This window comes from Methanolapillus africanus (genome assembly GCF_032714475.1).
Taxonomy (GTDB): Archaea; Halobacteriota; Methanosarcinia; order Methanosarcinales; family Methanosarcinaceae; genus Methanolapillus; species Methanolapillus africanus.
Window position 1 is genome coordinate 1 of record NZ_JAWDKD010000002.1, and the last position, 57,671, is coordinate 57,671.

Annotated in this window: 50 protein-coding genes and 1 tRNA gene (1 of these 51 running past the window's edge); 20 read left to right on the forward strand and 31 right to left on the reverse strand. The window is 45.7% G+C overall.

Annotation, left to right across the window (positions count from 1 at the left end; translation table 11 throughout):
* Nucleotides 1-128: 128 nt before the first annotated feature.
* Together MsAg5_RS00010 and hisI are read right to left on the reverse strand one after the other, a co-directional pair.
* Entirely contained in the window at nucleotides 129-2,357 is a 2,229-nt protein-coding gene (locus tag MsAg5_RS00010) for a PINc/VapC family ATPase (RefSeq protein WP_338098559.1), read from the reverse strand.
* Between the two features lie 177 nt (nucleotides 2,358-2,534).
* Entirely contained in the window at nucleotides 2,535-2,906 is a 372-nt protein-coding gene (gene hisI, locus MsAg5_RS00015) for a phosphoribosyl-AMP cyclohydrolase (protein WP_338098560.1), read from the reverse strand.
* Nucleotides 2,907-2,998: 92 nt separating this feature from the next.
* On the opposite strand from hisI, the gene MsAg5_RS00020 reads away from it, so the two are divergent.
* The 4 genes from MsAg5_RS00020 (at nucleotide 2,999) to MsAg5_RS00035 (ending at nucleotide 6,696) form a co-directional block, all read left to right on the forward strand.
* Nucleotides 2,999-3,712, forward strand: coding sequence for a hypothetical protein (locus MsAg5_RS00020; protein ID WP_338098561.1), 714 nt, complete (start codon nucleotides 2,999-3,001; stop codon nucleotides 3,710-3,712).
* Nucleotides 3,713-3,858: 146 nt separating this feature from the next.
* Nucleotides 3,859-5,010, forward strand: a complete 1,152-nt coding sequence (locus tag MsAg5_RS00025; RefSeq protein WP_338098562.1) for a methanogenesis marker 9 domain-containing protein — start codon at nucleotides 3,859-3,861, stop codon at nucleotides 5,008-5,010.
* Nucleotides 5,011-5,068: 58 nt separating this feature from the next.
* On the forward strand, nucleotides 5,069-6,043 hold the full coding sequence (locus tag MsAg5_RS00030; RefSeq protein WP_338098563.1) for a triphosphoribosyl-dephospho-CoA synthase: 975 nt from the start codon (nucleotides 5,069-5,071) through the stop codon (nucleotides 6,041-6,043).
* On the forward strand, nucleotides 6,040-6,696 hold the full coding sequence (locus tag MsAg5_RS00035) for a DUF447 domain-containing protein (RefSeq protein ID WP_338098564.1): 657 nt from the start codon (nucleotides 6,040-6,042) through the stop codon (nucleotides 6,694-6,696). Before MsAg5_RS00030 ends, MsAg5_RS00035 begins: the two co-directional genes overlap by 4 nt.
* A gap of 566 nt (nucleotides 6,697-7,262) precedes the next feature.
* Here MsAg5_RS00035 and MsAg5_RS00040 read toward each other — a convergent pair.
* Both MsAg5_RS00040 and nifB read right to left on the reverse strand, forming a co-directional pair.
* Nucleotides 7,263-8,279, reverse strand: coding sequence for a methanogenesis marker 2 protein (locus tag MsAg5_RS00040; protein WP_338098565.1), 1,017 nt, complete (start codon nucleotides 8,277-8,279; stop codon nucleotides 7,263-7,265).
* A 179-nt stretch (nucleotides 8,280-8,458) separates the two neighbouring features.
* Nucleotides 8,459-9,388 carry a nitrogenase cofactor biosynthesis protein NifB gene (nifB, locus tag MsAg5_RS00045; RefSeq protein WP_338098647.1) on the reverse strand — a complete coding sequence of 310 codons (930 nt, stop codon included), beginning with the start codon at nucleotides 9,386-9,388 and terminating at the stop codon, nucleotides 8,459-8,461.
* 481 nt (nucleotides 9,389-9,869) lie between these two features.
* On the opposite strand from nifB, the gene MsAg5_RS00050 reads away from it, so the two are divergent.
* Both MsAg5_RS00050 and MsAg5_RS00055 read left to right on the forward strand, forming a co-directional pair.
* Complete coding sequence (locus tag MsAg5_RS00050) at nucleotides 9,870-11,084, forward strand: MBL fold metallo-hydrolase (protein WP_338098566.1); 1,215 nt, start codon at nucleotides 9,870-9,872, stop codon at nucleotides 11,082-11,084.
* 192 nt (nucleotides 11,085-11,276) lie between these two features.
* On the forward strand, nucleotides 11,277-11,966 hold the full coding sequence (locus tag MsAg5_RS00055; RefSeq protein ID WP_338098567.1) for an HAD family hydrolase: 690 nt from the start codon (nucleotides 11,277-11,279) through the stop codon (nucleotides 11,964-11,966).
* A 171-nt stretch (nucleotides 11,967-12,137) separates the two neighbouring features.
* Here the strand turns inward: MsAg5_RS00055 and MsAg5_RS00060 are convergent, their stop codons facing one another.
* From MsAg5_RS00060 to MsAg5_RS00075, 4 genes are all read right to left on the reverse strand, one after another.
* Nucleotides 12,138-12,458 (reverse strand): hypothetical protein, encoded by a 321-nt coding sequence (locus tag MsAg5_RS00060; RefSeq protein WP_338098568.1) that lies wholly within the window; start codon nucleotides 12,456-12,458, stop codon nucleotides 12,138-12,140.
* A gap of 4 nt (nucleotides 12,459-12,462) precedes the next feature.
* The gene (locus tag MsAg5_RS00065) at nucleotides 12,463-12,780 is read right to left on the reverse strand and encodes a DUF2089 family protein (protein WP_338098569.1); all 318 of its coding nucleotides are present in this window, start codon (nucleotides 12,778-12,780) and stop codon (nucleotides 12,463-12,465) included.
* Between the two features lie 312 nt (nucleotides 12,781-13,092).
* A complete protein-coding gene (locus MsAg5_RS00070; protein ID WP_338098570.1) occupies nucleotides 13,093-13,254 on the reverse strand; it encodes a hypothetical protein in 162 nt (53 codons plus the stop codon).
* A 100-nt stretch (nucleotides 13,255-13,354) separates the two neighbouring features.
* Nucleotides 13,355-13,657, reverse strand: a complete 303-nt coding sequence (locus tag MsAg5_RS00075) for a hypothetical protein (protein ID WP_338098571.1) — start codon at nucleotides 13,655-13,657, stop codon at nucleotides 13,355-13,357.
* A gap of 226 nt (nucleotides 13,658-13,883) precedes the next feature.
* On the opposite strand from MsAg5_RS00075, the gene MsAg5_RS00080 reads away from it, so the two are divergent.
* On the forward strand, nucleotides 13,884-16,241 hold the full coding sequence (locus MsAg5_RS00080) for a hypothetical protein (RefSeq protein WP_338098572.1): 2,358 nt from the start codon (nucleotides 13,884-13,886) through the stop codon (nucleotides 16,239-16,241).
* Between the two features lie 102 nt (nucleotides 16,242-16,343).
* Here the strand turns inward: MsAg5_RS00080 and MsAg5_RS00085 are convergent, their stop codons facing one another.
* From MsAg5_RS00085 to MsAg5_RS00095, 3 genes are all read right to left on the reverse strand, one after another.
* On the reverse strand, nucleotides 16,344-16,814 hold the full coding sequence (locus MsAg5_RS00085) for an STAS-like domain-containing protein (protein WP_338098573.1): 471 nt from the start codon (nucleotides 16,812-16,814) through the stop codon (nucleotides 16,344-16,346).
* A gap of 656 nt (nucleotides 16,815-17,470) precedes the next feature.
* Entirely contained in the window at nucleotides 17,471-18,166 is a 696-nt protein-coding gene (locus tag MsAg5_RS00090) for a TIGR00153 family protein (protein ID WP_338098574.1), read from the reverse strand.
* Nucleotides 18,167-18,402: 236 nt separating this feature from the next.
* Nucleotides 18,403-19,434: an inorganic phosphate transporter gene (locus tag MsAg5_RS00095; RefSeq protein ID WP_338098575.1), complete on the reverse strand. Its 1,032-nt coding sequence runs from the start codon at nucleotides 19,432-19,434 to the stop codon at nucleotides 18,403-18,405.
* 294 nt (nucleotides 19,435-19,728) lie between these two features.
* Between MsAg5_RS00095 and thrB the strand changes: the two genes are divergently transcribed.
* Nucleotides 19,729-20,238, forward strand: a complete 510-nt coding sequence (gene thrB / locus MsAg5_RS00100) for a homoserine kinase (RefSeq protein WP_338098576.1) — start codon at nucleotides 19,729-19,731, stop codon at nucleotides 20,236-20,238.
* A 179-nt stretch (nucleotides 20,239-20,417) separates the two neighbouring features.
* On the opposite strand, the gene MsAg5_RS00105 is transcribed toward thrB, so the two are convergent.
* Together MsAg5_RS00105 and thsA are read right to left on the reverse strand one after the other, a co-directional pair.
* Nucleotides 20,418-21,779, reverse strand: coding sequence for an urease accessory protein UreH domain-containing protein (locus MsAg5_RS00105; RefSeq protein ID WP_338098577.1), 1,362 nt, complete (start codon nucleotides 21,777-21,779; stop codon nucleotides 20,418-20,420).
* 272 nt (nucleotides 21,780-22,051) lie between these two features.
* Nucleotides 22,052-23,707 (reverse strand): thermosome subunit alpha, encoded by a 1,656-nt coding sequence (thsA, locus tag MsAg5_RS00110; protein ID WP_338098578.1) that lies wholly within the window; start codon nucleotides 23,705-23,707, stop codon nucleotides 22,052-22,054.
* A 609-nt stretch (nucleotides 23,708-24,316) separates the two neighbouring features.
* Here thsA and MsAg5_RS00115 point away from each other — a divergent pair.
* On the forward strand, nucleotides 24,317-24,448 hold the full coding sequence (locus MsAg5_RS00115; RefSeq protein ID WP_338098579.1) for a hypothetical protein: 132 nt from the start codon (nucleotides 24,317-24,319) through the stop codon (nucleotides 24,446-24,448).
* Between the two features lie 26 nt (nucleotides 24,449-24,474).
* On the opposite strand, the gene MsAg5_RS00120 is transcribed toward MsAg5_RS00115, so the two are convergent.
* The gene (locus MsAg5_RS00120; RefSeq protein WP_338098580.1) at nucleotides 24,475-26,637 is read right to left on the reverse strand and encodes a DHH family phosphoesterase; all 2,163 of its coding nucleotides are present in this window, start codon (nucleotides 26,635-26,637) and stop codon (nucleotides 24,475-24,477) included.
* A gap of 190 nt (nucleotides 26,638-26,827) precedes the next feature.
* Between MsAg5_RS00120 and MsAg5_RS00125 the strand changes: the two genes are divergently transcribed.
* The gene (locus tag MsAg5_RS00125) at nucleotides 26,828-27,541 is read left to right on the forward strand and encodes a slipin family protein (protein ID WP_338098581.1); all 714 of its coding nucleotides are present in this window, start codon (nucleotides 26,828-26,830) and stop codon (nucleotides 27,539-27,541) included.
* 106 nt (nucleotides 27,542-27,647) lie between these two features.
* Nucleotides 27,648-27,956, forward strand: a complete 309-nt coding sequence (locus MsAg5_RS00130) for a carboxymuconolactone decarboxylase family protein (RefSeq protein ID WP_338098582.1) — start codon at nucleotides 27,648-27,650, stop codon at nucleotides 27,954-27,956.
* A gap of 514 nt (nucleotides 27,957-28,470) precedes the next feature.
* Here MsAg5_RS00130 and MsAg5_RS00135 read toward each other — a convergent pair.
* Nucleotides 28,471-28,670: transfer RNA gene (locus tag MsAg5_RS00135), tRNA-Trp, on the reverse strand.
* 171 nt (nucleotides 28,671-28,841) lie between these two features.
* Between MsAg5_RS00135 and MsAg5_RS00140 the strand changes: the two genes are divergently transcribed.
* From MsAg5_RS00140 to MsAg5_RS00150, 3 genes are all read left to right on the forward strand, one after another.
* Nucleotides 28,842-29,114 (forward strand): hypothetical protein, encoded by a 273-nt coding sequence (locus MsAg5_RS00140; protein WP_338098583.1) that lies wholly within the window; start codon nucleotides 28,842-28,844, stop codon nucleotides 29,112-29,114.
* Nucleotides 29,115-29,364: 250 nt separating this feature from the next.
* A complete protein-coding gene (locus tag MsAg5_RS00145; protein WP_338098584.1) occupies nucleotides 29,365-30,069 on the forward strand; it encodes a poly(ADP-ribose) polymerase family protein in 705 nt (234 codons plus the stop codon).
* A 2-nt stretch (nucleotides 30,070-30,071) separates the two neighbouring features.
* Nucleotides 30,072-30,302 (forward strand): hypothetical protein, encoded by a 231-nt coding sequence (locus MsAg5_RS00150; protein WP_338098585.1) that lies wholly within the window; start codon nucleotides 30,072-30,074, stop codon nucleotides 30,300-30,302.
* Nucleotides 30,303-30,364: 62 nt separating this feature from the next.
* On the opposite strand, the gene MsAg5_RS00155 is transcribed toward MsAg5_RS00150, so the two are convergent.
* Nucleotides 30,365-30,931 (reverse strand): tRNA (cytidine(56)-2'-O)-methyltransferase, encoded by a 567-nt coding sequence (locus MsAg5_RS00155; protein WP_338098586.1) that lies wholly within the window; start codon nucleotides 30,929-30,931, stop codon nucleotides 30,365-30,367.
* A 346-nt stretch (nucleotides 30,932-31,277) separates the two neighbouring features.
* On the opposite strand from MsAg5_RS00155, the gene MsAg5_RS00160 reads away from it, so the two are divergent.
* The 5 genes from MsAg5_RS00160 to MsAg5_RS00180 all read left to right on the forward strand — a co-directional run bounded on the left by MsAg5_RS00160 (nucleotide 31,278) and on the right by MsAg5_RS00180 (nucleotide 38,976).
* Entirely contained in the window at nucleotides 31,278-32,189 is a 912-nt protein-coding gene (locus tag MsAg5_RS00160; RefSeq protein ID WP_338098587.1) for a DUF7502 family protein, read from the forward strand.
* 247 nt (nucleotides 32,190-32,436) lie between these two features.
* Nucleotides 32,437-33,414: an AAA family ATPase gene (locus MsAg5_RS00165; RefSeq protein ID WP_338098648.1), complete on the forward strand. Its 978-nt coding sequence runs from the start codon at nucleotides 32,437-32,439 to the stop codon at nucleotides 33,412-33,414.
* A 102-nt stretch (nucleotides 33,415-33,516) separates the two neighbouring features.
* On the forward strand, nucleotides 33,517-34,395 hold the full coding sequence (locus MsAg5_RS00170; RefSeq protein ID WP_338098588.1) for a DUF58 domain-containing protein: 879 nt from the start codon (nucleotides 33,517-33,519) through the stop codon (nucleotides 34,393-34,395).
* Nucleotide 34,396: 1 nt separating this feature from the next.
* Entirely contained in the window at nucleotides 34,397-36,301 is a 1,905-nt protein-coding gene (locus MsAg5_RS00175; protein WP_338098589.1) for a vWA domain-containing protein, read from the forward strand.
* On the forward strand, nucleotides 36,301-38,976 hold the full coding sequence (locus MsAg5_RS00180; protein WP_338098590.1) for a hypothetical protein: 2,676 nt from the start codon (nucleotides 36,301-36,303) through the stop codon (nucleotides 38,974-38,976). The genes MsAg5_RS00175 and MsAg5_RS00180 overlap by 1 nt, the downstream gene beginning before the upstream one ends.
* Before the next feature lie 852 nt (nucleotides 38,977-39,828).
* Here MsAg5_RS00180 and MsAg5_RS00185 read toward each other — a convergent pair.
* From MsAg5_RS00185 to MsAg5_RS00220, 8 genes are all read right to left on the reverse strand, one after another.
* Nucleotides 39,829-40,344, reverse strand: coding sequence for a hypothetical protein (locus MsAg5_RS00185; protein ID WP_338098591.1), 516 nt, complete (start codon nucleotides 40,342-40,344; stop codon nucleotides 39,829-39,831).
* Nucleotides 40,345-40,695: 351 nt separating this feature from the next.
* Nucleotides 40,696-41,004, reverse strand: coding sequence for a 30S ribosomal protein S10 (rpsJ, locus tag MsAg5_RS00190; protein ID WP_338097263.1), 309 nt, complete (start codon nucleotides 41,002-41,004; stop codon nucleotides 40,696-40,698).
* A 38-nt stretch (nucleotides 41,005-41,042) separates the two neighbouring features.
* On the reverse strand, nucleotides 41,043-42,314 hold the full coding sequence (gene tuf / locus MsAg5_RS00195; protein WP_338098592.1) for a translation elongation factor EF-1 subunit alpha: 1,272 nt from the start codon (nucleotides 42,312-42,314) through the stop codon (nucleotides 41,043-41,045).
* A gap of 691 nt (nucleotides 42,315-43,005) precedes the next feature.
* On the reverse strand, nucleotides 43,006-45,198 hold the full coding sequence (locus MsAg5_RS00200) for an elongation factor EF-2 (RefSeq protein WP_338098593.1): 2,193 nt from the start codon (nucleotides 45,196-45,198) through the stop codon (nucleotides 43,006-43,008).
* Nucleotides 45,199-45,342: 144 nt separating this feature from the next.
* Nucleotides 45,343-45,906, reverse strand: a complete 564-nt coding sequence (locus tag MsAg5_RS00205) for a 30S ribosomal protein S7 (protein WP_338098594.1) — start codon at nucleotides 45,904-45,906, stop codon at nucleotides 45,343-45,345.
* 4 nt (nucleotides 45,907-45,910) lie between these two features.
* Complete coding sequence (locus tag MsAg5_RS00210; protein WP_338097267.1) at nucleotides 45,911-46,339, reverse strand: 30S ribosomal protein S12; 429 nt, start codon at nucleotides 46,337-46,339, stop codon at nucleotides 45,911-45,913.
* Nucleotides 46,340-46,558: 219 nt separating this feature from the next.
* The gene (locus tag MsAg5_RS00215; protein WP_338098595.1) at nucleotides 46,559-46,987 is read right to left on the reverse strand and encodes a NusA-like transcription termination signal-binding factor; all 429 of its coding nucleotides are present in this window, start codon (nucleotides 46,985-46,987) and stop codon (nucleotides 46,559-46,561) included.
* An 87-nt stretch (nucleotides 46,988-47,074) separates the two neighbouring features.
* Entirely contained in the window at nucleotides 47,075-47,368 is a 294-nt protein-coding gene (locus MsAg5_RS00220) for a 50S ribosomal protein L30e (protein WP_338098596.1), read from the reverse strand.
* Between the two features lie 855 nt (nucleotides 47,369-48,223).
* Between MsAg5_RS00220 and MsAg5_RS00225 the strand changes: the two genes are divergently transcribed.
* Nucleotides 48,224-48,763, forward strand: coding sequence for a hypothetical protein (locus MsAg5_RS00225; protein ID WP_338098597.1), 540 nt, complete (start codon nucleotides 48,224-48,226; stop codon nucleotides 48,761-48,763).
* 85 nt (nucleotides 48,764-48,848) lie between these two features.
* Here MsAg5_RS00225 and MsAg5_RS00230 read toward each other — a convergent pair whose 3' ends face one another.
* The 7 genes from MsAg5_RS00230 to MsAg5_RS00260 form a co-directional block, all read right to left on the reverse strand.
* Nucleotides 48,849-51,668: a beta strand repeat-containing protein gene (locus MsAg5_RS00230; RefSeq protein WP_338098598.1), complete on the reverse strand. Its 2,820-nt coding sequence runs from the start codon at nucleotides 51,666-51,668 to the stop codon at nucleotides 48,849-48,851.
* 469 nt (nucleotides 51,669-52,137) lie between these two features.
* On the reverse strand, nucleotides 52,138-52,287 hold the full coding sequence (locus MsAg5_RS00235; protein ID WP_338098599.1) for a 30S ribosomal protein S27ae: 150 nt from the start codon (nucleotides 52,285-52,287) through the stop codon (nucleotides 52,138-52,140).
* Nucleotides 52,288-52,292: 5 nt separating this feature from the next.
* Nucleotides 52,293-52,604: a 30S ribosomal protein S24e gene (locus MsAg5_RS00240; protein WP_338098600.1), complete on the reverse strand. Its 312-nt coding sequence runs from the start codon at nucleotides 52,602-52,604 to the stop codon at nucleotides 52,293-52,295.
* A gap of 236 nt (nucleotides 52,605-52,840) precedes the next feature.
* Nucleotides 52,841-55,012: a GLUG motif-containing protein gene (locus MsAg5_RS00245; RefSeq protein WP_338098601.1), complete on the reverse strand. Its 2,172-nt coding sequence runs from the start codon at nucleotides 55,010-55,012 to the stop codon at nucleotides 52,841-52,843.
* A gap of 346 nt (nucleotides 55,013-55,358) precedes the next feature.
* Nucleotides 55,359-55,787: a hypothetical protein gene (locus tag MsAg5_RS00250; RefSeq protein WP_338098602.1), complete on the reverse strand. Its 429-nt coding sequence runs from the start codon at nucleotides 55,785-55,787 to the stop codon at nucleotides 55,359-55,361.
* Nucleotides 55,784-56,077, reverse strand: a complete 294-nt coding sequence (locus MsAg5_RS00255; protein ID WP_338098603.1) for a hypothetical protein — start codon at nucleotides 56,075-56,077, stop codon at nucleotides 55,784-55,786. The genes MsAg5_RS00250 and MsAg5_RS00255 overlap by 4 nt, the downstream gene beginning before the upstream one ends.
* 96 nt (nucleotides 56,078-56,173) lie before the next feature.
* Nucleotides 56,174-57,671, reverse strand: partial view of a hypothetical protein gene (locus MsAg5_RS00260; protein ID WP_338098604.1) — the 3' portion only. It continues 446 nt past the right edge of the window; the window shows 1,498 of its 1,944 coding nt (coding positions 447-1,944); the start codon falls outside the window, past its right edge; the stop codon is at nucleotides 56,174-56,176.

Consider the following 57,671-nt stretch of genomic DNA (forward strand, 5'->3'; position numbering starts at 1 on the left):
CTCGAAGATGGGAATCACATAATCGTTTTCGTTGCCGTATTCATCGATTCTTTCATCAAAATCTTCCGCGCGGAATCCGTTTGAAAAACCGGATTCAAATTCGGAATCAGGAAGACAGAAATTTTGAATCAGTCGGTCGACAAACGGACATCGACCAACTCACCGTTTCTGAATCCGTTCCGGATTTTTGAGGCCAATTCGGAATCGGCCCGAAGCTTAATTTCGCCCGACCGACCGACCGTCGCACTGAAAAGCATCCGCCCACCCATGAAAACATCGACATCCTCGCCGGAAAGTTCCGGAACTTTTAAGATGAAATGCTTTTTCGTTTTCTCGAAGATGGGAATCACATAATCGTTTTCGTTGCCGTATTCATCGATTCTTTCATCAAAATCTTCCGCGCGGAATCCGTTTGAAAAACCGGATTCAAATTCGGAATCAGAGTCGGAATCGGAACCGGAATCAGAGTCGAATTCATCGTCAAATTCGGAAGAATTTGACCGTGCGGCGGCAAAGCGGGAAGAATTATACGGATGGTAAGAAGAGTCATCTGAATCGCCGGCATTTGATTTTTTCATGCCGCGCCGGTCCCGCATCGTCAAATCCCGGACGTCAATCCGGATACCGAGTTTGGATTCAATTTGAGAAATTGTATCGCCGCCCCGGCCAATAACTTTTCTTTTGTCCGTCGGTTTGACTTTGACAACCGCGTTCCGGTCGGAAACCATTTCCGCCTCAACCGGCCCCGAAACATAACGGGCGACTTCCATTTTAATTTTAGATTCCATTCCGTCCCACGCGGGTTTTCGGACAGTTTCATTTTCACGGGCGGAAAGCGCCGCACCGACCGGCATAACAACCACTTGTTCGCCGTACGTGTAAATTTCATATTCCGCCACCTTTGACGCCATCTCGGATACCACGATCACCGGCCGCGCCAAGTCTGCTTCCATCATGCCGCTGGGGACTTTGACAGTGAATTCAAGCGTGTACACTTTGGCGATCTCGCCTTTGTCAATGAAAATCACGGTGTCAACGACTTGCGGAATAATGCCGAGCTCCACCCGCCCGATCAGCCGCTGAACCGCGTCAATCGCGCGCGTCGCGTGAACGACGCCGAGCATGCCGACGCCCGCGAGGCGCATGTCCGCAAACAGCAAAAAGTCCTTCGTTTTTCGAACTTCGTCGTAGATGGTGTAATCCGGACGCACCAGCAACAAAAGATCGGCTGTGTTTTCCATTTTACCATCCAGCGGCGCGTATTGCGTCACTTCGGCGGGCACCTGCAAATCGCGCGGCGACTCCATCGTCTTGACGACGTTGCCGGCGGATAACAAGAATCGTGCAACGCCGGCAGCAAATGTGGATTTTCCGGCGCCCGGCGATCCGGCGATGAGGACGCCGCGCTGTTCCAGAATACGGTTTTTGAGTTCGTCGCTCGCTTTGTATTTTTCAAAATCGACGGACGCAATCGGACGGACGATGGTAATTTCCGTGTCGTCCGAAAACGGCGCTGCCGTCATCGCAATTCGCATATCCCGGATTTGAAGAACAAGCGCGCTCATCGGGTCTTCCGACTCCATTTCAATAAATGAATCGGAATCGTGTTTGGCAAACTCGACCAACTCGGCCCGGATTTTGGATAATTCGGCGGCGCTGATCGCCGTATCGCCGACCGGGATGTATTTCATTTCACCGACGGATCCTCTTTTGGCCATCGGCAGGCAATTGTTTTTCAAATGGACGGACATGGTGGTGGGATCAAACCAGGACAGAACGGATAAATCCAAATACGGGTCGCCTTGTTCTTCGATTTGTTCGTCCGCGCCGAGCCGCACGGCGGACGGGACAAAATCCACATGAAGCCCGCGCGCAACGCCGACGGCGGCTTGAACTTTGTCCGATGTGACAAAAAGACCGCCGAATTCGACCGCCGTTTCCCGAATGAGCGCGTCGACCGCCCCAAAGGCAGCGTCTGCGACGCGGTATTTTTCCGGGCGGCTGCCGGCAAACGTCAGCCGGATTTCGTCGTCCGCATGCATTTGTTGAAGAGCGACAATTTCGGAAAGCCCTAAGAATCCGATTTCTTTGCCTGAATTGGCTTGATGTTCAAGTTCCGCCAAAACGGCTTCCGGAATAACGACTGTTAACTTATTGGAAGAAGAATAACGTCCTGCGGCAATGCCGTTGGATAAAACGCCGTCAATGACCGCACTGGTGTCGGCAACGACGATTTCACAGGAATATTTTTTGACCGGGTTAAAATTCATATCAAATCCGGAAACGACTTCCGCTTTTGAATGAACAGGACTTTTTGTATTTTGCTTGGATATTTTTTTAGAGTTCATAGAGTTCATACCGAAAAATAGACTGTATATCTATAATAAACCATTCGAAAAGGAGGAGAAGAGAAAAGGGAAGAAGAAAATAAGAAAACAAAAGAAATAGAAAGAAAAATAAAAGAAGAAAAATAAAAGAAAAATGAATAAAAGAAAAAATGAAAGAAAATTAAAAATCAGAACCAGATAAACGAATCAATAAACATCTTCGGCGTCAAAAACTTTTTCACCCACCGTTTTTCCATCGATTGTCCGGTAAAAGCAGGACCGGTATCCAGTGTGGCAGGCGCCGCCGACTTGTTCGACCAAAAGCAAAACCACGTCTTCATCGCAGTCGGTTAAAATCTCCTTCACATATTGATAATGACCGGACGTTTCTCCTTTTTTCCAAAGAGATTTTCGGCTTCGGCTCCAAAAGTGGGCGATTTTTGTTTCCGCCGTCAATTGAAGCGCCTCTTTGTTCATAAACGCGAACATCAGAACGTCGCGCGTTTCCGCATCCTGAACAATCGCCGGAATGAGCCCGTTTTCGAATTTTAAAGAATTGACCAGATTGGAATCAGACATAACAGGTAAGGCTTTTGGATTAGTATATAAATTTTCCGATTTTGATAAAATCCGCAGCGTTATAAAGGATTAGGATTTTTTGTTTTTGTGAAATGATGACAATGAAAAATTTCACAACCGGCATTCCCGAAATTGACCGCCTGACAAGGAGCTGTGTCAAAGGCGGGTCGTTTTTGCTCTTTTGCGGAAACGATGATGAGGGAATGGAATCCTTTTTGGCCCTGATTGAGAGATCGGGGAGGCAAGCTGAAAAGGAGGACGAAAAACAAAACCCCCGAGAAAACCAGAAGGCAACAGAAAACGGCTGCCGGCTTTCAAAAGCCTGCCCTTCCGGCCGGAAGCACGGCAGTCCGTTTCATACTTTTTTTATCATCGACAGCATCAGCGAAGAATTTTCAAACTCAACGCCGGAAGAGATTGTCCCCAAGATTCTCCAAATCCGCAGCGATTTGAGGAATAAAAACGGAAAGCGGAACGAAAACACGAACGAGAACAAAGAAAAGAGCACGGACAAAACAGACGAGAACAATGAAAGTTCCGAGCCTTTTTTAATCGGCTGCCTTCATGAAGGCATTTTGCCGGAAGCGGTTGAAAACCGCCTCAAACATATTGCCGACACTCATTTTCAGTTTGAAATGCGGGAACGGGGAAATTCCTTTGAGAGAACGCTGGCAGTTTACAAATACAAGACCGGCTGCGGCGATGACGCAGAATCGGAGATACCTGAAAGAATAAACGGAAAGGTATTCCGGTACATTTTGGACGGCGGCAAATTTCAAATTGAGAGTAAAAAGAGAATTTACTGATTTGACAAAAAATTGAATATTTTCCATTTTTGAAATCAAGTTTATATATCTCTCATGGAATTTACATATTTTACAATTGGTTTTCAGCTTTTTTAATTTTGAAAAGATTTGAAATGATTATTTTATTATTTATTTGAGGGAATTTTATGAATCAATCCACACAATTATTTGATCTCCGCGCAGGCAGCCTCCGGATTCAAAACCCGATCGCGCTTTCGGCGATGGCCGGCGTCACCAATGGCGGCTTTGTCAGCAAAAACGCGAAAGGTGCCGGACTTGTTGTGATCGGCGCTTACAATTTAGATAACGTATCCATAGAAGCCGCCGCAGAAGTACAAAAGCGCGGACGAGAAGAATTTATCATCGATGTTGAAAGCGTTTTCCAGACCATTGCATCGGAAATCGATAAGATTAAAGCCGTTTCGCCGGAAACGGTTGTTGCCGTCAGCGTTCGTTCCGCTTCGATGGAGCTGCTTCTCAAAGCGGCCGAACTTCTTAAAGAGAAAAATGCCATTATGGAATTGGATGTCCACTGCCGCCAGCCGGAATTTACATCCCGGGGCCTTGGCGAAGGGCTTTTGAAAGACACGACCGCTCTTTTGGACATGATTCAAAAAATCAAAGGAACCGGCGTCGTTTTGTCCGTTAAATTCCGGACAAGCACGGTCAATCCGATTTTAGCGGCGGAATTCTTTGACGCGGCCGGCGTTGACATTCTTCACGCCGACGCCATGATCGAAGGAAAAGGCAGCGATTGCGACGCGGTGACGAAAATCAGAAACGCAACGCGAAAACTGCTCATCGCCAACAATTCGGTGGACGACTTTGACAGCGCGCTTGATTATTTTTCATCCGGCGCCGATATGGTGTCGGTCGCCCGGGCGGCGCGCGAGGACGCCGAATTTATTCCGTATTTGGTCAAAAACATCAGCGATTATCAGGAAGAAATCGGCTGGTACAACACGCCCAAACATATTTGCAAGCACGGCGACAACCGCGGTTTGGCTTTTTGCTGCCCGCCCGTGAAATACTGCCGCCTGTCTTCTAAAATTGAAGAAGTCGGCTTTTCTCCGAAGGAATTTACGGAGCTGAAATTGCAATTGGCCCGCGGAACGCCGCTTGAAAAGGGAGACGGCACTTGTTTCGGAAGTTTGGTTTGGTGCTGCAAACTCACAAAACCCTGTTATTTCAGAGACGGCGCTTTGGAAAACATCGGGCTTTCCGGCGACGAATACATGCGGCTGAAACACAATTTGGCAGACAAATTACTCGATCGGATTGAGGAAAAAAAGTGTTGAGCGAACCGGAATAAGATGCGAATCACTCATAATTAGAAACAAAAACAGAGGAAAGAAGATGTTTCAGTCTCAGCCGGATGAAACCGTTTTAGAGGATATCGCTGTCGCCGCCAGCCTGGCAATGGCGCTTGAAGCGTCTTCATACCCAAAGCCCGGAAACGTTCACCGCCTCAAGGATTTTAAAAACACGAATTACGAGCATTTTTTGGCGTCTGCGATCGCCACTGAATTTGTTTTTTGGAAGGCGGCGGCCGGCAAATCCAAAATCGGTGAACTGCTTTTTGAAGCCGTTGCCAAAAGCGAACGGCGCCAAGCCGGCGGAAACACGCATTTCGGAACATTTCTTTTGATTTTGCCGCTGGCTGCGGCCGCCGGTTCTTTGACGCAGCCAAACGACTGCGGAAAAACCCAACCGGACGCCAATCTTATTTGCCGAACGGCCGCTCAAATTTGCCGGCAAACAGACGAAGAAGACGCTTACTTCTTTTATTTGGCATTTGAAAAACTCAACGTTCCCGCCAAAAAAGACATTGACGATGGCGCAGACTTTGACTTGTCTGATCCAAACGCGAAAGAAAGAATCAAAACTCAAAAAGTCGGTCTTTTTGGATTGATGGAAAGCGCAATCGAACGCGACATGATTGCCAAGGAATGGGTCACGGGATTTGAATTGACGCGGCGGTTTTCGGACCGGCTTTTAGAAAACAACGCTTATTTTGTGAAAAATCCGGACAAACAATTTAAAAACGCCTTGAACAGCGCAATTGTCCTCACCTTTTTAGAATTTATGGCGGATTATTCGGACACGTTCATCGAAACGAAATTGGATGAAAAAACAGCAGCAGATGTTCGAAAAATGGCAAAAGACATATTGGATTCAAAAAAAGGAACCGAACCGGACTTGAACCGACTCATTCCGAAAATGAATGAATTGGATAACGAGCTGCACGCTCGAAAAGCAAATCCGGGATCTTTGGCCGACATTGCGGCGGCCGGTATATTTTTAGCGCTTCTTGGAGGATTGACATTTTGAAAGAAACAGCGGAAAATCTGAGACTGATGCGGGAATTCGGAATTGACGAAGGGATTTCGGAAATAATTCTGTCCAGCCGAAATGATCCGGAAAAAGATCAAACCGAACCGGAGAGCAACTGTTTGTTTAACGCAGCGCCGATCGGGATTATTTGGAAAAACGACAAAATGTTTTTACGTCTTTTCCCGGGAACGCAAACATATGAAAACTTGATGCGGGAAGAATATTTTTCAGCCAACATCACCACAGATTCCGTTTTGTACGCCAACGCCACGTTTTATGATTTGGACGCGGACGAATTTTCAACGCTGAACTTTTCCGGAACGATTGTACCGGTTTTAAAGAATGCGGACCGTTATGTTGTTTTCCGCTGCGTCAACCGGCTGCAGACATCGGAAACACTGATTATTGACATTGAACCGATCGGCTTTAAAGTCCAAACGAAAAAATCCGGCTTTTTGGTCAACCGCGGCTTTTCTTCCATCATTGAAATTTGCGTGCATTTGACGCGTTACGAGCAAACCAAGGATCCGAAATACATTGAATTGATTAAGCATCACTGGAGCCTGGCACAGCGGTGCGGAAGAAAAAGAGACAAAGAGGCTTTGTCGATTTTAAAAAAGCGTTTGGCCGGTTTTGAAGACGAAATTTAAAAATTGACCCTGTTTTTTGACGAATTGAAAAAACTTGTTGCGATAACGCGCGCGACGGCGCAGTGTCAACAGCCGGAACAGTATCCGTTCCGAATGTTATCCCGCAAGTTCAGACCTCTGAACGCCGCAGGCGTGAAGAGGGCGGAACTTGGCGGATTGCTGTAAAATAAGATGAAATTAGCAGAACAGCAAATCAGTTCCATATTTTTAGATACTGTGTTGCACCTACAGTTAACTATTTTTAAATTTCTGCCTGCACCTGCAGTTCACTATTTTTAGATTTCAATTTGCACCTACAGGTGACTATTTTTAGATTTCAGTTTGCATCTACTGTTTCCAAAAATACAGTTGTATTCCTCATCCGATTTGCACCTGCTGTTCGCAATCTAAATTGTACCTGCTCATCGGTATCCGTAAAATACAGATGCTTCGCATCTGATTTTACGGGATGGTTTGCTTGACATCTGCAAAAAACCGCCCGTCATTTTCAAAAACGCAAAAAGAAAATGTGTCGCCATAACGCGCGCGCATGCTGCCCGCCAAAAAAACAAAAAGAAAAAAGAAAATTATTTTTTACAAATGCCGGTAATGCCTTCTTTGTCAAAGTCAAAAACGGTTGCCCGGTTTTCGCCCGCAAAAATATCAAGCGTCCGCTTTTTTGTGATTTCGCCGACGATGGCTGCTTTGATTCCGCCGGCTTCGAGAATGCGAATACATTCGCCTGCGTTTTCCGACGCCGCCGTGAAAACAAATCCGGTACCGGGATGCATCAAAATCCAGCGGTCAAAAACAATATCCATGTCCGGCAACGGAATCTTTTCCAAATCCACCGTTGCGCCGACCTTGCTTGTTTCAACAAGCATACCGAGCGTTCCGACAACGCCGGGGTTGCTGATGTCTTTTCCGGCGGTCACCAGCTTTTGCTTGGCCAGCTGCTGCGGCGCTTCATACATTTTTCGGATTGCTGCCGGCTCTTTAAACGATAAAGATTCAAAACTGTACGGCGAATTCGGACCGGTACGCCCATCCATGTCCACCGCAAAAATAACAACGTCACCGGGAACAGCTGTGTCGCTTCGGATCAATTCATCTTTTTTGGCGATGCCGATAATTGCCACCGAGAGGGTTGTTGCGCCTTCCGGATGCGTGTGTCCGCCGACGACGGGGACGCCGAACTTTTTGACGCCTTCTGCCATTCCTTTAAAAATCTCGGTGAAATCTTCCGTTTTGGACGACGAAACGACGTCGACCAAAGCCAGCGGTTTTCCGCCCATCGCGACAATATCGTTGACGTTCGCCAGAACGGACGTAAATCCGGCCCACCACGGGCTTTTTTCGACCAAGCGGCCCCAAATGCCGTCTGCGGCAAATAAGATGACGTCGCCGCCGCCGATGTCAATTGCCGCCGCGTCATCCCCGAAATCGACGACGCAGCCGCCGTACATATCGGAAACGGATTCAAAAATAGCGGCAATGTCCGCAATCGGCTTCTTGCGGGAAACACCTTCAAAAGAACGAATAGCGTTGGCCAATGCGTCAACTGCCGGTTGGCTGAAATCGATTCGAGGACCATTTTTTTCCAAAGAAAACACGCTCACATTGATTTGGAATAAATAACAAAAGAATGAAAATATAAATGAAACCGGAATGAAAATTAAAAAGATAAAAGAGAATTGACAACACTTTCTCTTTTATTTCTTTTGCTTCATAATTTTCAAATTATTGGATCTATTGATCATTAATCATTTGATTATTTAATCATTTAATTGCCGTCTTTGGATTTCGGATCCAGCGTCACGTCGCCTGACAAATCAATCAATTTCGGCGGACGTTTTTCTTTGGACGCCGTCCGGAATTCGTCGCCGCGCGTTTTGCTCATCTGCGACAAATCGTTGCCGATCAAGCCGTAAGCGTCGGAACGGCATTGCCGGCAGTGTTTCATTTGTTTCACATACGGCGAACACTGATTTTGAACGGCGGCGCGTTCCTCTTCCGTCGGTGCGCGGCGGTCTTTGAATTTCGCCTGCGTGATCAGCGGCATGATATTCATAATGTAAACGCCCATCTCGCTCAGCCGCTGCGCCATTTCCGGAATGTGTTCGTCGTTGATGCCCGGAATCAGAACCGTATTGATTTTAACGGCAAGACCCGCGTCAGCCGCCATTTGGATGCCGGCCAATTGTTTTTCAATCAACAACTCGGCAGCTTCCCGGCCATGATAATGCTTTTTTTGATAAACGATATGATCCACGATTTGCATTTGAATGTCCGGATCCATGGCGTTCATCGTCACCGTCAGCGTTTCGACGTTGGATTTTTGAAGGTCGGCAAACCGGTCGGCCAACGCGAGGCCGTTGGTGCTGACGCAAAGCGTCAAGTCAGGGTATTTTTCCCGAATCAAGCGGAAGGTTTCAAAGGTTTCTTCGTTGGCCAGCGGGTCGCCCGGACCGGCAATGCCGACGACATGAATAAACGGGTGCTCTTTGAGGATTTGTTCCGTCCGCAAAAGCGCCTCCTCAGGCGTTAAAACTTCGCTCGCAACGCCGGGGCGGCTTTCGTTGACGCAGTCAAATTTCCGGTCGCAGTAGTTGCACTGAATGTTGCACTTCGGCGCCACCGCCAAATGCAAGCGGCCGAATTTGTGCTGCGCTTCGCCCGAATAACACGGGTGCTCCGAAATTTTGCGCCGCATCTCATTGCTGAGATCGTTTTTTGTATTTTCCACAAGTCCACCTCGCTTTTTGAAAATAATATGTTATGATAAAAAATAAAAGAAAGAATAAAAATGTACTGAAAAAGATAGAATTACTAATAGGAATTATTACCATTAATAGATATTGCCTGACAAAAATACAATCATTTGTACATTTGTGTTTGAAATAAAGATATGAATGTTTAAATACCAGTATAAATAGTATATTGAGTATTCAGCATGACAATTATTAATATATGAGATATCATATATTAATCCTTACTTAAAAATTACATTCTGAAGCACCTTATTTGTCATAATCTTTGAATGAAATGTTATGACAAATCGTTGTTCAGAATAATTGAAATCCAGTGTATAATAACCAATCAAAATGAGGTTATTAATTAGTTTATAAATTAAGTTATTAATTAAGTTATTAAAGTTATTATAATCATATTATTGTTATTATTCAGGTGTTATATTGTCGATCAGATATATGTCAAATCCGGATTTGCCGATCATTAAAGACGGATGGGAAGGCAATCCGATGGTCGGAAATTCGTTTGTCAATGAGGACAAACCGTCCGAAATGAACATGGTTGAGTTCATGAAGTGGCGGCTTTATAAAAACCCGCAGAAGGAAGAAAAAAAGAACGACAAATTCAAAGCCGGCTTCGTCAAAAACGAATCTTTTGCAGCGTCTGAAGACGACATGATCATTTGGCTCGGTCACGCGTCTTTTTTTATCCGCTTTGGCGGCGTCACGTTTTTGACCGACCCATCTTATTACAGTTTCCCATTCCGGACCCGGAAAGTGCCGATTCCCTGCAGCGTCAACCGGTTTAAAAATGTCGATTATGTGATCGTTTCCCACATGCACCACGACCATGCGGACGTTCGTTCGCTTCGGAAAATTTTCAAAGACAATTCCAAAACCGAAGCGTTGGTGCCCTTGCGCGGCGGCATGTACATGAAACATTTTACCAAAAAATATCAGGAAGCGGGCTGGTACCAGCAATACAAAACCAAACCCGACGTCGAAGTCTTCTTTTTACCGACGCTCCATTGGTCCCGCCTTCATGTTTTTGACAGCAACAAAACCCTCTGGGGCAGTTTTTTAATCCGCGCCAACGGCAAAACCATTTATTTCGGCGGCGACACGGCCTGGGGCAACCACTTTTCCGAAATCGCGAAGCTGTTCCCGGAAATCGATTACGCGATTATGCCGGTCGGCGGCTACAAACCCCGTTCCATTATGAAAGTCGCGCACATCGCGCCCGACGAAGCCGCGCAGGCCGCCGCGATTATGAACACAAAACATTTCATTCCGATGCACTACGGCACCTATCCGATCGGGCAAGAACCGGGCGGCGAGCCGATTCGCGAAATAAAAAGGATGGAAAGCGAAGGCGTCATGACCGGCTGCGTCAACTGTTTGAGCGTCGGCGAAGAGTTCTTGATTGACAGCGCCAACGGCAACCGGATCACATTTGCGGCTTGCGGCGAGGTGGCCCGTCCGGCGGAATGCGGTTATGACGGCGTCAAGGAATATTGGATGGGCGAAACGTCCAAACACAATGCCTTGGACATCATGACGGCGGAACCCGCCGGCGTCAATATCATAACTGCCGGTGTTGAAAAGTCGCCTGCTGTTGAGCACATGCCGTCTCACGTCGACGAGATGATTGCCAAATAATAAAATGAGATAAAATAAAATACAACTCAATAAAAAGAATGAAAGGTTGAAGATAAAAGACTGAAGAATAAAAGATTGAAGAATAGAAAGGTTTAACAACAGCCCTCAATCTATCCATAAACAAACAAATAAATGGTGTTGTATTTTTATAAGATTTTTAATTATGTAAAAATTATTTTTGAGAGATTTTGAATGGAACAGGAAATTAATTGCGTATTTTCGGACATGGATAACACGTTGTTTGACTTTTTCCAAGCCAAACAGGAAGCTTGTACGGCCGTTGTGGACAACATCGGCACCGGCAACCCCGAAGAGATGCTTTCCTATTTCCTGCGCGGCATTTACGGATTTGAAGATCTGGAAAATATCGAAGATTACCTGCGGGAAAAATATGTGTTTTCCGATGACCTTTTTTCAGAATGCTGCCAAATTTACGAAGACACGAAAATCGACAGCATTCTCCTTTATGACGGCGTTGCCGAAACCATCGATTCCTTGAAAGATTTGGGATGTTCTTTTGTCGTCGTGACGGATGCGAACACCGAAAACGCGAACAAACGCTTGAGAAAAGCCGGTATTTACAATATGGTCGACGACGTTTTCGCACACGACATGTCCGGCAAGAAAAAACCGGATTTGGGCGTCTTTGAATACGCGCTGAACAAAACCAACCGGAAAGCCGGTGAATCCATTTTTATCGGTGACAGCTTGCGCCGCGACATCGCGCCGGCCAAGAAAATCGGCATGTTGACGGCTTACGCCGCTTACGGCGACCGGAACACGCACGAGCGGGAATTCCGCTTCAATCCGGACTACCACTTGGACAACATTGCCGAAATGATTGACATTATTCAATCCAAAAAGCCCAAAAAATCAATTTAACAATTAAAACGGGCTTTTTGAACATTTTTTGCATGTCATTTTTGCGTTTTTTATTTTTTTGCGTTTTTTATTTTGTTTCGTTTTTTATTTTGTTTCGTTTTTATTTCGCGGCCGCCGGCGCGCGCGTTACGCACGCCTTTTCATTTGAGTTTTTCAAAAACCGGCGTCCGTTTAATCCAAATCTTGGATGCTCATTTTATCGATTTCTTTCTTTTTCTTCAAACTTTCGCGGCAAGCGGCGTAAATCACCAGCAAAATCACCGTCGGAATATTCGTCATCAAGAAAATCATGATGGTCTGAATCACGATTTGGGAAACGGGCTGACCGACATAAGCATACATGCCAAAAACCGTGAAAAGTGAGAACAAAACGGAAAGCGCCGGCAAAACCAATCCGAGCCATTTGTTTTCCCGTCTTGACAAAAACACTTGCAAGACGACAATACCAATCAGTATTAGAAATAAAACCACTGTGTTAATCGGAATATTCATTTAATCAACCTCTGTTTGTTTTTTTTGTTTCGTTTTTTGTTTTTTTGTATTCGGAAATCAATATTTTTGCCGTATCGAAATCTATTTTTTCGTTAATGGCGAGCCGTTTAATTAAAGCGACATAAGGCTCGCTCGAATTGTCTTCGCTGATTTGTATTTTTTGAATCAAACGGTCCAGCCGCAAGCGAACGGTCGGATAAGTGACGTCGTACTGATTGGCGACTTCTTTGAGGGAACCGGACGCGAGCAGGAATTTTTTGATGAACGTCATATCTTCATCTTCCAAATTGGCCGCCCACTCCGGCATGACATCAATGGGCATAACAAACCTCCTTCAAAAACAGAATATCTTTAATAATATTAAAGGTTTTATTTAACAATGTTAAAATCAAAATTCAAGATTGTATTTAAAATTGATGTGAATTGAAAATTGCCCCTGATTTTCGATGCGATTTCAAGAAACGTGTCGAGATAACGCGCGCGTCGGCTGCCGCAAAAATGAAAAGAAAATAAGAATTGAGAGAAGAAGATAAAAGAAAAACAGTAGAAAGAAGAAATTAAAAACAGTAGAAAGAAGAAGTTAAAAAGAAAGTGGTTTCCGTATTGGAAACCTTTATTAAATAGGGATTAAGAATTATTCCGCGTCTGCCGGCGGTTCTGCAACAGGTTCGTCTTCCGGCAAATCTTTTTTGTCAAACCATTGACCGCAGCTTTGGCAGTAGAAACAGTCGGTAATTTCTTCATTGAGCGCTAATTTTTCACAGCTCGGGCATCTTTTGGGTAATACTTTTGCCATAACGGATCCTTTCATTTTAATTGATTTAATTTTTTAAATTCATTTGGTTTATATTTTTTATTAATTTAGGGATGAATTTCAATTATTATTTGGTTTGGGATTATTGTTCCATCCAAGCCTTGGTTTCGCGCCGCATGAATTGTTCGGCCTCGACGACGCGGTCGAGCGGACCGCGCAGAGCGATCACAGCGGTTTGGGCGATTTCCGGTTCATGAATGGAAATGATGCGTTCCGTGACTTCCAAATCGAAGATTTCGACCATATCCATGATGATGGACATCGGCGTTCCCATCGGAACCACCAAATCGTACAGATCTTCAAGCTCCTCGTCAATGCCTTCTTCCAAAGACATTTCATGATATTTTCGATTGATTAAATCCTGAAGCGATAACACTTTTGGCATATGATTTCCCCGAATAATTGAATGAAATGGAACTGTAAATGTCTTCATCTTATTAAAATGATTGTCGGTTTTTGAAAATCCGGAAATTTTACCGAACAGACGTCGGTTTCATTGTCCCGGCGAAAAATTCAATAAATCATATATAGAATCAAATTTAATATATTATATTCATCATTAACTATTATAAAATTATATTATTTTTATTAATATAAATAGAGGAAATTAAATGAAATTTAAAACAACTTTTCAAAAATCAATGATGGTTTTACTCGCTCTGACGGTTTTCATCATTTTGGCCGCTACACCGGCACTGGCAGATTCTGAAACGGTCACAAACATTGCTGATGCAAATTCAAACTTAATAAATTGGGTTTCAGGAACGGAACCCCATGTTTTAACATTAAACACCGACAGTTGGACGGATTCCGGCGTCATTACAATTCCGGCCGAAATCAACAATTTGACAATTATCAGCGACAATGAAAGCAAAGAACTCAGCATCAGCGTTGTTGCCGCGGACCGTACAACATCAACATCTGTTTTGAATTTGACAATCAAAGATTTGAATTTAAATTTATCAACGGCATCCGGCAAACACAGCATTGACATCGACGGCGTCGACGGCACAACTCTTTTTTTAGAAGGCAATAATACGATTACTGGAAACTTAACCGGAATCCACGTTGGTTCCGGTAATTATTTGAAAATCACCGCCAACGAATCCGTTGATAATAATTTGAAAATTTACGGCGGACCGAACAGTGCCGGAATCGGCGGAAAACCTAGTGAATCAAGCGGAAAAATCGTCATCAATGGATTTGTGAATATTTTAGAGGCAGCGGGCGGCGGCAGTGCAACAATAGGCGGCGGTGCAGCAATAGGCGGCGGTGGCGGTGGCTACGGTGGAAACGGCGGAACCGGTGATGTTACATTATCAGAGTCGGCAACAGTTGAAACGGCGACGGGAGGCACATCCACATACGGCGGCGGCGGCGCAGCAATCGGCGGCGGCGGCGGCGGCTACGGCGGCGGCTACGGCGGAACTGGCGGAACCGGCGATGTTACATTATCAGAGTCGGCAACAGTTGAAACGGTGATGGGAGGCGCATCCACAGACGGCGGCGGCGGCGGCGCAGCAATCGGCGGCGGTGGCGGCGCAGCAATCGGCGGAACTGGCGGAACCGGCGATGTTACATTATCAGAGTCGGCAACAGTTGAAACGGCGACGGGAGGCATATCCACATACGGCGGCGGCGGCGGCGCAGCAATCGGCGGCGGCGGCGGCGGCTACGGCGGAACTGGCGGAACCGGCGATGTTACATTATCAGAGTCGGCAACAGTTGAAACTGTGACGGGCGGCACATCTTCACTCGTCGGCGGCGGCGGCGGTGCAGCAATAGGCGGCGGTGGCGGCGGCTACGGCGGGGACGGCGGAACCGGCGATGTTACATTATCAGATTCGGCAACAGTTGAAACGGCGACGGGCGGCACATCCGACTATGGCGGAAGCGGTGCGGGAATCGGCGGCGGCGGCGGCAGCGACAGCGGAATCGGTGGCAGCGGCGGAACCGGCGATGTTACATTATCAGGTTCGGCAACAGTCGAAGCGGCGACGGGCGGCACATCCGACTATGGCGGAAGCGGTGCGGGAATCGGCGGCGGCGGCGGCACCGGCAATGGCGGAGATGGCAACGTTAAAATCAAAGGCGGAACTATCGGCGTCATACCGGTCGGAACGCATTATGCCATCGGCGGCGGAAAAGGAAGGACAAACGGCACCTCTACGATTGTCATTGACGGTGGAAGCATTTACACGCCGGGAAGCGGATCGAATGCTTTTGCAAATATTCAGGGATATTCAGAAGGAGTCGTAAAAAACAGCAATGGGTCTGAAGTTTTTGAAACAAAAGTTGAAATGGGCTCCGGCAACGAAAACAAATTGTATTACATTGTCAATGAAGATGGTGCTTTTAAAACCGAATTCCATGCCTACACGGATGATTATGGAGACTTGTATTTGTATACTGCTTCCGGAAGTGAACCGACAATAATAAAGGAAGCGCCAAACACACCGATCCTTGAATTGGATTCAAAAACAGCAACCACAATTACATTGAAGCAAATTATAGGTGCAGAATACAGAACAGAAAGTGGAATTTGGCAATCATCAAATGAATTTTCGGGATTGACGCCGGATACGGAATACAAGTTTTATGCCAGAATTACACAAACGGATACGGAAGGTCCGTCCCCTCAAAGCGTACCTCTGATGGTAAAGACAAACACCGAAATTCCAAATCCGCCGGCTCCCGGAAATAGCGGTGGCGGCGGATTCGGTCAAGCCACAATTTTGCCGTTGACAACGACACAAAACCAACAACCCCAACAAAATACAACGAATGGAAGCGGTGCAGGATTGAACAATTCAAACGCAAATGTGTCTCAAAATTCAAATGAACCGGTACCGCCGGTGCACACCGAATTCCATGAGAGAACATCGCCTTGGATTTTGATCGGCGCGGCGGTTATTTTGATCGCTGTGATCGGCAGCGTTGCTTATTGGTATTTTGTGAAAAGAAAATAATCCGAAATGAATGAATCTGAAATAAATGTTGAAAAAGATTTGCCGGCGAAGGCGTGAAAGCTTTTGTCGGCTTTTTTTATTTAAAAAATGGTTGGATGATCATTAAATCCACCCCATTTCTTCATTCACCTTTTCACACGCCCGATTCCAAGCCTCCCGCCCTTCCGGCGGCAAACTGAAATATTCAACAGCGTTCATGTAGGCCAATTCGTAAGCGCTCATTCCGGCTTGCGGCAAATTCTCCGCAAAAATCCGCGCGTCATATTCTTCAACCGGCATTTGTTCTAAACGGTCCGTAAACGCCCGATTAAAGAAGTATGTTGTAAAATGTCCAAGTTCCGAAAAATCAATCGTCACCCGTTCATATTCATCCAGCGCACGGTTAATTTCCGTCTTTATAGCATCGGCGTCGCTGTCGGCAAAACACATTGAAATGAAATCCTTGGCTTTAATCGTCACTGATTTTTTCCGGATGGTTTGGGACATTTTTTGGGATTTTTTAATTTGAACGGCTTTTGACTCATTTTCCCGTTTTGCGATCTTTTCTTTGTTCCGTGATTTTGACGCTGACATTTTTTCCTCCGTTATTTTGTATAAATCTGAAAATACCGCATCAATATATAACTCTTTTTAAATTTCAACAAAGAAGAAATATAAAAGATAATTCTATTAAAATGAACGCTCACCAATGAAATTGAACGTTTGGTTCACTGTTTTTAGATTTCAGTTTGCATCTGCAGTGACTGTTTTTAGATTTCAGTTTGCATCTGCAGGTGACTGTTTTCAGATTTCAGTTTGCATCTGCAGGTGACTGTTTTTAAATTTCAGATTGCACCTGCGGGTGACTGTTTTCAGATTTCGGATTGCATCTACTGTTTCCAACAAGACACATGATTCCTGATCCGATTTGTACCCACAGATTCCAACAAGACAGTTTCTGCTTTGCTCAGACTTGTACCTCCCAATACTGCGAAATCCGCTTAAACAGACGCAAAGCGTCTGTTTAAGCGGGATGGTTTTCACGGAAAGAAGAGAAGAGAAAAGAAAGAAGAAAAGGGGAAAAGGAAGACGGAAAAATGAGAGAAATAGAAAATGATGTACTGACAAGTTATTAAAAAATAAAAGTGCAGACAGTTTTCGCGGACTCAAAATAAAAAGCGTCGCCATAACGCGCGCGCATGGCGCCCGCCAAAAAAAAACAAAAAAAAGGAAAAAGAAAAGGAATCGGCTTATTTGCCGATTTTCTTCGCCAAAATCCGTCTCAAATAATCGGATGAGCCGGCCGCTTTGTCGGAAATGTTGGTCAGCGATTTCGCCAAGTGGGACAAATGGTAAACGCCGGCGCCGCCGATTTCTGATTCGTACTTGAAAACCTCGCGCAGAAGTTTCGTTTCGCAGACGTCGGTCTCGTGTTCCAATTCCTCAACGGACGGAATCATATTGATGACTTTTAGAACTTCCGTTTTGTTGTAAGACGTCGTATCCAATTTACTCAAGCCGCAGATGACGCTTTCATAGGCTTTGATGCACTCCACTGTCTTTTCCATCAATTTTTTGAAGCCGTCTTTCACCGGGTCCGGCAAATCGGCGCCCCGGCGCAGCGACATCCAATTGGCGGCGTCTTGCGCGTTGTTGGCAATCGAATCCTGAGATTTGAGGAAATTGAGCAGCGCCGCCGTATCCAATTGGATGACGACCGACGACGGAAGCTCCGTTCTGAATTTCTGCTTGATCTTGTCGGCGTCGTGTTCCAAATGATCGACTTTCAAACACAGCCGCTCAGCTTCAGCGTCATTCCCAACCAAATAAGCGTCCATCATTTCAGAAAGCGCTTCAACAGACTCGATTCCTTTTAACGCATGGTCCACCAGCGGCACCAACGGCGAATCGACAAAAATATCCAAAACCGAACGCATAAAAGGCATTATTGACCACCCTCATTTTTTATTTACAAATATTACTTTCACTTTAATTTTGAATAAATTAATAATTAAAATTTAAAGATATTGCCTAATAGGCTTCTCTCCTTATTATCTTTTTTGAAATATGAAAAGAAGAGAACGCAGAAAAAGTGGAAAAAAGAAATCTGAAAAGGAAAAAAGAGAAAAAAAAGGAAAGAAAAAAGAAATCAAAAAAAAGAAAAGAAAAATGAAAGGCCTCTTCACAAGAAGAAGATAGCCAAAACATAGAAAATGATACCGGACGTAATGGCCGAAACCGGGACGGTGACGATCCAAGACAAGCCGATATTTTTGAGCACTTTTAAATTGATTCCGGAAAGACCGCCGGCCAAACCGACGCCGATGACCGCGCCGACCAAAATGTGCGTGGTTGAAATCGGAAGTCCGATATAACTGTGCCCCAAAACAACAGCGGCCGTTGCAAACTGGGCGGAAAAGCCACGCGTTGGCGTCAATTCCGTAATTTTGCTGCCGACCGTATCAATGACTTTGTAACCCCAGGTGGCGAGACCGGTCACGATGCCGAGACCGCCGAGAAGCAAAAGCGCCGTCTGCAAGTCAAAAGAATATGGACCGTACATATTGAAAACAGCGTAAAGCGGACCGATCGCGTTGGCCACGTCGTTGGAACCGTGGGAAAACGCGACGAAACAAGCGGTAATCACCTGAAGCAGAATGAATTTTTTCTCAATCCGCGGAACCTCTTCCGTTTTTTTCAGGAACAATTTCCGGACGGCATAGAAAATGATGTAAGCGAGAACAGCGCCGAGGAGCGGCGATAAAAGCCAGCTGCCGACGATACCAACCATAACCATCCAATGAATGTCGGAAAAAGAAATGATGCCGTAAACAGCGCAAACCAAACCGAATCCTAAAACAGATCCGACAATCGAATGCGTGGTCGAAACCGGTAAATTATAAAGCGTTGCAATCGTAATCCAAAACCCGGCCGCCAGAATCGCACCAAGCATGCCGACGGCGACGATATCGGGACTGATGGCAATGATGGAATCCAACGGAACAATGCCTTTGGCAATCGTGTCGGTGACGCTGCCGCCGAACAACAAGGCGCCGGTCAATTCAAAAAAGGAAGCGATAATAATCACTTGTTTAATCGTCAGCGCTTTTGACCCGACGGACGTCCCCATCGCATTGGCCAAATCGTTGGCGCCGATGTTCCACGCCATGTAAAAACCCGCCAGAGCGAGAGCAATACCTAATACTAAATCCATAAATTAACCCAACCGAATCAAAATAACAACAAATGTTCACGAAAATATATGTAAAATACAATCGAATAACCCTAATTATTTGAAGTTTGGATTATTGTTGGGATTGGTTATAAAACTTATTTCTATAAAATATATAGACTATATATTTCAAAGATTCCGAATCATGAACCATTAAAAACAAAAAAAGAATCAAAAAGAAGGTATAAATGAAAAGGAATGCATAACAAGTTCAAAAATAGAATATAATAAATCATAATGACAAATCAAATAAATTCATGGAAAAGAGTTGAAACCATGTCTCCGTCAAACATTATTTTAATCGGCATGCCCGGCGCCGGCAAAAGCACGACCGGCGTTCTGCTCGCCAAAACCCTCTGCATGTCCTTTTCGGACACCGACCTGCTCATTCAGGAAAAAACGGGCACCCCCCTTCAGGATTTGGTCGACAAATACGGATTTGACGGTTTTACAAAAATCGAAGAAGAAATCATCTCAGAGATTTCGCCGAAAAACACAATCATTTCCACCGGCGGCAGCGTCATTTACAGCGAAAAAGCCATGAAACACCTTCAAAGCCTCGGCACAATCGTTTACCTCAACGTCTCTTTCCCCGAAATCATGCGCCGCATTCAAAATATTTCCACCCGCGGCATCGCCCTTCACGACGGACAAAGCCTGGAAGATTTATACGAAGAACGCCGCCCGCTTTATGAAAAATATGCAGACATCACCGTTGACGGCGACAAAAAAACAGTGGAAGAAATGGTGACGGAAATCGCTGAAAAAATGAGAAATAGAAAATAATAATAGGCACAACCCTTTCTTTTTTTCGCAGCGGCCAAAACTCATCGCCATAACGCGCGCGGCGCCGGCGCAATTAAAAAAATAAAACGGCAGAGCGGCGCAGCCGCAATTCGCGAAGCGAACTTTTGGAAACAGTCTCCCACCGCCCTTGAAAATTTGCGACCGAAGGGAACAAATTTTTAATAGAACATCACCCAGAGTCCCAAAAGAATCGACACGACGCCGCTCAGCGCCCGAATCTCTTTTTTGTATTTCCGAATCAGTTTGGTGAGCGCGTATCCGCCCAAGAATCCGACAATTAGCAGCGGTGTGATAACGCCGAGACAGAAAATGAGCAGCATGCCGAGATCCGAAACGGAAACCGCAAATCCAATCTCCGTACCGGTTTCAATTGTTTTGTCGATCAGAACCAGCAAGAACGGGAACGTGCACGGCACCTTGACGAACGAAAACAGAATGCCGAGAACAAAAAGTCCGGGATAAGACGTCACATATTTTCGGGAAACATTTTTGTATTTCTCATCCCAGGACGCCGGCAGCGAAAAGAGGCCGACCAAGTGCAGACCGATGACGATGACGATAATTCCGACTAAAACGGAAATCAGATCCGCGCCGGAAACGGAATAGCCGAACAGTGTGAAAATGGTACCGGAAAGCGATTTTTCAAAGATGATAAAGACCATGCCCAGAACCAAATAACTGATAATGAGACCGGCGGCAAAAACCAAAACCCGGAGAATACTTTCTTTGGCGTCCAAAAATCCGAACGACAACGTTTCATCTTCATCCGCCTCTGCGTTTGAGCGGCTCAGCTCGTCTTCGAGATCAGATTTCGAAGCGGCGGCGACATTTCGTTTATTCTTTTCTTCTTGAACCGATTTTCCATCCGCGTTGGCCGTATACACGAAAATAAATCCGAGCATCGCCATCAGACAAGTGGACAATCCCGCAAAGAAGCCGAGAACGTAAGCAAATATTTTCGGGGACCCGGCGACAAAATTGTTAAACCAAACGGCGGCGTCTCCAAAGACGGACAGGAACGGGAAAATCGTCAAAATATCAGCAGAACCTTCCGGAACACCGGAGGAACTGTCCGATGCAGAATAATCAGGAACGACTTCACCGTTGATAACTTTGAGAATATAATCTTCTAAATAACCATCTTGTATTTTGTTATGCTCAAACCGCTCGTTTCCGATATACGCCACCGGAACATACGGATAGCCTTTTTCTTTGAGAAGATCGTAATTTTTCGGGCGGTCCACATTGTATTTGACCAGCGTTACATTATATTTTTCCGCTAAACCTTCAATAATCGGCGTTGTTTCTTTGCAAGTACCGCAGCTCGGCTGGTAAAAATATTCAATGACAATTTTCTGTCCCGACGCGTCTGTTGCAGCCAATGCTGTATTGAGCGCAATCGGTGACAAGAAAACGGCAAAGACCATCATCAATAAAAGCCCAAAAATGAAAACGGAAGAGAGTATTTTTTTGGATTTGGACAAAGAATAGAAGAATGATATAAAATTAGAGGATGACATAAAAACGAACAATGTTTTGTTTTCATTTAAATCTTTGGAAACCGAATGCTTTTTTTTCGAATCTTCAAAGCCCATCGCCATAACGCGCGCGCAAGCTGCTGCATGATAAAAAACAAAAAGAAAATGCAAAACAAAAGAGAAAAATGAAATAAAAAATGAAATAAAAAATGAAATAAAAAATGAAATAAAAAATGAAATAAAAAATGAAATAAAAAATGAAATAAAAAATGAAATAAAAAAAAGGAAAGAAAGAATTGACAAATTGTCAATTCTCAGCGGCGGTCGTCCATTTTCGGCGGCGCTTTGCCGCTGTAGGAGGTCGCCATGTGTTCCGGTTTGACGTCCGGCATTTCGCGCGTGTATTTGGCGCGTAAAACGTCGTCGATCCGAAGAATCATGACGGAAGCTTCCGTCGCAGACTTAATGGTGTTCAATTTAACACGGAGCGGGTCGATGACGCCTTCTTTTTCCATGTCCACCACTTTTCCGGTGAAAACGTTGACGCCGGCGTTTTTGTCTTTGGTGTGGGCGGCGCGAAGCGCAATCGTGAGGTCGATGACGTCAAGACCGCCGTTTTTAATAATCGTCTTCGGGAGTTCTTCAATCGCGTCGGCGTAAGCGGCCACGACGCGCTGCTCGTATCCGCCAATCGTCGGCGCGTAAGCGCGAAGCGCCAGCGCGACTTCCATTTCGGAAGCGCCGCCGCCGGCCACGACTTTGCCGTCTTCGATGATGGATTTGACAACCCACAGAGCGTCGTTGATGCAGGTGCTGACGCTGTCGGCGTGCTGGAGCGTTTCGCCGCGAACGATGATTGTCGCTACTTTAGAGTTTTTGGCGTCCCGGATAAATGTTTTTCCGACGCCGTTTTTAACTTCCTGCTCCATGAGTTTGGCTTCGCCCAAATCTTCGCTTGAGATTTCACGAACGTTTTTGATAATTTTCGCGCCGGTAGCATAAGAAACATGTTCGGCGTCTTTTTCTTCAATCGGGCGGGACACATAAATGCCGCGCTTGTCGAAATATTCCAAAACGACCGGTTTGACCATTTTGGTGGAGAAAATGACATTCGCACCGGTGTCGGCAATTTGTTTGGCGACGTCCAGCATATTTTGGATTTCATTTTCCAAGATGCGGTTGCGCTCTTCCGGCGAGCCCACAACCATTTTTGATTTGGCTTTGGTCTTGTGAACTTCAATTTCAGCGTTCAAGACCGCGATCTTCGGATTTTCAATGCGGCTGGGCGCATTCTTGTTCAAAGAGTTGGTGGACAGCGCAATGCCTTCAAGAACTTCGGTTTCTTCCATCCGGCGGTTGAGCTCGACGATTTCGAGAACGTCGCTTCTCACATTAACGAATCCGCGCTTTTCAACGATTTCGGCAGCCTTCACACAGACTTCGGCAAGGTGTTCTTTGTGAACGTCAGGCGCCTTTCCGGTAATGGACGTCATGGCGGCCTTTTTCAAGATTTCACGGCCGGCCGGTGTTCCGACTTTGACGTCAGTCGCGCGGTCATTTAAAACTTCAAGCGCTTTTTCTTCGGCAATTTTGAATCCTTTAATAATCACAGTCGGGTGGAATCCCTTTTTAATCATTTTTTCGGCTTTGTCGAGAAGCGCTGCCGAGAAAATCACCGAGCTGGTGGTTCCGTCGCCGGCGGTGCTTTCAAGCGTCTTAGAGACTTCGACGATCATTTTAGCGGCCGGGTGCTCAATGCCGATGTCTTTTAAAATTGTGACGCCGTCGTTGGTCATGCTGACAACGCCGAGTTTGTTGATCAGCATTTTGTCCATGCCTTTGGGACCGAGCGTGCTTTGAACCAAACTGGCGACGGTTTTCGCCGCCGTGATGTTCATAAAAATCGCTTCTGTGCCTTTCGTTCTCTCTTTACCGGGGTCTAAAACAATAATCGGGCCTGTTTTTGCCATAAAATAATCTCCTGATTTTTGAGTGATAGAATAATAAAACTTGAATAATAAGTCATTGTCAACGTTCTTCTAAAACTGTTTTGAGAAGAAAAATCGATAAAATATAACAAATAACTGATTAAAGTTCTATAAAAAACCGTCGGTCTGTAACAGATAAGGAAATAGGCGGCAGCATGCAAAAATGAAAAGATTCAACAACAGAATCAAGCCGGAAACAACATAATAGCTGATACTGAACCGAAATTACACTGAAAACAACATTGAAAACAACCGGAAAACAACATATTTATCGAGTCGAGCAAACAGCCCCGCAAAATCAGACGCTTTGCGTCTGTATTTTGCGGAATTTCGTATTCAAGATACATTTTAATTTACAAATACGGATTACACATTCAGTTTTATTGTTCCGATTTGTACCTTCTGTTTTCTATTTTTAGTTCAGATTGCACCTTCAGTTCACTATTTTTAAATTTTAGATTGCACCTACTGTTTCTAACAATACAGTTGTTTCTTGGTCCGGTTTTGCATCTTTTGTTCCATACTCCAATCCAACTCATCGAAATCCGAGAAAATCAAACGCAAAGCGTTTGATTTTTCGGGATGGTTTGTTTGACATTTGAAATAAGTGCCCCATCAGTTTTTAAAGACTCAAAAAGAAAAAGTGTCGCCGTAACGCGCGCGCAGGCTACCCGCCAAAAAAAGAAAAAAACAAAAACAGAAGAAAATAAAAAACAAAAATAAAAAAAGAAACGAATTGAAACGAAAGATTATTCCGTTTCCACATCCGCTTCGCCTAATTTTTCAATCAATCTGGAAATCACGACGTCAGCCGCGCCTTCCACGAACTTAATGCTGCCGACCACCAAGTGGCCGCCGCCGTTCACGCCGGAGCCGACCAATTCTTCACGAAGCTCGCGCACGATTTGCGGAATGTTCATGAGCACTTTTTTGGACCGGATCACGGCAAAATCGGGACCGAGTCCAAGCGTGATGACCGGCTGTCCGGGGTAACGGACGTTGCACATGATATCGTGGATTTCGCCGGACGTTTTTCCCGGCGGCGGGAACGTGAATTTGTGGGCGAACTGTTCCACGTCGATTGTGTTCAAAATGGCGCCGCTCTTGAGCGTCGTCGTTTTGACGTTCGGGAGCGACACATCCAACTGATCTTTAATCATGCCGTTGGCTTGCTCGCAAAGCATTTTGACCAATTTGAGGTGTGTTTCATGGTCGCGCATATCTAAAATATCTTCGATAATTCCGACACCGCTGCCGAATTTCAGCCAATATTGTTCGTAATCCAATGCCATCGCCATTTCTTTGAGATGCTCCGGCGTGTATTTTCCGAGAACCAAATCCACATATTGTTCAAATTCAGGCGCTGCGGAACGGTCGCCGGTTCCGGCCACGGCGGCCAGATGGACAATCTGGTCCGAGACGTCCGGATTGATCATGCGGGCGACTTCCGTACAGAGCATGCCGGCCGTGAGTCCGAAATCGCCGCCGACCTTGTACGGGTTGACGTGGGCGAGTAAGTATTCGTCCGCCGCGTCGTCCGGGTGATGGTGGTCGATGACGACAATGTCCATGCCGTACACTTGCGTGTGTTTGTACGCCGGAATATCTTCTTCGGTGGAACCGTTGTCCACCATGACGACCATCGGCATCGGCTGACCGAATCGGATTTCATCTTCGACGGCATAAGAAACGTCTTTGACGACGTCCATTAATTCGTAAAACGGCGCCTTGGACGGCGAGCGTTTATAAGCCCGGTATTCGGCGTCGGAGCCGCCGGTTTCGCGGATCAGCGGCAAAATCGCTTTTTCAATCGCAATCGCGGAAGTAATACCATCAGCGTCGGCATGGTGCCGAAGAATAATCGGCCGGGACCGGAGAATCGCTTTTCGGATTTCCTTGGCCGCTTGAAGCATCGTGGGGCGGAGTTTTTCGAGAACCGGACTGTCCACCAAAAAGGAAACGTCATGCGGCTCGGCTCTAATGTCGATGGCTTTTTCCACGCGGTCCAAAAGAGAAGCCGTTTCATCTTCGGAAAGCTGTTTGAGACTCATCAGTTCGATCTGAATCGCATTGTCGCGCAAATTCACTTCACCGACAGCAGCCACTGCCATTCCGTTCAGAATATCAACATAAGAACGTTTGCCGGCGCTTTCAAACCCGGCGCACGGAACCTGACCGCTTTCGTCGGCGATCGTGAAAATCGTGGGACCGCCGGTTTGCTTGATTTGCAGAACTTCGCCGAGCATCTTAACGGTTTTGCCGTTGTCCTTGGCAGTCAAATCACCGATCAGCGTCACCGGAATTTCTTTTTCCACCGTCACCGTTTGGAAATTCGACGGTTTTTTGGGCACCAAATCGAGTTTGGTATCGCGGCCTTGGCGGCTGATGTTTTTCAACTGAATGATGATTTCATCGCCCTTTTGAAGGTTGGCGTGCGGCGCTTCAAAGTTTTTCTCATGCATGAGCCCTTTGATGCTGTCGTTGAGTTTGATAAAAGCGCCGAGACCGGCGACCATACCGTCGACGCAGCCTTTGTAAAGCTTTCCGCTTTCCAAATCGTCATAATCGCAAGAATTATCCAAAACAAAAACAACCGACGATGACAAGCAAGCGTTGCAGATTTCTTCACCGTTCGTGTTCAAATACGGAATGGAGCGTCCGCAGCGGGTACAGTTGTAGGTTTCCCCTTTTCCGCGGCAATCCTCGCATTTTTGTTTCTTTTCATACATTCCGGAGCCGCCGCACGTATCGCACGCGCCGTTGACAAAGGAACTTAAATTTTTTTCGGAGAGGTCCATCAAATTGATGGATTTGGATTTCCCGGCCGACACGGTGCCGCTGCACTTCGGACAGGGACCGGACTCCAGAATCAGGAATCCTTCACCTCTGCATTTAGAACATTTTTCACTCATAATTACTCTCTTTGGAGTAAACAAATCTTAGAATATAAACCATTGCAAAAAAAGAAAACAAAAATAAATTTTTTCAAAACTTTTAAATTTGACAAAATTCATTGATGATTGATGTTTAAATAAAACGGATGGAAAAGAAAACGAAATGTGTCGGCAAAATAATCCGCTGCCCACATCAGGAGGAAAAAATATGATTCACATGATAAAAGAATACGAGCGCATCGTTGTTTTCCGTTTGGGACGCGTCAACGGCATCCGCGGCCCGGGACTCGTCATGACGGCGCCGTTCATCGACCGCTGCGAAAAAATAGATATGAGAACGGTGACGATCGACGTCCCAAAACAAGACATCATCACCAAAGACAATGTAACGATCACCGTCGACGCGATCGTCTATTACAGAGTCACCGACCCGCAGATGGCGATTACGGAAGTGGAAGACTACAAATATGCGACGTCCATGCTGGCTCAGACCACGCTGCGCGACATTTTGGGACAAATGGAACTCGATGAAGTGCTCACCCAACGGGAAAAGGTCAACGAAGAACTCCAAAAACTGCTGGACCGGGACACCGATCCGTGGGGCATTCGCGTGTCTTCCGTCACCATTCGGGACGTCAGCCTGCCCGACTCCATGCTGCGCGCGATTGCCAAACAAGCCGAAGCCGAACGGGAGAAGCGTTCCAGAATTATTTTGGCGGAAGGCGAACAGATTTCCGCCGTCAAAATGAAAGAAGCGGCCGAATTGTATGACCAGATTCCGGTTGCGATCCGTCTGCGTGAACTACAGACGCTGTCCGAAATCGCCCGGGAAAAGAATTTGATCGTCGTGACCAATACAACCGGCGCCGCCGATATGGTCGCCATGGCGCAGGCAACGGAAAACAGAAAGCAGCAGAAATAAAAAACAGAATCGGAACAAAGTAAATAATACAAAATCGGCACAAAAGTAAGTAATAGAAATCGGAATGAAAGTAAACAAAACAATCGCAGCAAAATAAAGTGATAGCATGAGCAATGTCAGCAATAATTTTCAAGTCTTTATGGAAGAATCCGGCGACGTCGGCAAAGCGTTTATGGATTTGACGACGCGGGCAGCCGAGGCCAGTGCCTTGGATCAAAAAACGGAAGAATTAGCCTATATCGCGGTTTTAGCGGCGCTTCGAATGACAAGCGGATTGACGTTTCACGTCAAAATGGCCAAAGCGGCCGGCGCCACGCGCGAGGAAATCAAAAGCGCCGTTTTGGTCGGGCTGCCGGCAGCGGGATTGGTTGTCACGGAAGCGTTTGCTTTGGCTTTGAAGAGTTATGATGAATAACAATTCAATTTTTATTTTTTAAATTGACAGTTTGTACCGACAGTTCACTATTTTTAAATTTCAGTTTGCACAACTGTTCCAACAATACAGTTCTTTCCTAATCCGTTTTGCACCTACAGTTTTCCACCTCAATTGTATCTGTTCGCGGTATCCGTAAAATACAAACGCTATCGCGTTTGATTTTACGGGTTGGCTTTTATGACATATTGAAATTGCCGAACATATTTCCGCGACCGAAGGGAGCCGTTCGCGAAGCGAACTTACGGGAACAGCCTCCAACCGCCCTTGAAAAATTCCTAGCGAAGCGACGGAATTTTTCGGTTGATTTTTCGGGATGGTTTGCTTGACACAAAATAGAAATTGGAATACAATATTTAGCTCAGAATCAATAATTGATCCCTGATTTTTGAAAACGCAAAACGAAAATGTGTACCATAAACGCGCGCGGGTGCCACCGGAAAAAACCAAAAAATTTGAAAATCAAAGATAAACAAGAGTTAAAAAATAAAAAACGTGGGGCCGGTGAGATTTGAACTCACAACCGACGGGTCTCTCCGAATTGCCGTATTGTCCGGCGACTCTGTACCGCGCAAAAACTTCAGCGCTCCAACGGTTCTTCATTGCGTATCCCCGTCGGGATATGCTCAGGTGACCCGTTGCTCATCATAAATATCCGCTGGAGCCCATCGCCCTACCAGGTTAGGCCACAGCCCCTTAAAAACAATCATCCGCGGACGGTTACACGCGTCCCGAATCATTGACTGACTGCTACAAATGAAATAATTCAATATATCCTTAACGGTCAAAACACCAAATTGAAAGCTTCACATTTTTATATTATTTGTCTCTATTTGCTTTATTTAATAAAATGTTTGAGAGAGAAATATGGTTCTTGAAAGTTTATCCACACTGGACAAAGTCGTCCTTGTCTTAATCATCCTGTTGCTGCTCAAAATTATGTTTGATATCAACCGGCTGATGAAAAGAAAAAATATGATCGCCCGGCAAAAACAAATGAGTCAGCAAGTGAATCAGACGTCTGCTGAACACCGGCTTCACCAAATGGAAAAAGCAACTGCTGTTGACGCCGATTTTGTCGAAGAAGTGACCGTTGTTGAAACGGTGGAAGTTCCGGCCGATTCGGAACAAAAGAATTAACTTTCTTTTTTCTTTCTTTTTCTATTGTTTTTGGCTTTTTTGGCGGGCGGCGGCGCGCGCGTTATAGCATTGTCTTTTTCTAATTTTCTGAAAGAATGATTCGGTTTCAATACCGGAACAGAAACAGCCGCACGTTTGCGAAATTTAAAGGGAGCACTTCTCCTATAAAAACTGTGTCATTTGAAGAAAATCGAAAATATTAATAATGTCTATGTGTTTTCAACTTTTACAAATAAAAGGAGAGGATACGATGACGGATTTTTATTACATAACGCCTGACGAAAACATTCAGCTTTTTTCCGGCACGCTTTATCACGGAACAACAAAAGAAAACGCTGCGAATATTTTGGAAAATAATTTTCTCCCCTCTTCAAACCCGAATTTGCATTTGGGAGACGGCGTTTATTTTTATGACAACGAAACTTACGCCATTTGGTGGGTTATTAAAAAACCGGTTTGTAAAGTTCCAAAAGACAGGTTGAAAAAATACATTTCCGAACAAGATTTAACTCTTTGTAAAGACGTGTTTGAATGTTTTTTAAAAAATTTAGAGATCATCGTTGTTGAAATTGAGAATGCAAAACATTTGAGTTTGGATGATTCAGCCAATAAAAGAATATTCGAGAATTTTTATCAAAAACTGAAGGGAAAGAATGAACAGAATCAAATGCTCAACAACAGGTCAATATACAATGTTTTTTTCGAATGGGCCCCTTTTAAAAATGAAATTGATATGGCAAGCATGACCACAAATTATTACAATTTTAGCAAAAATCGATCTCCCTCTAACCCAATGCTCCCTCATGAAGCGTATTTGTACAAAATATATTGCGTTAAAAATATAGATATTCTAAAAAAAAGAAAAAGGTTATATATGACCCCGGAAAATATTGAATACTGTCTGGAATTTATGATCCGGAAGGAACAGTTATTCCGAAAAAACAGAGGTGATTAATGATGAAAAAACAAATTGTTGAAGATGTCAATATTGAAGATGCGGAATTGAAAAATAAAGGATTATACCAAGCAATGATCGAGTGGGTTGACAGTCTATCCCAAGAAGAAGTGGATGCCATCTTTGAAAAATATGGGACAGCCGAACGCATACCCGGACAATGTTATTCAATTCATGATGAATATGTTCGGCAAAAAGAATTGGAAAACAAGAGAAAGGAAAACAGAACATGAAAAACAAAAACGAAATAAAGATTGGTGAGAAAAAGAGAATATTATTCACCTGAATCTTTATTTCACACTTTATTTTGCTTATTCTTTTCAATCAATTCATTATCATGAACGACTTTTTTCCCTTTTTCCATCGGAATGACCGTCAGTTCCGCGTTGTCAAACGTTTTTAAGAGCGGATCCGTGTCGGCAATCCGGTCCAAAGCAATCGCGAGTGCTGCCACTTCGGAATGCGGCTGGTTGCCGACGGCGACGTTCCAATCGGAAACCTCATAGATTTCCCCCGGCACCTTCTCGGCGCCGACGATGAACATCAGCTTGCTTTCTTTTTTGAGTTCCGGAACGGCGTCCGGCAAATTAATGCCGTACATGGACAAGTGACACACTTTGCCGCCGACTTTTTTCCAGTTGTTGATTTCTTCCATGGCGTTCGCGTCGTTTTTGATAAAGAACTCTCCGCCCCAGCGGGGAGCAATTTCTTTGATGTTTTCTTCAATTTTCGGGTCGTCGGACGCGAGAATCATCCCGTCGGCGCCGAGCGCGCGCGCCGTGAGCCCCACGTGCGTCGTAATTCTTTTGTCCCGCTCCGGCCGGTGGCCCAAACGCAAAACCACAATCTCTTTCTCTGTCATAAAATCACGAATTTTTAAAGAATATTTTCAATTTCAAATTCAATCGACAATACCGTTTAAAATTAAAAAGATTTTGTTCGCGACCCGAAATCAACCGGATGGACAACAATAAAAAAAAGTGCCGGCGAACAACCATCCGGAACACACAAATGAAAAATAATGAACAATAGAAGCGTATATGAGCAATAATTATATAGTATATCACCTGTAAAGTTTTAAAATAAAATCAATGGCGTATATTTTTATTCTTTCAGAACCATAATAATAAAAGCCTTTGACATTTCTTTTATTATTTCATGATTTTGTCTCATGAATTTATTCTCATTCACGAAAAGAAGTGATATTTTTGGATATAAAAAATTTTGTTCTTGAAAACGAAGCCGGAGTCCGAAAAAACAAACGGCTTTACAAAATATTGGACTTTTTGTCCGTCACTCTTTTTTTGCTTCTTGTGGCGGTCCTGTTAAACCTCGGCGACTTGTTTAAACTCATTCCGCCGCTGGAGCCGTACGTCGGTTTGTCCCCGGACATCCCGCTCCTGTACATCCGCTACGATACGATAATTTTATTCTTCATCTGCGCCATTGTCACTTACGCCGGCCTTTATTTGTACCGCCGCTACCGGTCAAAAATATACATCTGGGCCGGAAGAACGCCGCCGAAAGATGAAAACTCGTTCGACATCATGGAACGCCTTCACCCGGAACTGAAAGACCGTCTCCGGACCGCGTACGACAATCTGGACGACAACAACATCATCGCTGCCGATTTGAAACAGCACGTTTCCAAAGACATTGAAGGCATTTCCGGCAAAGAACTGACCAACAAAAAGAAAATCCGGGCCGGCCTCGTTGCCGTCGCTTTTTGCGGTATCATTCTGCTGGCCATCTTTTTCACTGGATTTACATCGCCCCTTGACCCGGCTTCCGCCGTCACCGAGCGCTTGCCCAGCTTTGCGGTCGACCGCCCGGACGTTGATCCGGACAACAGCACGACCGTGAACGAAAGCGCGTCGTCGACCGCCGTCGGAACGCCGCCCATTTCGGAAGATCCCGGCGTTGAAATTGACGTGACGCTGCCCCCGGGATCCGGATTCGGACCGGGAGAACTGCTCAACGAAAGCGACAACAAAACGTTTGAGCCGTCCAAATACTATCCGCCCGAAAGCCTCAGCTCAACCCACTTTTATGACACGCTGCCGGAAGGATACGCCGATTTGATCAAAGATTACTTCCAAAAATTAGCGGAAACCAGCTAAAAGCGGAGTCCGCATTACTTTTTATTAATTTTATGACAAAATCAGTTACATTCATTCACCATTCAATTTATTGATTCAAATTCAATTTATTTATTCAAATTCAATTTATTTATTCAGATTCGATTTATTGATTCAAGTTCAATTCATAAAAATAACAGACGAACATAGAGGAAAAAATATGAGCATGGAAAACAGTGTTGAAACAGACAGACAACAACAAGACATGGCGGAATTCCGCGAAAAACCGATGGCCAGAGAAAACAACATCGACAACGCGCCGTCCGCCAAAACATATGAAAACGCGCAGCGGATCTTTAAAACATTGTTTGACGAAATCGGAAAAGTGATCGTCGGACAAAACGAAACCGTCGAACAAGTCATGATCGCCATTTTATGTAACGGTCACGCCCTCCTTGAAAGCAATCCGGGTCTCGGCAAAACCTTGACCATTTCCACCATTTCCAAAGTGATCGACTTATCCTTCAACCGTATCCAGTGTACGCCCGACTTAATGCCGGCCGACATCACCGGAACCACCGTCGTCGAAGAACACGGCGGCAACAAAGTTTTCCGGTTTGAAAAAGGACCGATTTTCTCAAACATCATTCTGGCCGACGAAATCAACCGTGCTTCCCCGAAAACACAATCCGCGCTTTTGGAAGCCATGCAGGAAAAGCAGGTGACCGTCGCCGGTGTCACCCACGCGCTTGAAAAACCGTTCTTCGTTCTGGCCACTCAAAACCCGATTGAGCAGGAAGGAACTTATCCCTTGCCGGAAGCTCAGCTCGACCGTTTCCTCTTAAAAATTTTCGTCCCGTACCCGGACTTTAACGAAGAACTTGAAATTGTGAACCGCTACACAGCGCTGTCCAACCCGTCCACCGAACGCGGCATTACGAAAGACACCTTGCTCAGCCTCCAAAAATTAACACGCGAAGTTCCGATTTCCAACGAATTGAAACAAAAAGCCATTCAATTGGTCATGAAAACCCGTGAAGGCGGCATCATTGAATACGGTGCCTCTCCGCGCGCGTCCATCGCCATTATTTTAACCGCCAAAGCCCGCGCCCTCATCCACGGCCGCAACTTCGTCGCCGAAGAAGACGTCCACGCCATGGCCTACCCCGTTTTGAGACACAGAATCATTCTGACCTTTGAAGCGGAAAGATCCGGCATGACGCCCGACGACGCCATTAAAGCGTTGATTTCACCCAAGGGCAAATAAGTCCGCAGCAAACAGGCATATCATATATGGCACACAATGCAGGAACAGGCAGACAAAAGAAAAGAGGCAAAGACCTCAAACAGACGGATGCAGGCATGAAATATGGCGGACAAAAAACATAAAATTGATATGGAATTCCTCCGGCAGCTCGACCGCTACAATATGTACGTTCGAAAACGGGTGTCAACCGTTTACGCCGGAAACCGGCCGTCGACGCGGATCGGAAAAGGCATCGATACCGTCGGCTACCGGGAATATTACAAAGGCGACGAAATGAAAGACATCGACTGGAAGATTTATTCCAGAACCGAAAAGCTTTACGTGCGCCAATTTGAAGAAGAAAAGACGCTCACAGCGCACATCTTGCTCGACGCGAGCAAAAGCATGGACTATCCCGACAGCGGCGTTTCCAAATTTGAGTACGCCGCCATGTTTGCCGTCGGCGTTGCATATATCGTTTCCCGCAAGAACGACAAATATTCGATCTCTACATTTAACGAAGAAATCGACATCAACCAACCGCGGCGCGGCATAAAAAATTTGCTGTCGATCATTTCCCGGCTGGCGGACCAGCCGTTATCCGGCACAACGGACATTGATTCCGTGACCCACAAATACGAAAAACTCATTAAATCCCGCTCATTGGTCGTGATTATTTCCGACTTTTTGGACGACATCAACCACATTGAGTCCACCGTGAAGCGTTTTTCTGGAAACGATTTGATGCTGGTTCAAATATTAGATCCGTTTGAGCGCCGCCTGCCGATTAAAGGTGATTCCCTCTTTTACGATATGGAAACGGGCGCAGAAATGAAAACATTTTTGAGCGACTCCTTCCGTAAAAACTACATCAAAGAACTGGAAGACCACATCGCGCACATCGACCACATCTGCAAAAAATCGGGCGCGAACTTCTACTCGTTCACAACGGACATGCCGATTTTGGAATCGTTCTTAACCACCATCGAGAGGAGCGGATAATATGGCGTTAGATCTTCCGTTTATCCACCCGTGGGCCTTGATCGGGCTTCTTTCCATCATTCCGCTCATCATCTTGTACATGCTTTTGCCCAAGCCGTTTAAGATGAGCGTTCCGTCCGTGATGTTCTTGATGAAAGTCGAGGAGTCGCGCGACAAAATCTACAACACCCTGACAAAACTGGTCAAAGACCCGCTCTTTTTGGCGCAGCTTTTGGTTTTAATCTTACTGGCGCTCGCCGCTGCCGGCCCATATATATTGTCTATGGAAACATACAGCGAAGAGCGAACCGTCGTCATTTTGGACGCGTCGGGCAGCATGCAAACCAACGGACGGTTCGACCAGGCCAAAAAGGACGCTGAAAACCACCTCAGTCAATTTAACACCATCATCTTGGCGGAATCCGTCCCGGTGATCGTCGCCGAAAACGTCAGCGCGTCCAAAGCCAAAGATATTCTGCGCGATCTGGAACCCAAATCGGTTTCCGCCGACATCGGCTCCGCCGTCGCCTCCGGCGCGAACATCTTGTCAACGGAAGGCGGATCAATTTACGTCTATTCCGACTTTACGTCTTGGGAAGGTATGAATCCGCTGGTTGCCAAAAACCTGCTCGGCAGCGGCTTAAATGTGACATATTTCGCGTACGGAAGTCCGACCGACAACAACGTCGCCATTGTGAACGGTTATCTGGAAAAATCGGGCGGCAACTACAATTACCACTTTATGGTCAGAAACTACGGAAAAGCAACCAAAGAAATATCGGTTGACGTTTTGACCACCAAATCAAACGGCCAGAAAACCAACTCGTCGTCCGTCACGTTGTCCGTCCCCGGAAATGATGTTGCGTCCTTCCAGTTTGACAACATCAGCCGCGGAACGACAGAAATTCGGATTAAGAATGGCGACGGCCTTGCCGGCGACAACAGCGCGTTTATTTCCATTCCGGAAACCAGTTCCGCGCGGGCGCTTTACATTTATGACGAAGCGTCCGGAAAAGACCTGCCCGGATACATTGCGCTGTCCCTGCAGCCGGAGCTGACCACCACCACCGCGTCAACTGTTCCGGGGTCTATTTCCCAGGATTATGATTTCGTCGTGGTGGATTTGGGAACGCGGATTTTAAGCAACAGCGAAGCGGCGTCTTTGAACGCTTATGCGAACGCCGGCGGAAGCGTCGTGTTTGTCGCGGGCGAATATTTGGATCCGAAAAACCAATCGACGGACACGTCAAAGATGCTTCCGGTCAAAATCAACGGCATCAATTCAAGTACCGTCGGGTTCCCGCTTTATGTGCTGACGTCCAACAAAATGACGGATGATATGAATTACAGCGATGTTTTCGTCCGGACTTACTTGATTGCGGAAGCGCGCGATACGGTGAATTCATCTTACTTGGTGGCCGCCGCCGATAAATCGCCGGTGATCGCTTACGGACCGTACGGCAACGGAACCGTTTTCTACATCGGCCTCAATGATCACGCCGGTGAAAACGCCTGGAACAACTTCGCCAGTTTCCCGGAATTCCCCATCTTTTGGGTCCGGCTGACGGAATTTATTGCCGGAACGGGCGACGTCTCCGAATATAATTTGCCGGCGGGAACGGTGCTGACGTTTGCGAACGAAACCACCATTGTGACGCCGGACGGCACGATTAAAGCCCACAAAGTGGTTTTGGACACGGCCGGCATTTACGTCGTGAACAAAAAGAGCATTGCCGTCAACATGTACAATGACAAGGAATCTAATACGATGCTGGAACGGCTCAAAGGCGTGGACGGCGCAAACGCCGGATCGGAGCTGCCGACGCTCTTTGAAGTTAAAAAAGAGCTGGTGGCCGTCTTTGTGGTTTTGGCGTCTTTGTTTATTTTGCTTGAACTTTACCTGTTGAGAAAGCGGGGGGATATTTAATGGTCAGTTTCAGTTACCCGTGGGCTTTGGTTTTGCTGATTCCCGTCATTATTTTGGCGGGCTATTATTTCAAAAAGGCCGCCGGGCGAAAACAAAAGATTTTGTTCGGGACGCGCGGAATCATCGCCGTCTTGCTGGTGTTGGCCATCGCGAATCCGCTCGTGTTTATGAACGTCACGAAAACGAACGATCACCCCGAATTGGTTTTGGTTTCGGATACGACGCAAAGCATGAAGTATTTCAAAAGCGGCGTCGGCCAAGATTTATACAATTACTTTACGGGAACGATTAACGTTCAGTATGATACGCTGACCGGCAACTACACGGCGCTGGGTGAAAAAATCATTCAGTACGCGGACGGGAAAAATAAAATATTGATCGTGTCCGACGGCAACAGCAATTACGGCACGAGTCTGACGGACGCCATCAATTTCTCCAAAGAAACGAACACGACGGTTTCCGCCGTGATTCCGGATTTGATTCAAAACGATTTGAGTGTGGAGATTACGGGCGATAAATCGATTATCGTCGGCAACGAACAGGAGTTCGGCATTGTGGTCCGGCAGGCCGGAAACGCGAATGCCAGCTACAATTATGAAATTTATGCGGACGGAACCCTGATCGAACGGGGCAGCGGTACTCTCAACAGCACTGAAAAAACGACGACGTTCACCACCCGCTTCACAAAATTGGGCGCGCACACGCTCCGGGTTTCGTTGACGTCGGCGGCGGATTCCGATAAAATCAACAACAATTATACGAAATCGGTTTACGTGATTGAAAAACCGAATGTGATCGTGGTGACGTCCGAACAAAACGCGTCGCTGACGCAAGTGGTCGGCACGCTGTACAACGTGACGGTGGTGACGTCGCTGTCGCAGTTTACGGATTTGGACAAAGCGCTGTCGTCGACGAAGACGGTTGTCATCGATAACATGTATATCGGCAACATCACGGAGAAAGAAGTGGCGTCGCTGAAGAATTATGTTTCCGAGGGCGGTGGTTTGGTTGTTGTCGGCGGAACGGGCTCGTACGGTTATCCGGAAGGCAACAGCTATCTGAATTCGTCCTTTGAGAAGCTTCTGCCGGTCGTTTCCATTCCGTCGGATTGGGAAGGCACGCAAGATGTTTTGCTGTTCATCGACGTGTCCGACAGCGGTAATTCGTATGCCGCGAACAATGAGACGATCTTGTCGAACATTAAAAAGACGGCGATCAACATCATTGACAACGATTATTTCAAAGAAGCCAACATGACGTACCTGACCATCGGCGATCCGACGCGCGACATTGACGGGGAATTCTATTACGTCGGCAATCCGAAAGAGGCAAACGCGTTAAAGCTTCAGATTGAGAATTTGAAAACCGGCGATGGAGAAACCGATTTGTTGGACTCGTTTGAGGACGCTGCCGTTGTCCTGGAAAACCGTTCCGGACAGCCGCTCATCATTGTCATGACGGACGGAAATATTGTCGGACGCCACTCTTATTCGGAAATTTTGGCGGCCGAGAACAAGATGAAAGATTACGGCGCGACGATCGTGTACATCAATATTTATACGGGCGGCTCGACGCGTCCGGATCAATTCAAGGACAAGAGCGGAACGCCTTATGCGGAAGATTTGGCGGACGATTACGGCAAAAACGGCGTTTATGTCTCGTCTCCGAAAGGGCTGCCGGTTGACCCGAACTTTGAGGAGATGTTTGGCGCAAGCAGCAGCAACAACACGAACCGGACGGAATCCGGCCTTTATGTTTCCAATCCGAAGCATTTCATTGTTCAGGGCTTGGATTTATCCAACACGTCGGTGTCGGGCTACAACAGCGTGACGCCGAAAGCCGGTTCCGACAAACTGGTGATCGCGTCGGACGGCGCGCCGGTTTTGACGGTGTGGCGTTACGGTCTGGGCCGGGTCGCTTCCGTGACGACCGACAACGGCGTCGGCCGCGGCAACTACTGGGCGCCCGACTTGTATACGTCCCCGGGATCGAAGCTGATTTCGTCCACCATCAACTGGGCGATGGGCGACCCGAATCGGGAAAGCGGTATTGTGATTGACGCGCCGGACACGTCCGTCGGTTTGCCGACAACGCTTCGCGTCAACATGTACGACCAGGGAATTCCGGTGCTGACGCTGGACGGCAAAAAGCTGGTGCTGACGATGGAATCTGAAAATGTGTACACGTCGGAACTGTTGTTCAACCAGTCCGGCACGTACAATATTTCCGGATATCCGATTGCAGTCAACTATCCGATTGAGTACCAGGAAATCGGCGTCAATCCGGATTTCAGGAAACTGATTGAATCGACCGGCGGCAACATTTATACTGCCAATGAAGCCAAAGCGTTCTTCATCAAATCAGTCAGCGACGACACGACTTACAAGGTCAAAGAAGTGGTCGGCCTCAACGTCTATCTCCTCTTGCTGGCGCTTGTGATTTTCCTCGCGGAAGTCGTGTACCGCCGCGTGCGTGAAATCAAAGAGCTGCGCCGTCTGCACGAAGAATACGAAACCCGGGCGGCTTCCGGCGAAAAGATTCCGCCGACCTATTCCAAGCTGCACGGCTGGAGTTACATGGATCCGGAAGAAGAAGAAAAAACCGAAACGTCCGGATTAGCCGGCCTGACCGGTAAGCTTTCCGGTTTGAAATCCAAAGTGAAGTTGAAGAAATAATCAACTTCTCTTTTCTTTTTTTGTTTTTTTATTTTTGTCATTCTGTTTTTCATTTTTTATGGCGGGCAGCGGGCGCGCGCGTTATGGCGACACTTTTTCTTTTTGCGTTTTTAAAACTGATGGCGATTTTTGTTTTTGAATCAAGCAAACCTGTCTTCCAAGTTATGTTTTGGAGTCAAGAAAACCGCCATCTAATTTGTATTTTTGAGTCACGCAAACCCTCCCGAAAAATCAAACGCTTTGCGTTTGATTTTCTCGGAATCCGATGAAATGAGATTGGTACAGCAGCAACAGACACGAAAACGGATTAGGAAAAGACTGTATTGTTAGAAACAGTTGGTGCAAATCGGATTAGGAAAAAACTGTATTGTTAGAAACAGCTGATGAAAAACGGATCAGGAAAAGACTGTATTGTTGGAACAGTTGGTGCAAACCGAAATCTAAAAATAGTCAACAGTAGGTGCAATTTGAAAATATGTCAGTGCAGATGCAATCTGACTGCAAATTAGAATATATCTACGATCGGATTCCGCAAAATACAAACGCTATCGCGTTTGATTTTGCGGGATGGTTTACACGGGAAGTTGGAACAAGCAAAATTAAATATTTCGCGACCGAAGGGAGCCGTTTGCGAAGCAAACTTACGGAAACAGCCTCCAACCGATCTTGAAAAATTCCTAGCGAAGCGACGGAATTTTTGCGTCTGATTTTGCGGGATGTTTTGCTTGAAAAACTGAAACAGGCCAAACCAAACTTAATGCGACCGAAGGGAGCCGTTCGCGCAGCGAACTTTATGGATTCAGACTCCCACCGCCTATGAAAAATTCCTAGCGAAGCGACGGAATTTTTTTCTTAAACCGCTGCGGAAAGCGCCCGAACCGGTTTTCCTTTCTCTTTGCGTTCTTCGGATTTCATGTGGCCTTTGTCGATGCTGACGAAAAGCAAGTGGTCCAAATCGAAGAGAAGCGCGAAAATGAAAAGCGGCGTCAGTTCAAAGTAACAGGCGGCGACCAAACAGACGATGCCGGCAAAAAACAAGCCTAAGCAAATCGACGTGGAAGAGGCGAGTCTTGAAGCCAGCTTCGGATTGATGAGATCAAAAGTTCCGGCCGGCGCCAACCCTTTGGGATTGAGCGGGCTCGTGAGATCCAAAAGCGTCTTTTTTAAATCGGACGAAATCTTGACGTGGTACAAGAATAAAACAAGACCGACAAGCGGCGTCAAATAAACGAAGACTTTCGGGATAAAGTGGAGATTCCACAAAATCGCATACATCAGAATGATATAAAATCCGAGAAACGCGTTAATGACTTCAAGCGCCCTGAATTTGGAGCGCAAGGTTTCGCGGAAAAGCGTTTTCATAACCATGGTAAAAACTCACAATAATAATAACAATAACGGTAATAACACAATAATGCAACAACACCGGTAATACCGATAACACAATAATAACGACAATGGTAACAATAATAACAATAATACAATTACGAAATACGACAAATAATTGCAAATTCGATAGCAACGATAACAATTTACACGGCAATCCGCACAAATAAAGCGTCGCTTAAACGATAATAATGAATACAATTCCATAGTATAAAACGATATTGAAGAAGAGCGTTATCGCTAACGATTTTTATAAAAGTCGATGAATAAATCATAGCCATAATCAAAAAGAAATAACTTTCGTTGTTTTTAAAAAGAAAAAAGAAAAAGAAATTAATTCTCGAGAACAATCTCGATATTAATGTCTTTGGGCACCTGAATTCTCATCAATTGGCGAAGTGCGCGTTCATCGGCCGCGAGGTCAATGAGTCTTTTGTGGACACGCATTTCCCAGTGATCCCATGTGGCCGTGCCGTCGCCGCTCGGACTTTTTCTCGTCGGAACGATGAGTTTTTTCGTCGGAAGCGGAACCGGACCGGAAATACTGACGCCGGTTCTTTCGGCAATGGCTTTAACTTGGTCGCAAACGCTGTCCAAGTCGGTCGGGCTGATGCCTGATAATCTGATTCTTGCTTTTTGCATGATGTCGTCCCCCTTAAAAATAAGAGAAGAGAAGGAATTTAATCCTTCTTCTTAACACTGAGACAGACACCGGCCGCAATGGTCATACCCATGTCACGGACAGCGAAGCGTCCGAGTTGCGGGATTTCTTTTGCGGGTTCGAGAACCATGGGTTTTGTGGGTTTGAAGGTAACGACGGCTGCGTCACCGGCTTTGATGAACGGCGGGTTTTGCTCTTTCGGCTGGCCGGTCTTCGGGTCCAACTTTTGGTCGATGGACATGAACATACAGGCCACTTGGGTGGTGTGGCTGTGGAAAACCGGGGTGTAACCGACGGTAATCGCAGACGGGTGCTGGAGAACGACAATCTGTCCGGTAAATTCGTCGGCAACCGACGGCGGAGCAGCTTTCGGACCGCAGACGTCACCGCGTCTGACATCGTTCTTGCCGATACCGCGAACGCTCCAGCCGATGTTGTCGCCCGGAACTGCTTGCGGAATTTCTTCATGGTGCATTTCAATGGATTTAACTTCTCCACCGGCGCCGCTGGGCATGAAAACGACTTGGTCGCCTTTCTTCATGATACCGGTTTCGACACGGCCGACCGGGACAGTTCCGATACCGGAGATGGTGTACGCATCTTCGACCGGGATTCTGAGCGGAAGGGAAGTCGGCTTTTCCGGCTCTTTCAAGTTGTTGAGGGCTTGGAGAACGGACGGGCCTTTGTACCACGGGGTGTTTGCACTGGCGGTTTTGAAGTTGTCGCCTTCAAAGGCGGAGGTCGGGATAAACGGAATCTGGTCCGGCTTGAATCCGATCATTTTCAAGATTTGGGAAACTTGTTCGACGACTTCTTTGTATCTTCCTTCATCGTATTTCACAGCGTCCATTTTGTTGACGGCGACGATCAATTGGTTGATACCGAGGGTCTTGGACAAGAAGATGTGTTCTTTGGTTTGAGCCATAACTCCATCGGGTGCAGCGACGACGAGAACAGCGGCGTCAGCTTGGGAAGCGCCGGTGATCATGTTTTTAACGAAGTCTCTGTGACCCGGGCAGTCCACGACGGTGAAGTAGTATTTGTCGGTGTCGAATCTCTTGTGAGCGATGTCAATGGTGATACCTCTCTCTCTTTCTTCTTTCAAGGTGTCCATAACCCATGCGAAAGCGAAGGATTCTTTGCCTTTCAATTTTGCTTCTTCTTTGAATTTCTCAATGATGTGGGGCGGAACGGCTCCGGTTTCAAACATTAATCTTCCGACGAAGGTGGACTTTCCGTGGTCAATGTGACCGATAACGGCTAAGTTCATGTGCGGTTTATCTGCTGCCATAATTTATCTCCTGATATTGGTTTAATATAGTTGGTTTAATTAAATAAATTGATTCAACTGATTCACGTCAATATTTATGATATTACGCCGATAGTCAATAATCAATATTTTTGGATTCCGATACAACAAAGACCCTTATACGACAGATAAGGCCGCTGTTTTGTATGCGGATTGTGATCAATTTAAGTGTGATCGGTTGCCCGGTTTATTGCAGGCTTTTTGGATCGTCAAAGAAAATTATATTTCTTTGCCGGCACGTGTTCTACTGAAAATACATTTCAGTATTAAACTGTTTCGCCAAAAAGACTCTTTCAGGGGCATTTCGAGTAACCCTAAATAACCACTCTTATATAAAAAGAATATGTTTGTCAACCATTTCGACAAACAAATTCTTTGTTTTTGAAGGTTAAATTTTTGAAATTGAAATGAATTTCACCAAATTTTTCAATTTAATTAATCTAAAGAATTTTATTCATTTTTTAATTCAATTCAAATCAAAATTAATTCAAATCAAAATTGATTCAAATTGAATTTAATTTAAATGATTCAATTTATTCAAATTGGATTTAATTAATCCAAATTGAATCAAAATGAATCAAATTGAATAAATGAATTCAATTATTCGAATTTTAATTCTATTGAAAAATTTGAATGTTGAAATTCAAATTTATTTTTGAAGGGATCAGCCTTCTTACATTTCCAAGAAGTCAGAGGCTCTCGGAAGTTCTTTCTTGAGACCTTTTCTCTCACGGATCTTGGCAACGACTTCCGGCATCAAGCTGGACGGGACGGTTTCAAAGCCGCCGAATTCGGTGCTCCACATGGCGCGGCCTTCGGTTGCGGACCGGATGTCTCCGGCAAATCCGAAGAGTTCGGACACCGGTGCGCGGGATTCGATGATGGTCAAGTCGCCTTCGCTCTTCATATCAATGATGATGCCGCGGCGTCCCTGAATTTCTTTTGCGGCGCCGCCCATGTTGTTTTGCGGCACTTGGATGAAGACTTTCTGGTACGGCTCAAGGAGCGCGTCGTCAGCCATCAACATTGCGGCCTGAATGGCTTGGCGGGAGGCCGGAATAACTTGGGCCGGACCTCTGTGGATGGCGTCTTCGTGGAGTTTCGCATCAATGAGAGTCACTTTGACTTGGGAAACCGGTTCTCTGGCGAGCGGACCGGCTTTCATGACTTCTTCAAATCCGTCCAAGATGAGTTCCATGGTTTCGTTCAAGTACTGGATACCTTTCGTCATGTCGAGGTAGATGTTGTTGCCGTAAATGGCGACGATGCTTTTCGCTTCGTCTTTGTCAAGGCCGGCAGCCATCAATTTTTCTCTTCTTTCAAGTTCTTCCATTCTCATGGAAATTTCACCGTTTCTGATCAGTTCGACGACTTGATCGTTGAGCGGCTCAACATTGATGAAGAAGCGGTTGTGGCGGTTCGGGGATTTTCCTTCGACGTTTGTAACCTTCTTCTTGATGGTTTCACGGTAAACCACAATCGGCGGGTTGGTAATAATTTCCACGCCTTTGTCACGTTCAATTCTGTGCGCAATAACTTCCAAGTGAAGTTCGCCCATACCGGCCATCAAGTGTTCGCCGGTTTCTTCGTCCAAAGTCACTTGGAGCGTCGGGTCTTCCTTCGCGACTTGCCGGAGAACTTCAACGAGTTTGGGCAGGTCTTTGGTGTGTTTCGCTTCGACGGAAACGGTAATGACCGGTTCGCTCACGTGGCGGATGCTTTCAAAAGGCGTCATGCCTTCAAGCGTTGTCACGGTCGAGCCGACGATCGCGTCTCTGAGACCGGTGACGGCGGCAATGTTTCCGGCCGGAATGTTTTCCACTTCAAGGCGCTCCGGGCCCATGAAAATACCGACTTGCTGGATTCTGCTCTTTTTGGCCGTACCGGATGTGTAAACTTCAAGACCGCGGGTGAGCGTACCACTGAAAAGACGGCCGGTTGCGACTTCTCCGGCGTGCGGGTCCATCGAAATGTCCGTGACCATGAAGGCCAAATCGCCGTTCGGGTCAGCTTTGTTCATGGAGATGCCGATCGGAGAGTTTTTGTCGCCGTGCCAGATCGCTTTCACTCTGTTGGCTTGCGCGGTGATCGGGTTCGGTAAGTGGCTGATAACCATGTCGTTTAAGGTTTCGTGAAGCGGGCATTTTTGAGCGAGCGCTTTCATGTCGCCTTTGGTACAATAGTCGTAAACGTCATTGAAGGTGATGTTTGTCTTTTGCATCATCGGAACGCTGATGGCCCAGTTGTAAAGAGCGGAACCGAATGCGACGCTGCCGTTGGCTGCGTCCACGCGCCATCCTTCTTTATATCTTTCAGGGTTCATGTTTTTGATGAGTTTGTTGACGTGGTCGATGAGTTTTCCGAGGCGGACCTGCATTTCCTGCGGGTTCACTTGGAGTTCATTGATCAAACGGTCCACTTTGTTGATGTAGAGAACCGGGCGAACGTATTCGCGAAGGGCCTGGCGGAGAACGGTTTCCGTTTGCGGCATGGTTCCTTCGACCGCGTCGACGACGACGACGGCACCGTCGACGGCGCGCATGGCACGCGTCACGTCGCCGCCGAAGTCAACGTGACCCGGGGTGTCGATTAAGTTGATTAAATATTCTTTGCCGTTGTAGGTGTGCACCATTGAAACGTTGGACGCGTCAATCGTGATACCGCGGGCTTGTTCTTCTTCGTCGGAGTCCATGAAGAGCTGCTTTCCGGCGAGTTCGGATGAAATCATGCCGGCGCCGCTGAGCAAGTTGTCGGATAAAGTGGTTTTGCCGTGGTCGATGTGCGCGACAATACCGATGTTCCGAATCATTTCAGGGTTTCCCATGAGCGCCGTCACGCGCTCGACCATTTTCTTTCTTTTTCCCATAATCCTGACCTTAAATGGTTATTTTTTGATAGTTAGATAATATGAAATGAATAATGAATTAATTTTGAAATATGAATTTGAGTCCGCATAAATAAAAAAATGAACTTCCGGAAAACCGGAAATTCATCATTTTGCTGATACGGATTAACGTGCCGCTTTGGCCACTCTTTCTTTGGCGTCTTTTTTGCCGACAGAGAAGGCTTTTGCGTCACCGTTGGAGGCGGCAATTAATTCAGTCGCCAAGCATTCGGCAACGGAGCGCTTGGATTTGAATGCGGATTGCCGGGTGCCGACCGCGATATAGCGAAGGGCCGAGTCCACGCGTCTTTGCGGGGCGGTGTCGACGGCTTTCGGAACGGAGATGCCGCCGTATTTCAAACGGACAACTTCTTCGCGGGGGCCGGCGTTGGAAATCGCGTCCACCAAAACTTGGACCGGGTTTTTCTTGGTCTTGGCGTGGATGATGTCAAAGGCTTCGTCCACGGCTTTGATGGTGGTTTGTTTCTTTCCGGTGTTGGTTTCCGTTCTCATCAGGTTGTTGACCAAGCGTTCAACGATTGAGATTTCGGATTTGTTGAATTGCTGGTGAGCGTGGCGTCCGCCGGAGTGGGGAACGACAACCGCTTTTAAGCAAACATATCTCTGAATGCCGAGGTCCGTCACTTGAACTTCGGACATGTCCCATTTTCCAAACATTTTTGCGTCCATTGTCTCATCTCCGCGGTTTTTCCATTCTTCCGATAACCATTTGGGTCAGCGGGACGTTGTTGACGGCGATCACTTTGAAACGAACGCCGGGAATGTCTCCCATAGCACCACCCATGCGGCCGCCGATTCTTTCAACGGTCACTTCGTCGTGTTCGTCGATGAAGTTAATGGCGCCGTCTCCCGGGCAGAAGGCGGACACTTGTCTGCCGTTCTTGATCAACTGAATTCTGACACATTTACGGATGGCAGAGTTCGGCTGTTTGGCTTCAACACCGATCTTTTCGAGAACGATGCCGCGGCCTTGCGGCGCGCCGCCGAGCGGGTCGGCTTTAACGTTCAAACCGAGCATGCGTCTGTTGTATTCGTGGTCTTTCCATCTGGCCTTCAATCTTTGTTTCTTTAAGATTTGGCCGGCATAATTTCCGTTTGTCATATATTTAGATCTCCGATTTCTGATTTTGATTGATTAACTTAATAATAATTTGAGAGAATGATTGATTTTTGATTTTTCAACATCGAAATACGCATTTTAACTGAATCGTTTTTATTCATGAACTGAATCTAACTGAATCATTTTTATTCATGTCGTCGTTTGCATCATCATTTATAGTTGAGTCGTTTTCATTTGAGCCGTTTTCACGTGAGTCCGTCTTCATTTTAAGATGACGTCGTGGATTCCGTGGTGTCTTTGGACCAGGAGTTTGACTTTGGAGATGTTTTTTCCGCCTTTTCCGATGGCCAGCCCTTTATCTTTGGCGGCGACTTCAACGACGGCAATTTTTTTGTCGCCGTCTTCCGTGACGGAAATGCTTTTGATCGAAATGACAGGTCCGAACACGTTTTTGATAAACGTGACCGGGTCGTCGGCATATTCGACGAGTTCGATGGGTTTGTCAATGGCTTTTTTGGCGCGGTTGATGTTTTCGCCGCCTTTTCCGATGGCAAGTCCCATATCTCCTTGGCGAATGACGTTAATAATCCGGTCGCTTTCGACAATGCAGTCCAAGACTTTCGCGTTTGTGATGTCTTCAAAACGGGCGATGTATTGCATTTCTTCGAAAGTGATTTTAATTTCACTCATGAGATCGATCCTCTTTTTGATGATTTGACGGTAGTTGATGCGTTAAATATTTGATGCGGATGTTGATTTCAAAGTCAATTTTTCAATTTAGTTGTCAGCCAATGACAAAATGTCAGATTCGCCGGCGTCCAGGATGGCCATGGCGGCGATGATGAACGGCTTTCCGCAAACCGGACCGAGTTCACGGCCGGTTCCGTCGTAAACATAAACCGGAACGTTTGATGCTTCGATCTTTGCTTTCGTTTCTTCGGGACAGTTTTTGGCCAAGATGATCATCTTAGCGCTGCCGGACTCGGAAAGTTCGATTGCTTTCTTAGAGCCCATGACGACTTTTCCCGTCTTAACGGCTTTGATTAATGCTTTATCGATATTGATATCCATTTTCTATACCTCTAATCTATGGAACTTTATCAAATTGCGCGATAGACCAGTCTGTCCAAAAAGTCACAGACCAAAGTCATAGACTACAAACCCCACCGGGATTCGCTTCTCCCCGATTTTGCCAATCACGCGTAACGTTTCGAATCGTCAGAAACAGATAATTCGTCACGCGCCTCTCAAAAACATATTTGAAAGACGGCGCAAAACCGGTTCACAATCTATAAAGAATGGTGTTACATATTTCTTCTACATATAAACCTTTTGGGACAAAACCCGTAAAGGCTTGATTATTAATAGACATCTTCATCGTATAAACCGATTGCTGTGTTTGCGGGGGCGCCGTGCGCGCGCGTTATGGGGACACATTTCGTTTGGATTAAAAACCGAAGGACACTTTTTGAAGACATCACGCAAGCCATCCCGTCATTTCATTTATCAAATTCAGCAAACCAACCCGTTACTTCATTTACCAAGTCAAGCAAACCAACCCGTAAAATCAAACGCGATAGCGTTTGTATTTTACGGATACTGCTGAGCAGATGCAATCTGGTACAGTTAACTGCAGATGCAAATCGGATCAGGAAAAGACTGTATTGTTGGAACCTGCAGGTGCAAACTGAAATCTAAAAATAGTCAACTGCAGATGCAACTCAGCACTGTGAATTGGAATGTACCTTACTTACGGAATTCCGCAAAATACAGACGCAACGCGTCTGATTTTGCGGGGTTGTTTGCTTGAACTCAAAAATGAAAGTTTACGGAATAGTTTTCCGAAAATTAATTAATGATTCCAAACATTTTATCAAAATCATAAAATGATTCATTAATTTAACAGATTATCAAAAGTGAAATGTTATGGATAACAAAAATTTGATCATCGGCGGCTGGGTTCTCTTTCTCGTCGGCATCGTCGGCAGTTTCATTTGGCCGGTTCTGTTCAGCGCTGCCATTTTGGGAATGATTTGCTGGCTTGTGGCGGCACGTTCGGAAAAAGCAAAACCAAAAGAAGAACGGTTGAACGGAAAGGGCTTTCTTGACTTGAAACTCATTTACAAAATAATGTTTGTCGCAGCCGTTGCTTTATTCTTGATCTGGGCCGTCAGAGCCATGACCGAGGTCAATCCGATTGACGCATACAATTCCGCCGGCGGCGACTTTATTCAAAACGCAGCCTACGCGTTTGGCATGATGGCGGCCACCAACATTACTTATTCCCTGTACATGTTTATGTTCATCTTTTTGGATTTGATTTTTGCCGGCTACATCCGAAAATTGAGTATTGAAACAGAACTGTCGCAAACGGAACAAAGGAGAAAAAAACCGGTCCCGGATCAAACAAAAATGAACCGTTCGATTTACGGCAGCCAATTGAAAGAAAATCAGAAGAAAAAATGAGATTAAGATAAAATAAAAACGAGAATTAAAGTAAAAAATAATGAATTGCCTGAATATGCAGGCAATTGCATTTCCTTTTTTTATATTATGCCGCAGGCATTCCTTTCAAAACGGGGCGGTTGAGCGTCGAATTCCATTCCCAGACATCAGTGAAGTCCCAGCCAAGTTGTCCGGAACCGGTCCCGCTGAAGAATGTATCAACCAACTCCGCCGCTGTTTTTGTTCCACCGTCTTTTCCATTTATATCGGGGGTCCACGTTCCGGGAATTGTATCGATTGCATAGTTGTTTTTATAATAAGGCGTGTTAGAACCGACTTGCGTTCCGATTCGCGAAACGTTGGTCAACCCTGTAATCGTTCCATTCAAGATAACCGAATTATTAACACCTGTCACATTGGGAATCATGATTCTTTGAATCGAACCAAACAACCCGACGTAATCCGAGCCGGTAACGTTTCCGATGGCGTAGCAATTATCAACGGTATAGTTATAGGCAAATGCGCCGATCAAACTGCCGATTTTAGCGTCCCCGTCAACATCCCCCATGGCATAACAATCCGATATATGACTTTCACCATAACCGATCAAACCGCCGACCTCTTTATCACCGGTGACGTTTCCGGTGGCATAACATTGTTCAACATTACCATTCTTTTTAACATTGGCCGTTGACGATTGACCGAGAAGGCCGCCCGTTGAGCTTAAACTTGACCCGACGACGTTTACATCCCCGGTTGCATATGATTGCCGGACCGACGTACCGAACGTATGGCCAACTAAACCGCCGGTTCTGTTACCGGTATTGGAAACGTCCACATTTCTGGCGGAAATATTAAGCAATGTACATTCAGCTGTAGGAACCCCACTAATTGAAGTGGACCCCATGAATCCGCCGACGGCGTCTCCATGACCCGAAACAGAAAAGTTCGCGACATAGCAATTGGAAATGTTCGTGAAAGTACTCATGCCGACAAAACCGCCGACTTCCTTTCCGCCATTAATTTTTTTGCCGGCCGTTTGATCCCAAATAAAATCGGAATTATTAATGCTCGCGTTGCGATTATCACCGACTAACCCGCCGATATAAGGCGCGTTGTCGGGAGCCAAAACGGCGCAGTTTAAAAGATGTGTGTTGTTGATTGACCCATCATTATCGTTATAACCGATCAAACCGCCCGAGTAAGAAATGGATGCACCGGACGTATTGACCGTCGCGTTTGTCAAATTAACAACATCGATAGAATGCGACCCATTACAATAACCAATCATCCCACCGGAATGCCATTTGGTTGCATTGACCGTAACGTTTGTCGAATTAACGGAACTAATTCGAATAGGCGTGGAATTATGACTGTACCCGATTAAACCGCCGACATACGTGACTGAGCTTGTATTAACCACAATATCGGTAGAATTAATTTGATTGATCTCGGAACCGGAATTGTATCCGACCATACCGCCTGAATACTGACCACCCTGTGTGTTAATGGTCACATTTTTGAGATTTACGCAGTTGACCGTCGCATTGTTCCCCCCGATCAAACCGCCGGAATAACTACTGCTGTTGACAGTCGCATTTGTTAAAGTCACGTTGTTTATTGAACCGGTATTATTGCCAATTAAGCCGCCGGAATACTGCCACGTTTCATCAACGATCACATCTGTCAAATTGACATTGTTAATCGCCCCGGCATTATTTCCGATCATTCCACCGAGCAGTTCACAGAAATCTGATTTAACGGATATGTTTGACATCGTCACATTATCGATTGACCCTGTGTTATCTCCAATCATTCCGCCGGATTTTACAGCGGCCCAGTAGGTGGCATTGACAGCGACATTTGTTAAGTTAACAGTGTTAACGGAACCTGTATTATTTCCGATCAGTCCGCCCGCATTCGATGCATTAGAGCGGACAGTTGAGTTTGAAATGTTGACATTTTCAACGGAACTGCCTGTATTTTGACCGATAAAACCACCGGAATTTCCGGACACATTCATATTGAAATTTTCAAGGTTGACATTTTTGAAGGAACCACTGCTTGAAGACCCAAAAAGTCCGGCATAGCTGACGGTGGAGCGATTGATTGAGAAATCAGAGACGCTTTTAGAGCGGCCGTTAAAGTTTCCTTTAAACGCGTTCGTCGTCGAATTTCCGACCGGCTGCCATCCTTTTCCATCAGTTTCGGAGCGCTTAAAAGCCGTATATTCCGCATCTGAAACATTGTTCCAAGCCGTCGGACAAACAATATCCGTTGTCAACTCAAAATATTTCCCGCTGCCGGCGGATTCCGTGTAATATCGAAGCGAATCAAATTGAACAACATGATTCATTTTATAGGAATCTGTACCAGCCCCGGTTCCGGACTCAAACGGATAATTGACACTTGCGCTCGTGCCGTCAAACGTCACATTATATGTGTACGGATTCAAGGAAGAAGATATCGGCGGCCGTGCATTTGCCGGAAGGACAAATTTGACAAGATAAGAAGACGACTTGTAAGTGCCGTAATCAACCGGATCAACATCGACCGTGATTGGTCCGTTATCTGTTCCGTTCAGTTCCTGATAAGTAACAGTTATGTTATCTTTTGTCGGCGCGTCCGACCCATCCAGAATTGTCATAATCAGACGAAGTTCTTTACTTGTGTTGTTGTAATCATAAAGCTCCAACCCAATGTGTTCGGGATCGGGCGGTGTTGACGGCGTCGTGTTCGTCCCGTTTCCGCCGGGCGTTACGTTAATCGGATTGCCGCCGCTTGAAGGAACGACAGAATATCCGGGAGCGTCGCTTGTTGCAGAAGTAACGCTACAGCATGAGCAATATTGAGCGGCATTGCCATCAAACGACAAACAAGATGTTGACAGCAAGAGGAGTAAGAGAAGCAGAATAATTAGAATCAAAATATTCCGCCGTTTGAATGTGCTTTTTTTAATCGACAAAGAAAATCAACCCAATCATTTTTAAATATATATTATTTAAGAAATATACTGTTTTTTAAATAACCATATAGAATATGGACAATATAGGAATAGTTTGAAGGATATAAGTACTTAATCATAATATTTCCTATTTTCAAAAAAATAAAATAAATGAAAAAAAATAAAGCGCATGCACTATTTGAAAAAAGAGATATATCAAATAAAAAAACCGTTACATTTACGGCCGTCAAATGAAAAAAATCAGAAGAACACCCAAAAATATCGAAAAAAATAAGAAAAGTGAAATGAACAGAAGGATTAAAAAACCAAAATGTTTGAAGATATTTTCTGAAAAAATCAATAAAAAAAGCCCGATGAATTTTCATTCATCGGGCTTTTTTGTTTTAGGAGCAAATATATGAAAATATAATTTGCGCATTCATTTTCCGAATTACTTTTTGAATTCGGTGTAGCCGCATTTTCCGCAGGTGCTTCTGTTTTTGTGGTCAGCGAGGAAAACGCCCGGTCCGCATTTCGGACAGAATTTGTGCGTTCTGGTGATCGAGTCGCCTTCGACTTTGTAGTAATTTTTAACGGACATCAGACTCACTCCTCAGTGGCTTCGCCTTCGCCTTCAACAACAGGCGATGCGTTTCTTTTCATCATGTACTCTCTTTCGATTTGTTTCATGCGGTCGGCGGATTCGTAAACTTTCGCATATCCGCGAACTTCTTGAAGACCGTAAACGGATTCCATTTTTTGGACCATGGTCAAGTCAAGGTCGGTGTTCAAAAGAGCGGCCAATTTTTGTCTGACATCAATACGAGACGGGGTCGGACCTTCATATTTTATGGTAAAATCCAGTTCTCTCCGATTTAATAATTTGTTTTGGTAGTCTTTAACGATTGTAATTTCCATAATAATTCCTCACAAAATCAAAACTTTTTGAATTTTGACATGATGTGTTATTTGGATAAAGCGAGTTTCAAAGGAGATAATCAAATATAAACTTTTAGCATGATGTTGGATCAAAAAAGAAAAGGAAAATAAAAAGGAAAAACAAAAAATTAAAAAACAAAAAAAGGAAAAGGGAAAAATAGAAAAAATTGCCTGCTGAAAGCAGGCAATTAAATTGCTTTTAACGAATTTTTTGATTATGCTGCAGGCATTCCTTTTAAAACGGGGCGGTTGAGCGTCGAATTCCATTCCCAGATATCAGTGAAGTCCCAGCCGAGTTGTCCGGAACCGGTTCCGCTGAAGAATGTTTCATCGGCGTCATCCCGATCAATGCCGATTCCATTCGCATCAGGACAGAACATATTGAAGAGAGTATCATCTCCGACCAGAGTCATGCTGTTGAGCGCATAATCATTTTCAAGCACATTCATACCGAAATAGGGAGAGACCTTTGCGGATAAGGCAAAAGTTGTGCTTTCAACATTTTCATTCAAAGCAATGCAATGATGGATAGGGTACGCGGTGGACCCACTGATACCGCCGGCATAACCATCGCTTTTGACATTGCCTGAAGCGTAGCATTTGTAAAGCGCCGGATTGGAACCTGAAGTTCCCCAGCCCACGCGGCCTGCAAAACCGCCGGCATTTCCGGCACCGGAAAGATAACTCACAGATTCAACATCCCCTGTTGCATAACAATCCTCAATCGTCTCACCACAGAATCCGATTAATCCGCCGACATCGAAGTTTCCGGTGACGTTGCCGGCCGCATAACTTTGCTTGATAATGGAACCTTCGTCAGCGGTTCCGCCGACAAGCCCGCCGACATACCATCTTCCGGAAACATCCCCGGTAGCATAGGATTTTTGAACAGTGGCATTACTTACAACACCGACCAAACCGCCGGTATACATAGAAGGATAGGAACTGGACGTGGCCGCCAAGTTCGTCACATTAACATTTCTTGCAGAAACATTTGTCAGATTGCAGCCGGATATGCCGGCCCGCCCGGTAGCACTTCCTGCAAAACCGCCAATCCCTTGGCTGTCATAACTCGGATCAACCCGCACATCAAAATTCTCGGCGTAACAATCTGCAATATCAGAATGAGCCATACCGGCAAAACCACCAAAATAATGAGAAGTTCCACTGACTTTTATATCCGCCGGATTCTCCCATGAAACCGAACAGTTTGAAATCAAATCTTTTTCATGCGACCCAACAAAACCGCCGACATAGCTGAATCCGGAGGCTGTGCTGTTGACAACATGAACATTATTTACATTTCCACTGTTGTTGCCAAAGGCATTTCCGACAGAATTATGTCCGTTGACCGTGATTTCTGAAAGAGTCACATCGTTGACTCGACCGAAATTGTTGCTGATAAATCCGCCGACCCGGATAAAACCCGTCATACTGAAATTTTCTAAAGACATGTTTTCAAACGAAGAATCTATGCCCGTCACACCAAAAAGACCGACGTCGTCTTGGCTTGCGTTGTTATAAGTGAATTTGCTGAGCGTTTTTCCGTTGCCGTTGAGATTGCCGTTAAATTTGATCGTGTTGTTTCCAACAGCGCGCCACCCATCTCCAAAATAGACCGGCGTCCAGGTTGTATTTGCACCGGCGCGTTCGAATTGAATAAATTCCGCATTCGACCTGTTATTCCAATTGTCCGGATAATCCAAGCTGCTGTTTAATTTGAAATTCATACCGGTGCCTTCCGCATACCGCAAAGCATCGAACTGAACGATATTTTGGATAACAAACGGACTTGAGGTTGTACCGGTTCCGGATTCAAACGGATAATTGACCGTTGCGTTGCCGCCCTTATATCCGATTTTATAAGCATACGGAATTTCATTTCCCGGCAACCGATCTCCATCAAGTTTGAACGTTACCAAATAAGCCGAGTAAGATGAGGGAACGTAAGCGCTGTAATCCGCCAGGCCGATTGCCGTCGATATCGTTCCGGCATCAGCGCCGCTCAATTGCTGATAAGAAATTGCCAAATCGGTTGCATCCGGCGCCGGCGTTCCGTCCGGAAGAGTCATGACCACACGCAAGTTATCGGTATTTTCATTATAATCATAAAGTTCCAAACCGATGGCAAGCGGCTTTTCTTCCGGTTTTGTTCCGTTTCCGCCGGGCGTGACGTTGATCGGATCCGCGGGATTGCCGCCTTTTTCAGGAACAGCAGTGTATCCGGAAGCGATGTTTGACCCGGAAGTGACGTTGCAGCATGAACAATACTGAGCCGTGTTGCTGCCATACGACAAACATGACGTCGACAGCAAGAGAAGCAAAAGAATCAGAATAATTAAAAGAATAATATTCCGTCTTTTGAATGTGCTTTTTTGGAGAGACAAAGAATTCAACCCATGTTTTTTAAATTTTTGTTATTTGATTAGAATACTATTCACCTAATCAACAAATCTAATATTAATTTCAATCAAATAGTTTTATGGATATAAATATCTAATCCTAATAATTCCTAATAGGGTATTATTAGTATAACTATTTGGAGAGAAAATGATTGGAGAAAAGTTGTTTAAAAAAAAGTTACTATAAGAAGAAAAAGTTACTATAAGAAGAGAAAGGAAAATGAAAAGGGAAATGAATGAAGCAGTCAATCAGCTGAATAATTAAACCGGCAGGCTAAGAATCATTTTTTGATTAAACTGCCCCAAGAGGAGAGGTCTGATTGATACGCCATCAATCAATGATGCCGGCCGCATCCCCCGTTTTATTACATTTTTTGCATTTTGAACTGACATTGCAATAGCTGTCGTCTCCGCCCAAATCGACATAATGATACACGGTTTCCCAAATGTGTGCTTCCCGCATTTTTCCACAGAAAGAACATTTTTCCGCGCACTCATCCTCAATAGGCTGCCAGTCATGGCGCGCTTCCTGCATTTCCCCGCAAAAAGAACACTTTTCCGCACATTTGCCAACGACCGGTTTCCATTCGTGATTGATGAGCCAAATTTTCTTATCGTTTTTTTTCCGGCATCTGCGACAAGCACAAAGCTCATTCCAATCATGCACCTCGCGCGTTGTTCCGCAAAGAGAACATTGCTCTTCACATTTGTCCTCAACGGGTTTCCAGTCATGAGGATCTGCCGCATCATCATTTTTCATCCCGCATTTCCGACAAACGCATTTGTCCCAATCATGCCTTTCTGCTTCGTAACCACAGACTGAACACTTGACTTTACATCCGCCGGCAACCTGCTGTAAATGACAATATATTTCAAAAAAGATTTTCTTTCCGCCGCATATTGTACACGTGCAGTAATTCCAATGGTGCTGACAATATTTTCCACATCGTTTGCAGCGATCCCGGCCCCAGTCATGCTGTTCATCGCGCGTTTTGCCGCAGCGGCCGCATTGACAGCCGTTCCAATTGTGACCTGATAATTGACAAACAAACCCCATATTTTACCCCCTTAAGCCGTTCTGTGCCGTTTCACGGCACAGAACCGGCACACATATTTTAGAAACAATTCTTGAGTTTTATGATGAAATTAATATTTCAACGGATTGTATCCCGTTTGCGCAAACGACAACCAAGCCGTCGCCCCTAAGTGAACGCGTTTGTTGTATTCCCAATCCAGATCCAGCCCGCTGACCTTAAATCCGGTGGAAACGCCGTCCCGGTCGGCTGCGGTGATGCTTCCGTCCGGCAATGTATTCGCATTCAATTTGTTCATGACGCGGCGATAATCGTCGTCTTTCCCGAGCATCGCATAGCAAACCGCCATCTGGCTCGTTCCTTCAAACCAAGCGCCGTCTTTGTCGGCGTTAAAATCATAACCGTTTTCAACCGCCATGTTTTGTTCGACAAACGCCATGACTTTTTCCGAATCGGAAAAATCATCCCCGAGCGCCAGAATGGCCCACGTGTTGCAGTCCAGCGGCAAAACGTCTCGGTTGATTGTTTTTCCGTCAAGGCCGGTTCCCGTGTAAAAACAGCCGCGGTCCGCGTCATACATAGACAGCACGAACTTTTTGGCATCACCGGATGCCGCCGCATACATTTTTGATTTTTCGGCGTTCCCCCGTTGGGCTTCAATATCGGAAAGCCGGGCAAAAGCCGGAATCAAATCAATGTTGTGCTCGGTCGATTTGTAAGTCATGCGCGTTTGATTCCCATCAAAGCCTTCGTAACCACCCATGAAACCGCCGTTTGTTTCATCTTTTTGAAGAAGAATGAAACCCGCCATTTTTTCGGCAGCGGTCAAATATTTTTCATTATCGGTGGCGTCGTAAAGATCGCACATCGCCAGGACTGCCCACGCCATATTTCCGGTTGACGTGGAAACGGCATAATAATCTTCGTACCAAACGCCTTTGTCAAGATCGTAAAATCCCGGCATTTTCGCAAACGGCTGACCTTTGGAAAACCATCCCGGAAAACTTTCCGGATTGCCGGCCATGTACGCGTTTCGCAATCGGCCATCCGAATAAAACCGGTCGTGATCCAGCGCGTAAACCATCGCGTCCGCAATCTGTCCGGCGCGTTCATATTCGCCGGCGTTCGTCAAAACCATAATGACCAGCGCATTATCGTACGTGTACGCAAAATTGTTGATGATCGACGCGTCAGTTCCCGGTTTTTCGGAAGCGTAGCTTTGCAGAAACATCGGATTTAAGGAGGCAGAGGCAGAGGTGGAGGCGTCGTCAAATTCGTAACGGATTTCATCCACGTAAAAAGTAATGTTGCTTTTGCCCGGATTCTGCCGATCGTTGCTGACCCAGCCAAATCCGCAGCCGATTCGGCTGAGATTCTTGCCGGTCAAATCAATTTCATATTTTGTCCACGCATCCGTTAAAGTCACATATCCGAGCGACACTTTTCGAGCGGAATCCGGATAAGGAACATCTGTCCGCCCGTATTCGTCATACCCGAGACCGCCCATAAAAAATTCAACGCGTTCGCCGCCGTTTTCACCGCGCGCATAAAAAGTCAGTTTGGAAGCGCCGGTCAAATCAATTCCGGTATCGTGTTCCCCAAAATCAAGC

What these genes read in the sequence shown, in the direction of transcription:
- tuf (WP_338098592.1), bottom strand. Translation starts at nt 42,314, where the DNA reads ATGGCAGCAGATAAACCGCACATGAACTTAGCCGTTATCGGTCACATT.
- MsAg5_RS00130 (WP_338098582.1), top strand. Translation starts at nt 27,648, where the DNA reads ATGAGCAATGTCAGCAATAATTTTCAAGTCTTTATGGAAGAATCCGGC.
- MsAg5_RS00070 (WP_338098570.1), bottom strand. Translation starts at nt 13,254, where the DNA reads ATGGCAAAAGTATTACCCAAAAGATGCCCGAGCTGTGAAAAATTAGCG.
- MsAg5_RS00145 (WP_338098584.1), top strand. Translation starts at nt 29,365, where the DNA reads ATGACGGATTTTTATTACATAACGCCTGACGAAAACATTCAGCTTTTT.
- MsAg5_RS00055 (WP_338098567.1), top strand. Translation starts at nt 11,277, where the DNA reads ATGGAACAGGAAATTAATTGCGTATTTTCGGACATGGATAACACGTTG.
- MsAg5_RS00185 (WP_338098591.1), bottom strand. Translation starts at nt 40,344, where the DNA reads ATGGTTATGAAAACGCTTTTCCGCGAAACCTTGCGCTCCAAATTCAGG.
- MsAg5_RS00025 (WP_338098562.1), top strand. Translation starts at nt 3,859, where the DNA reads ATGAATCAATCCACACAATTATTTGATCTCCGCGCAGGCAGCCTCCGG.
- MsAg5_RS00090 (WP_338098574.1), bottom strand. Translation starts at nt 18,166, where the DNA reads ATGCCTTTTATGCGTTCGGTTTTGGATATTTTTGTCGATTCGCCGTTG.
- MsAg5_RS00165 (WP_338098648.1), top strand. Translation starts at nt 32,437, where the DNA reads ATGGCCAGAGAAAACAACATCGACAACGCGCCGTCCGCCAAAACATAT.
- MsAg5_RS00120 (WP_338098580.1), bottom strand. Translation starts at nt 26,637, where the DNA reads ATGAGTGAAAAATGTTCTAAATGCAGAGGTGAAGGATTCCTGATTCTG.
- MsAg5_RS00235 (WP_338098599.1), bottom strand. Translation starts at nt 52,287, where the DNA reads ATGTCCGTTAAAAATTACTACAAAGTCGAAGGCGACTCGATCACCAGA.
- hisI (WP_338098560.1), bottom strand. Translation starts at nt 2,906, where the DNA reads ATGTCTGATTCCAATCTGGTCAATTCTTTAAAATTCGAAAACGGGCTC.
- MsAg5_RS00240 (WP_338098600.1), bottom strand. Translation starts at nt 52,604, where the DNA reads ATGGAAATTACAATCGTTAAAGACTACCAAAACAAATTATTAAATCGG.
- MsAg5_RS00250 (WP_338098602.1), bottom strand. Translation starts at nt 55,787, where the DNA reads ATGAAAAATGATGATGCGGCAGATCCTCATGACTGGAAACCCGTTGAG.
- nifB (WP_338098647.1), bottom strand. Translation starts at nt 9,388, where the DNA reads ATGCGGCGCAAAATTTCGGAGCACCCGTGTTATTCGGGCGAAGCGCAG.
- MsAg5_RS00010 (WP_338098559.1), bottom strand. Translation starts at nt 2,357, where the DNA reads ATGAACTCTATGAACTCTAAAAAAATATCCAAGCAAAATACAAAAAGT.
- thsA (WP_338098578.1), bottom strand. Translation starts at nt 23,707, where the DNA reads ATGGCAAAAACAGGCCCGATTATTGTTTTAGACCCCGGTAAAGAGAGA.
- MsAg5_RS00080 (WP_338098572.1), top strand. Translation starts at nt 13,884, where the DNA reads ATGAAATTTAAAACAACTTTTCAAAAATCAATGATGGTTTTACTCGCT.
- MsAg5_RS00105 (WP_338098577.1), bottom strand. Translation starts at nt 21,779, where the DNA reads ATGTCATCCTCTAATTTTATATCATTCTTCTATTCTTTGTCCAAATCC.
- thrB (WP_338098576.1), top strand. Translation starts at nt 19,729, where the DNA reads ATGTCTCCGTCAAACATTATTTTAATCGGCATGCCCGGCGCCGGCAAA.
- MsAg5_RS00065 (WP_338098569.1), bottom strand. Translation starts at nt 12,780, where the DNA reads ATGCCCATTGATGTCATGCCGGAGTGGGCGGCCAATTTGGAAGATGAA.
- MsAg5_RS00060 (WP_338098568.1), bottom strand. Translation starts at nt 12,458, where the DNA reads ATGAATATTCCGATTAACACAGTGGTTTTATTTCTAATACTGATTGGT.
- rpsJ (WP_338097263.1), bottom strand. Translation starts at nt 41,004, where the DNA reads ATGCAAAAAGCAAGAATCAGATTATCAGGCATCAGCCCGACCGACTTG.
- MsAg5_RS00150 (WP_338098585.1), top strand. Translation starts at nt 30,072, where the DNA reads ATGAAAAAACAAATTGTTGAAGATGTCAATATTGAAGATGCGGAATTG.
- MsAg5_RS00125 (WP_338098581.1), top strand. Translation starts at nt 26,828, where the DNA reads ATGATTCACATGATAAAAGAATACGAGCGCATCGTTGTTTTCCGTTTG.
- MsAg5_RS00210 (WP_338097267.1), bottom strand. Translation starts at nt 46,339, where the DNA reads ATGACAAACGGAAATTATGCCGGCCAAATCTTAAAGAAACAAAGATTG.
- MsAg5_RS00020 (WP_338098561.1), top strand. Translation starts at nt 2,999, where the DNA reads ATGATGACAATGAAAAATTTCACAACCGGCATTCCCGAAATTGACCGC.
- MsAg5_RS00140 (WP_338098583.1), top strand. Translation starts at nt 28,842, where the DNA reads ATGGTTCTTGAAAGTTTATCCACACTGGACAAAGTCGTCCTTGTCTTA.
- MsAg5_RS00155 (WP_338098586.1), bottom strand. Translation starts at nt 30,931, where the DNA reads ATGACAGAGAAAGAGATTGTGGTTTTGCGTTTGGGCCACCGGCCGGAG.
- MsAg5_RS00095 (WP_338098575.1), bottom strand. Translation starts at nt 19,434, where the DNA reads ATGGATTTAGTATTAGGTATTGCTCTCGCTCTGGCGGGTTTTTACATG.
- MsAg5_RS00225 (WP_338098597.1), top strand. Translation starts at nt 48,224, where the DNA reads ATGGATAACAAAAATTTGATCATCGGCGGCTGGGTTCTCTTTCTCGTC.
- MsAg5_RS00075 (WP_338098571.1), bottom strand. Translation starts at nt 13,657, where the DNA reads ATGCCAAAAGTGTTATCGCTTCAGGATTTAATCAATCGAAAATATCAT.
- MsAg5_RS00175 (WP_338098589.1), top strand. Translation starts at nt 34,397, where the DNA reads ATGGCGTTAGATCTTCCGTTTATCCACCCGTGGGCCTTGATCGGGCTT.
- MsAg5_RS00205 (WP_338098594.1), bottom strand. Translation starts at nt 45,906, where the DNA reads ATGGACGCAAAAATGTTTGGAAAATGGGACATGTCCGAAGTTCAAGTG.
- MsAg5_RS00170 (WP_338098588.1), top strand. Translation starts at nt 33,517, where the DNA reads ATGGCGGACAAAAAACATAAAATTGATATGGAATTCCTCCGGCAGCTC.
- MsAg5_RS00030 (WP_338098563.1), top strand. Translation starts at nt 5,069, where the DNA reads ATGTTTCAGTCTCAGCCGGATGAAACCGTTTTAGAGGATATCGCTGTC.
- MsAg5_RS00220 (WP_338098596.1), bottom strand. Translation starts at nt 47,368, where the DNA reads ATGGATATCAATATCGATAAAGCATTAATCAAAGCCGTTAAGACGGGA.
- MsAg5_RS00085 (WP_338098573.1), bottom strand. Translation starts at nt 16,814, where the DNA reads ATGTCAGCGTCAAAATCACGGAACAAAGAAAAGATCGCAAAACGGGAA.
- MsAg5_RS00200 (WP_338098593.1), bottom strand. Translation starts at nt 45,198, where the DNA reads ATGGGAAAAAGAAAGAAAATGGTCGAGCGCGTGACGGCGCTCATGGGA.
- MsAg5_RS00215 (WP_338098595.1), bottom strand. Translation starts at nt 46,987, where the DNA reads ATGAGTGAAATTAAAATCACTTTCGAAGAAATGCAATACATCGCCCGT.
- MsAg5_RS00180 (WP_338098590.1), top strand. Translation starts at nt 36,301, where the DNA reads ATGGTCAGTTTCAGTTACCCGTGGGCTTTGGTTTTGCTGATTCCCGTC.